Annotated in this window: 51 protein-coding genes and 1 pseudogene (2 of these 52 only partly in view); 23 read left to right on the top strand and 29 right to left on the bottom strand. The window is 61.7% G+C overall.

Annotation, left to right across the window (positions count from 1 at the left end; genetic code table 11):
• Positions 1–737 carry the 3' portion of a glutamate synthase subunit beta gene (locus tag KQ661_RS08475; RefSeq protein ID WP_216686159.1) on the top strand. The gene continues 736 nt to the left of window position 1, outside the view, so 737 of the gene's 1,473 nt are visible here — the last part of the coding sequence; the start codon falls outside the window, past its left edge; it ends in the stop codon at positions 735–737.
• Positions 738–979: 242 nt separating this feature from the next.
• Here KQ661_RS08475 and KQ661_RS08470 read toward each other — a convergent pair whose 3' ends face one another.
• Both KQ661_RS08470 and KQ661_RS08465 read right to left on the bottom strand, forming a co-directional pair.
• Positions 980–2,524 (bottom strand): SulP family inorganic anion transporter, encoded by a 1,545-nt coding sequence (locus KQ661_RS08470; protein WP_216680223.1) that lies wholly within the window; start codon positions 2,522–2,524, stop codon positions 980–982.
• A 277-nt stretch (positions 2,525–2,801) separates the two neighbouring features.
• On the bottom strand, positions 2,802–3,962 hold the full coding sequence (locus tag KQ661_RS08465; protein ID WP_216686158.1) for an NAD(P)/FAD-dependent oxidoreductase: 1,161 nt from the start codon (positions 3,960–3,962) through the stop codon (positions 2,802–2,804).
• 141 nt (positions 3,963–4,103) lie between these two features.
• On the opposite strand from KQ661_RS08465, the gene KQ661_RS08460 reads away from it, so the two are divergent.
• The 5 genes from KQ661_RS08460 (at position 4,104) to KQ661_RS08440 (ending at position 8,843) form a co-directional block, all read left to right on the top strand.
• A complete protein-coding gene (locus KQ661_RS08460) occupies positions 4,104–4,769 on the top strand; it encodes a GAF domain-containing protein (RefSeq protein WP_216686157.1) in 666 nt (221 codons plus the stop codon).
• Positions 4,770–4,822: 53 nt separating this feature from the next.
• A complete protein-coding gene (locus KQ661_RS08455; RefSeq protein ID WP_216686156.1) occupies positions 4,823–5,989 on the top strand; it encodes a 1-deoxy-D-xylulose-5-phosphate reductoisomerase in 1,167 nt (388 codons plus the stop codon).
• Between the two features lie 153 nt (positions 5,990–6,142).
• Positions 6,143–7,489, top strand: coding sequence for an RIP metalloprotease RseP (rseP, locus tag KQ661_RS08450; RefSeq protein WP_216680219.1), 1,347 nt, complete (start codon positions 6,143–6,145; stop codon positions 7,487–7,489).
• Between the two features lie 173 nt (positions 7,490–7,662).
• The gene (locus KQ661_RS08445; protein WP_216686155.1) at positions 7,663–8,166 is read left to right on the top strand and encodes a DUF6702 family protein; all 504 of its coding nucleotides are present in this window, start codon (positions 7,663–7,665) and stop codon (positions 8,164–8,166) included.
• A 197-nt stretch (positions 8,167–8,363) separates the two neighbouring features.
• Positions 8,364–8,843: a hypothetical protein gene (locus tag KQ661_RS08440; RefSeq protein ID WP_216680217.1), complete on the top strand. Its 480-nt coding sequence runs from the start codon at positions 8,364–8,366 to the stop codon at positions 8,841–8,843.
• Positions 8,844–9,005: 162 nt separating this feature from the next.
• On the opposite strand, the gene KQ661_RS08435 is transcribed toward KQ661_RS08440, so the two are convergent.
• Entirely contained in the window at positions 9,006–9,671 is a 666-nt protein-coding gene (locus tag KQ661_RS08435) for a DUF2461 domain-containing protein (RefSeq protein ID WP_216680216.1), read from the bottom strand.
• 196 nt (positions 9,672–9,867) lie between these two features.
• Entirely contained in the window at positions 9,868–12,339 is a 2,472-nt protein-coding gene (locus tag KQ661_RS08430; RefSeq protein ID WP_216686154.1) for a bifunctional YncE family protein/alkaline phosphatase family protein, read from the bottom strand.
• Positions 12,340–12,589: 250 nt separating this feature from the next.
• On the opposite strand from KQ661_RS08430, the gene KQ661_RS08425 reads away from it, so the two are divergent.
• The 3 genes from KQ661_RS08425 (at position 12,590) to KQ661_RS08415 (ending at position 15,927) form a co-directional block, all read left to right on the top strand.
• Positions 12,590–13,327: a L,D-transpeptidase family protein gene (locus KQ661_RS08425; RefSeq protein WP_216686153.1), complete on the top strand. Its 738-nt coding sequence runs from the start codon at positions 12,590–12,592 to the stop codon at positions 13,325–13,327.
• Between the two features lie 28 nt (positions 13,328–13,355).
• Positions 13,356–14,705 (top strand): glycosyltransferase family 87 protein, encoded by a 1,350-nt coding sequence (locus KQ661_RS08420; protein ID WP_216686152.1) that lies wholly within the window; start codon positions 13,356–13,358, stop codon positions 14,703–14,705.
• Between the two features lie 121 nt (positions 14,706–14,826).
• A complete protein-coding gene (locus KQ661_RS08415) occupies positions 14,827–15,927 on the top strand; it encodes a WD40 repeat domain-containing protein (RefSeq protein ID WP_216686151.1) in 1,101 nt (366 codons plus the stop codon).
• 159 nt (positions 15,928–16,086) lie between these two features.
• Here the strand turns inward: KQ661_RS08415 and KQ661_RS08410 are convergent, their stop codons facing one another.
• Positions 16,087–17,520 carry a DUF5723 family protein gene (locus KQ661_RS08410; RefSeq protein ID WP_216686150.1) on the bottom strand — a complete coding sequence of 478 codons (1,434 nt, stop codon included), beginning with the start codon at positions 17,518–17,520 and terminating at the stop codon, positions 16,087–16,089.
• Positions 17,521–17,623: 103 nt separating this feature from the next.
• On the opposite strand from KQ661_RS08410, the gene meaB reads away from it, so the two are divergent.
• Together meaB and KQ661_RS08400 are read left to right on the top strand one after the other, a co-directional pair.
• A complete protein-coding gene (gene meaB / locus KQ661_RS08405) occupies positions 17,624–18,604 on the top strand; it encodes a methylmalonyl Co-A mutase-associated GTPase MeaB (RefSeq protein ID WP_216686149.1) in 981 nt (326 codons plus the stop codon).
• A gap of 635 nt (positions 18,605–19,239) precedes the next feature.
• Positions 19,240–19,884, top strand: a complete 645-nt coding sequence (locus KQ661_RS08400; RefSeq protein ID WP_216686148.1) for a hypothetical protein — start codon at positions 19,240–19,242, stop codon at positions 19,882–19,884.
• 295 nt (positions 19,885–20,179) lie between these two features.
• Here the strand turns inward: KQ661_RS08400 and KQ661_RS08395 are convergent, their stop codons facing one another.
• The 7 genes from KQ661_RS08395 to KQ661_RS08365 form a co-directional block, all read right to left on the bottom strand.
• The gene (locus tag KQ661_RS08395) at positions 20,180–22,735 is read right to left on the bottom strand and encodes a DUF5916 domain-containing protein (protein ID WP_216686147.1); all 2,556 of its coding nucleotides are present in this window, start codon (positions 22,733–22,735) and stop codon (positions 20,180–20,182) included.
• 211 nt (positions 22,736–22,946) lie between these two features.
• Entirely contained in the window at positions 22,947–24,941 is a 1,995-nt protein-coding gene (locus tag KQ661_RS08390; RefSeq protein WP_216686146.1) for a M56 family metallopeptidase, read from the bottom strand.
• A gap of 67 nt (positions 24,942–25,008) precedes the next feature.
• Entirely contained in the window at positions 25,009–25,272 is a 264-nt protein-coding gene (locus KQ661_RS08385; protein ID WP_216686145.1) for a hypothetical protein, read from the bottom strand.
• Entirely contained in the window at positions 25,265–25,690 is a 426-nt protein-coding gene (locus tag KQ661_RS08380) for a BlaI/MecI/CopY family transcriptional regulator (protein ID WP_216686144.1), read from the bottom strand. The genes KQ661_RS08385 and KQ661_RS08380 overlap by 8 nt, the downstream gene beginning before the upstream one ends.
• Before the next feature lie 235 nt (positions 25,691–25,925).
• Complete coding sequence (folB, locus tag KQ661_RS08375) at positions 25,926–26,294, bottom strand: dihydroneopterin aldolase (protein ID WP_216686143.1); 369 nt, start codon at positions 26,292–26,294, stop codon at positions 25,926–25,928.
• 215 nt (positions 26,295–26,509) lie between these two features.
• Complete coding sequence (locus KQ661_RS08370) at positions 26,510–27,595, bottom strand: DivIVA domain-containing protein (protein ID WP_216680201.1); 1,086 nt, start codon at positions 27,593–27,595, stop codon at positions 26,510–26,512.
• A gap of 98 nt (positions 27,596–27,693) precedes the next feature.
• Positions 27,694–28,629 (bottom strand): WD40 repeat domain-containing protein, encoded by a 936-nt coding sequence (locus tag KQ661_RS08365; RefSeq protein WP_216680200.1) that lies wholly within the window; start codon positions 28,627–28,629, stop codon positions 27,694–27,696.
• A 189-nt stretch (positions 28,630–28,818) separates the two neighbouring features.
• Here KQ661_RS08365 and KQ661_RS08360 point away from each other — a divergent pair, with 189 nt between their 5' ends.
• Positions 28,819–29,499, top strand: coding sequence for a 4'-phosphopantetheinyl transferase superfamily protein (locus KQ661_RS08360; protein WP_216686142.1), 681 nt, complete (start codon positions 28,819–28,821; stop codon positions 29,497–29,499).
• A 43-nt stretch (positions 29,500–29,542) separates the two neighbouring features.
• Complete coding sequence (locus KQ661_RS08355; protein WP_216680198.1) at positions 29,543–30,124, top strand: redoxin domain-containing protein; 582 nt, start codon at positions 29,543–29,545, stop codon at positions 30,122–30,124.
• A gap of 63 nt (positions 30,125–30,187) precedes the next feature.
• Here KQ661_RS08355 and KQ661_RS08350 read toward each other — a convergent pair whose 3' ends face one another.
• The 7 genes and pseudogenes from KQ661_RS08350 to KQ661_RS08320 all read right to left on the bottom strand — a co-directional run bounded on the left by KQ661_RS08350 (position 30,188) and on the right by KQ661_RS08320 (position 35,599).
• The gene (locus tag KQ661_RS08350; protein ID WP_216686141.1) at positions 30,188–30,457 is read right to left on the bottom strand and encodes a hypothetical protein; all 270 of its coding nucleotides are present in this window, start codon (positions 30,455–30,457) and stop codon (positions 30,188–30,190) included.
• Positions 30,458–30,516: 59 nt separating this feature from the next.
• Positions 30,517–31,413: an alpha/beta hydrolase family protein gene (locus tag KQ661_RS08345; protein ID WP_216686140.1), complete on the bottom strand. Its 897-nt coding sequence runs from the start codon at positions 31,411–31,413 to the stop codon at positions 30,517–30,519.
• A 201-nt stretch (positions 31,414–31,614) separates the two neighbouring features.
• Positions 31,615–32,507 (bottom strand): annotated as a pseudogene (locus tag KQ661_RS08340) (aldo/keto reductase).
• 204 nt (positions 32,508–32,711) lie between these two features.
• Positions 32,712–32,876, bottom strand: a complete 165-nt coding sequence (locus KQ661_RS08335; RefSeq protein WP_216686139.1) for a hypothetical protein — start codon at positions 32,874–32,876, stop codon at positions 32,712–32,714.
• Positions 32,816–33,751 (bottom strand): aldo/keto reductase, encoded by a 936-nt coding sequence (locus KQ661_RS08330; protein ID WP_216686138.1) that lies wholly within the window; start codon positions 33,749–33,751, stop codon positions 32,816–32,818. The genes KQ661_RS08335 and KQ661_RS08330 overlap by 61 nt, the downstream gene beginning before the upstream one ends.
• Positions 33,752–33,976: 225 nt before the next feature.
• Positions 33,977–34,810 carry a transglutaminase-like domain-containing protein gene (locus tag KQ661_RS08325; RefSeq protein WP_168671879.1) on the bottom strand — a complete coding sequence of 278 codons (834 nt, stop codon included), beginning with the start codon at positions 34,808–34,810 and terminating at the stop codon, positions 33,977–33,979.
• Between the two features lie 96 nt (positions 34,811–34,906).
• Complete coding sequence (locus KQ661_RS08320; protein WP_216686137.1) at positions 34,907–35,599, bottom strand: thiamine pyrophosphate-binding protein; 693 nt, start codon at positions 35,597–35,599, stop codon at positions 34,907–34,909.
• Between the two features lie 244 nt (positions 35,600–35,843).
• On the opposite strand from KQ661_RS08320, the gene KQ661_RS08315 reads away from it, so the two are divergent.
• The 4 genes from KQ661_RS08315 to KQ661_RS08300 all read left to right on the top strand — a co-directional run bounded on the left by KQ661_RS08315 (position 35,844) and on the right by KQ661_RS08300 (position 42,288).
• Positions 35,844–37,346: a tellurite resistance TerB C-terminal domain-containing protein gene (locus KQ661_RS08315; protein WP_216686136.1), complete on the top strand. Its 1,503-nt coding sequence runs from the start codon at positions 35,844–35,846 to the stop codon at positions 37,344–37,346.
• 32 nt (positions 37,347–37,378) lie between these two features.
• A complete protein-coding gene (locus KQ661_RS22785; RefSeq protein WP_216686135.1) occupies positions 37,379–38,755 on the top strand; it encodes a tellurite resistance TerB C-terminal domain-containing protein in 1,377 nt (458 codons plus the stop codon).
• A complete protein-coding gene (locus KQ661_RS08305; protein ID WP_216686134.1) occupies positions 38,740–40,065 on the top strand; it encodes an ATP-binding protein in 1,326 nt (441 codons plus the stop codon). Before KQ661_RS22785 ends, KQ661_RS08305 begins: the two co-directional genes overlap by 16 nt.
• A gap of 96 nt (positions 40,066–40,161) precedes the next feature.
• Complete coding sequence (locus tag KQ661_RS08300; RefSeq protein WP_216680189.1) at positions 40,162–42,288, top strand: DEAD/DEAH box helicase; 2,127 nt, start codon at positions 40,162–40,164, stop codon at positions 42,286–42,288.
• A gap of 233 nt (positions 42,289–42,521) precedes the next feature.
• Here KQ661_RS08300 and KQ661_RS08295 read toward each other — a convergent pair whose 3' ends face one another.
• Genes KQ661_RS08295 through KQ661_RS08285 form a run of 3 tightly spaced genes read right to left on the bottom strand, consistent with a single transcriptional unit; the run spans position 42,522 to position 43,742 of the window.
• Positions 42,522–43,202, bottom strand: coding sequence for a DUF2490 domain-containing protein (locus tag KQ661_RS08295; protein WP_235726945.1), 681 nt, complete (start codon positions 43,200–43,202; stop codon positions 42,522–42,524).
• A 14-nt stretch (positions 43,203–43,216) separates the two neighbouring features.
• Positions 43,217–43,465, bottom strand: a complete 249-nt coding sequence (locus tag KQ661_RS08290) for a hypothetical protein (protein ID WP_216686133.1) — start codon at positions 43,463–43,465, stop codon at positions 43,217–43,219.
• A 10-nt stretch (positions 43,466–43,475) separates the two neighbouring features.
• On the bottom strand, positions 43,476–43,742 hold the full coding sequence (locus tag KQ661_RS08285) for an ATP-binding cassette domain-containing protein (RefSeq protein WP_216686132.1): 267 nt from the start codon (positions 43,740–43,742) through the stop codon (positions 43,476–43,478).
• A 286-nt stretch (positions 43,743–44,028) separates the two neighbouring features.
• On the opposite strand from KQ661_RS08285, the gene KQ661_RS08280 reads away from it, so the two are divergent.
• Both KQ661_RS08280 and KQ661_RS08275 read left to right on the top strand, forming a co-directional pair.
• Positions 44,029–44,373 carry a hypothetical protein gene (locus KQ661_RS08280; protein WP_216686131.1) on the top strand — a complete coding sequence of 115 codons (345 nt, stop codon included), beginning with the start codon at positions 44,029–44,031 and terminating at the stop codon, positions 44,371–44,373.
• Complete coding sequence (locus KQ661_RS08275) at positions 44,363–45,640, top strand: hypothetical protein (protein ID WP_216686130.1); 1,278 nt, start codon at positions 44,363–44,365, stop codon at positions 45,638–45,640. Before KQ661_RS08280 ends, KQ661_RS08275 begins: the two co-directional genes overlap by 11 nt.
• 49 nt (positions 45,641–45,689) lie before the next feature.
• Here the strand turns inward: KQ661_RS08275 and KQ661_RS08270 are convergent, their stop codons facing one another.
• From KQ661_RS08270 to KQ661_RS08240, 7 genes are all read right to left on the bottom strand, one after another.
• Positions 45,690–46,841: a hypothetical protein gene (locus tag KQ661_RS08270; protein ID WP_216680185.1), complete on the bottom strand. Its 1,152-nt coding sequence runs from the start codon at positions 46,839–46,841 to the stop codon at positions 45,690–45,692.
• 139 nt (positions 46,842–46,980) lie between these two features.
• The gene (locus KQ661_RS08265) at positions 46,981–47,163 is read right to left on the bottom strand and encodes a hypothetical protein (RefSeq protein WP_216680184.1); all 183 of its coding nucleotides are present in this window, start codon (positions 47,161–47,163) and stop codon (positions 46,981–46,983) included.
• Positions 47,156–47,725 carry a zeta toxin family protein gene (locus tag KQ661_RS08260; protein ID WP_216680183.1) on the bottom strand — a complete coding sequence of 190 codons (570 nt, stop codon included), beginning with the start codon at positions 47,723–47,725 and terminating at the stop codon, positions 47,156–47,158. Before KQ661_RS08260 ends, KQ661_RS08265 begins: the two co-directional genes overlap by 8 nt.
• A gap of 24 nt (positions 47,726–47,749) precedes the next feature.
• Positions 47,750–48,184 (bottom strand): FEKKY domain-containing protein, encoded by a 435-nt coding sequence (locus KQ661_RS08255; protein ID WP_216680182.1) that lies wholly within the window; start codon positions 48,182–48,184, stop codon positions 47,750–47,752.
• A gap of 4 nt (positions 48,185–48,188) precedes the next feature.
• Positions 48,189–49,817 (bottom strand): acyl-CoA carboxylase subunit beta, encoded by a 1,629-nt coding sequence (locus KQ661_RS08250; protein WP_216686129.1) that lies wholly within the window; start codon positions 49,815–49,817, stop codon positions 48,189–48,191.
• A 151-nt stretch (positions 49,818–49,968) separates the two neighbouring features.
• Entirely contained in the window at positions 49,969–50,976 is a 1,008-nt protein-coding gene (locus KQ661_RS08245) for an MlaD family protein (protein ID WP_216686128.1), read from the bottom strand.
• Positions 50,977–51,090: 114 nt separating this feature from the next.
• Positions 51,091–51,840: an N-acetylmuramoyl-L-alanine amidase family protein gene (locus KQ661_RS08240; RefSeq protein ID WP_216690637.1), complete on the bottom strand. Its 750-nt coding sequence runs from the start codon at positions 51,838–51,840 to the stop codon at positions 51,091–51,093.
• A gap of 181 nt (positions 51,841–52,021) precedes the next feature.
• Here KQ661_RS08240 and KQ661_RS08235 point away from each other — a divergent pair, with 181 nt between their 5' ends.
• From KQ661_RS08235 to KQ661_RS08220, 4 genes are all read left to right on the top strand, one after another.
• The gene (locus KQ661_RS08235; protein WP_216686127.1) at positions 52,022–55,213 is read left to right on the top strand and encodes a putative LPS assembly protein LptD; all 3,192 of its coding nucleotides are present in this window, start codon (positions 52,022–52,024) and stop codon (positions 55,211–55,213) included.
• Positions 55,214–55,353: 140 nt separating this feature from the next.
• Positions 55,354–56,169, top strand: coding sequence for a 3-methyl-2-oxobutanoate hydroxymethyltransferase (gene panB / locus KQ661_RS08230; RefSeq protein WP_216680178.1), 816 nt, complete (start codon positions 55,354–55,356; stop codon positions 56,167–56,169).
• 208 nt (positions 56,170–56,377) lie between these two features.
• Positions 56,378–57,088 (top strand): RluA family pseudouridine synthase, encoded by a 711-nt coding sequence (locus tag KQ661_RS08225; RefSeq protein ID WP_216680177.1) that lies wholly within the window; start codon positions 56,378–56,380, stop codon positions 57,086–57,088.
• 253 nt (positions 57,089–57,341) lie between these two features.
• Positions 57,342–57,671, top strand: the beginning of a protein-coding gene (locus tag KQ661_RS08220; protein WP_216680176.1) for an acyl-CoA desaturase. Its footprint extends 459 nt past the window's final position; the window shows 330 of its 789 coding nt (coding positions 1–330); its start codon is at positions 57,342–57,344; its stop codon lies beyond the right edge, outside the window.

Here is a 57,671-nt window from a genome sequence, read left to right as displayed (position 1 = left end):
TTCCGGGCCGCGAGTTGCCAGGCATCCACTTTGCCATGGACTACCTCACCCAGCACAACCGCCGGGTGAGCGAGCTGGACATCGAGGCCGAAGAGGAATTAATCTTCACTGATATGGATGTGGTGGTTATCGGCAGTGGCGACACGGGCTCCGACTGCGTGGGCACGGCCAACCGCCAGCGGGCGCGCTCCGTCACGCAATTTGCCCTCATGCACCAGCCCGGCTCCGAGCGCCCCGCACACACGCCCTGGCCGCAGGAGCCCCACATTTTCCGCAGCAGCACCTCGCACGAAGAAGGCTGCCAGCGCTACTGGGGCATCAACACCAAAGCCTTCCTGGCCGACGAGGCCGGCCAGCTCCGCGCCCTGCGCGTGAGCGACGTGACCTGGGAAACCGATGTGCTGGGCCGCCGTATCCGCTTCGAGGAAGTGCCCGATTCGGACCGCGAAATCCCCTGCCAGCGCGTGCTGCTGGCCCTAGGCTTCACTGGTCCCCGCGTAACCGGCCTGCTCACCGAGTTGGGCGTGGCCCTCGACGAGCGCGGCAACGTGCGCGCCGACGAACAAGCCTACCGCACCTCCCGCCCCAACGTGTTCGTGGCCGGCGACATGCGCCGGGGCCAGTCATTGGTCGTCTGGGCCATCTCGGAAGGCCGCGAGGCGGCGCGGGAAGTGGATGTGTTTCTGATGGGTAAGACGGCCCTGCCGAGCAAGAATGCGGTGGGGATGTTCGCATGAGAAATTCGGCACCTAAACTACTCTAGCGCAACTGGTTATCCCTTGAACTGGCGCGAGTTTAGCGCAACATAACTCGTGACCGGCCATAACTTGGAGACTGCGCCTCCAAGGCCGCGCCAGCGGCAGTCCCGCACCGCGCCGCTAAACTATTCCTACGGCATTGTTCGGTTTCGAGGCGCAGCCTCGCCCGGATGTCCGGCACGAGTTACGCTGCGCTAAACTCGCGCCAGTTCTTTGCCTACTCAATACGCCCGATTCGCCCCCGCCACCAAATACAGCGGGTCATCCTCAATATTCACGTCAATAAGCGCGCCGGCCTTGCCCAGCAGCTGGCGACAGTCGGGGCTGAGGTGGCGCAGGTGCAGGGTTTTGCCGGCACGGTGGTAGCGCTCGGTCAGCTTGTGCAGGGCGTCGAGGGCCGACATATCGGCCACCCGGCTTTCGCGGAAATCCACAATGACTTGGGCCGGGTCGGTGGCCACGTCGAACTTCTCGCCGAAGGCCTGCACTGAGCCGAAGAAGAGTGGCCCGTAGATTTCGTAGTGCTTCACCCCGGCCGCGTCTATGTGGTGGCGGGCCCGGATGCGCTTGGCATTCTCCCAGGCAAAGGCCAGCGCCGACACCACCACGCCCAGCAGCACGGCCAGCGCCAGGTTCTGCGAAATGGCGGTTACGGCCGTCACGAGCAGCATTACCAGCACGTCGGTGCGGGGCATGCGGCGCAGAATGCGCAGGCTGGCCCATTCAAACGTACCGATGACGACCATAAACATCACGCCCACCAGCGCGGCCAGCGGTAGGCGCTCAATTACGGGGGCACCCACCACCACGAACAACGCCAGCGCCACGGCCGACACCACGCCCGACAGCCGCCCACGCCCGCCGGACTCCAGGTTCACCATGGTCTGCCCAATCATAGCGCAGCCACCCATGCCGCCCGTCAGGCCCGATGCCACGTTGGCCAGGCCCTGGGCCACGCAGTCCTGGTTGCCCCGGCCGCGCGAGTCGGTCATTTCATCCACCACCGTGAGGGTGAGCAGGCTTTCGGTGAGGCCCACCAGCGCCATAATGATGGAATAAGGCAGCACAAGGGCCAGCGTGGCCCAACTCAGCGGCACCTGCGGCAGGTGCAGCGTGGGCAGCCCGCCCGCGATGGAGGCAATGTCGCCTACGGCCTTGGTTTGCAGTCCGCCAAAAATCACCAGCGCCGACACCGTCACAATGGCCACCAGCGAAGCCGGCACCGCCTTGGTGAGCCGGGGCAGGAAGTACACGATGGCCATGGTGAGGGCCACCAGCCCGGCCATCAGCAGCAGCGGCGTACCCATGAGCCAGTACTCGGCCCCGGCCGCGTCGCGCACCTTAAACTGCTCCAGCTGGGCCATAAAAATGATAACGGCCAAGCCATTAACGAAGCCATATACCACCGGCTGCGGCACCAGCCGGATAAACTTGCCCAGCCGCAGCAGCCCGATGGCAATCTGAATCAGGCCCATCAGCGCCACGGCCACAAACAGGTATTCGACGCCGTGCTGCGCCACCAGACTCACAATAACGACGGCCACCGAGCCCGCCGCGCCGGAAATCATACCCGGACGGCCACCAAAAACACTCGTAATCAAACAAATAATAAACGCTGAGCCAATGCCCACCAACGGGCTGATGTGGGCCAGCAGCGCGAAGGCTACTACCTCGGGCACCAGCGCCAGCGCGGTGGTGAGGCCGGCTAGGATTTCGTTTTTAGCGTTGCGTCGGTACTGTGATAAATAGGAAGAAACAGAAGTCATAAACAACCAAGGAAGAGGCAAAAGAAAAGCCGCACGCTTCCGGCGGGAAGCGGCGGCACCAGGGTTTCGGGCCAGTCCTCAGGGTGGGGTGAGCTTGAAAATAGCGGGGATAAAGGAGGGCATATCTGCCTGCAAAGGTAAGGCCGCCGGACGCAGCGGGTGGCACTGCCGCAAAATTTGCGGCGCAAAACCGGCCCCGGAACCGCAGGCTGGCAGCGTGTTGCAGCGGTTTGCCAAGCAATGAACGGGCCGGACAGTAGCGGCTCGCTTCGCCCCCCTACCCTATTGCCCGCTGCACCCAGGGCTTCAGCCCAGGCACGCGGGCCAGGCGCACGGCCGCGTTCACCAGCCACGCCTTGTTGCTGAGGAAGCGCATGAGGCGGTAGCTTTTGGCCAGCTTCCGCCCGATTTGGTGGGCCACCCGCGCATCGTATTCCCGCATGAATTCGGCGCTGAAATCCTGCTTCGTAAAGCAGGCCGCTGCCTGCGTTCCGGCCAATATTCCGCTCTGAATGGCCGTGTCGATGCCGTGGCCCTGCAAGGGGTCGATGAGCGAAGCCGCATCGCCGCACAGCATAAACCGGCGGCCGCTGATGTTGCGCACCCGCCCGCCACCCAGCGGCAGGCCAAAGCCCACGATAGGCCCCAGCGCCCGCGCCTGGGCGAAGCGCCCGGCCAGCTCGGGGTGCGTGGCCAGCACCCGCGTGAGCGTTTCCTTGAGGTCGACTTTGTGCTGCGAAACGATTTCGGCCAGCATGCCCAGGCCCACGTTGTAGCGCCCCCCGCCCACAGGAAACAACCACACGTAGCCAGCCAGGTAGTCGCTGCTGAGGAAAAACTCGGTGGTGCCGCTGCTGGCCCCGGCCACGTTTTCGTAGTAGGCCCGCACGCCGGCGCAGTGGTGGGCGCGGTCGAGCGGCGCGGGCAGCAGCTTGCGGCCCACGGCCGAGTTAGCCCCATCGCAGCCGATGACTAGCTGCGCGGTAATTTCGCGGCCCTCGGTGGTCGTCAAGCGGGCATGGTCGGGCTCGATTTGCAGGGTTTTGAGGCCGGTGTTTTCGAGAATTTCGGTGGCTGAATGCTGGCGCACCAGCGCCAGCAGGGCCGCGTCGAACGTTTCGCGGGGGCTGTTGAAGCTGGGCAGCGTCCATTGCAGCGTGAGGCTGGTGCCGCTGGGAGCCACGAGGCGGGAGTCGCGCACGTCGTCGCGCGGCTGCAGCTGCCAAAGCGCCTCCACAAACGCCGGGTCGAGCTGGCGCAGGGCTTTGAAGGCCTGGCCGGGGATGGCATCGCCGCACACTTTATCGCGCGGGAACCGGGCCTTGTCCAATAGGGCCACGCGCAGGCCGCTGTGGCGCAGGGCCAGCGCGCAGGCCGCGCCGGCCGGTCCGGCACCAACGATGGCCACGTCGTAATCAAAGAGGGAAGAAACAGGCACGAGCCCAAAGGTAGTAGCCGCGCCCGGGCAGTGGGCCGAAGCGCGGGTGGCCCGGCCACATTTTCGGCGGCTTTGCGTACATTCAGCTACACTTCATTTCCTGGCCTTGACTGCTTCTACCGAACATCCTGCTCCCGGCCGATGACGCGGCCCACCTCCAGGCCCTGCCGCTACCAGCTGCTGGACGCGCACCGCGAACCAATTTTCGACGACGTGGTAGCCGCCACGGCCCGGCTCTTCGGCGTTTCCAACGCCATGCTCTCCATCGTGGCGAGAGACCAGGTGCTGGTGAAAGCGCCCTACAACCTGCCCGTGCCCATCGAGCGCATCCCCCGCGAGCAAAGCCTGTACTCGGCCACCATTCTGCAACACGACACGGCCGTGTTCGAAGACCTCAACCAAAAGAGTGCGCCGGGCGTCGACATTTCCCTGCTTCAGCAGCTGGGCCTGAGCTTTTATGCCGGCCACAAACTGCGCACGCCCGACGGCTACAACCTCGGCTCACTGTGCGTGTACAATGGCCCGCCCCAGCAGTTTGCACCTATCGAGCGGGCCACCCTGGCCATCCTGGTGATGCGCCTGCTGGAGTTGCGCCGCACCCTGGACGCGCACGCCGACCGCACCGCCGTGCTCTGGGACCCCGTGTACCGCGCCATTGGCGGGCAGTTGGGCCGCCTTAGCGCCCTGGCCGAGCGCACCACGCCCCCCGGCGGCCCCGCCCAGCTCACCGAGCCCGTGGTGGCCGAAGTGCAGGGCATCGCCGATGTGGTTGACCAGTTTGTGACCGCCGCGCTCAAGCGGGTGTAGCCCTTGAGCGCGGGGACGGTGTACTTTTGCCCCGTTTCCGTGTTTGCATCATTATGGTTGAAGAAATAAAGGTAAAAACGCTGGCCCTGCTCGGCGCAACGGGTTCTATTGGCACGCAGGCGCTGGAAGTGGTGCGGCAGCAGCCGGGCCGGTTCCGGGTGGCGGTGCTGAGCGCGCAACGACAATGGGAGCTGCTGGCCCGGCAGGCCCGCGAGTTTCGGCCCGCCGCTGTGGTTATCGGTGATGAAAGCCTGTATCACATCCTGAAAGAGGCCCTGGCCGACCAGCCCGAAACCGAAGTCCTGGCCGGCACCGCCGCCCTGGCCGAAGTGGTAACGCGCCCCGAAATCGACATCGTGCTCACCGCCCTCATGGGCTACGCCGGGCTGCTGCCCACGGTGGCCGCCATCCGGGCGGGCAAGGATATTGCCCTCGCCAACAAGGAAACGCTGGTAGTGGCCGGCGAACTGATTACCAGTCTCATCAAGCAGCACAACGTGCGCCTGTTGCCCGTCGATTCCGAGCATTCGGCCATTTTCCAGTGCCTGGTGGGCGAGGAAGCCAATCCCATCGAGAAAATCATCCTCACAGCCTCGGGCGGGCCCTTCCGGGGCCGCACCGCCCAGCAGATGGAGGCCGTGACCAAGGCCCAGGCCCTGAAACACCCCAACTGGGACATGGGGGCCAAAATCACCATCGACTCGGCCTCGCTCATGAACAAGGGCCTCGAAGTCATTGAAGCCAAGTGGCTGTTTGGCCTTAGCAATGAGCAGATTGACGTGGTGGTGCACCCCCAAAGCATCGTGCACTCGCTGGTGCAGTTCGAGGATGGCTCGCTGAAAGCCCAGCTGGGCCTACCCGATATGAAGCTGCCCATCCAGTACGCGCTGGGCTACCCGCAGCGGTTGGCAAACACATTCCCGCGCTTCTCCTTCCTCGACTATCCCACGCTCACCTTCGAAGCGCCCGACCGGGCCGCGTTTCCCAACTTAGAGCTGGCTTTCGGGGCCATGCGGCGCGGCGGCAACGCGCCCTGCATCCTCAACGCGGCCAACGAAGTGGCCGTGGCCGCATTTTTGCGGGAGCAGGTCGGCTTCCGCCAGATGTCAGACCTCGTGGCCGAGTGCCTGGCGCGGGTATCGTACCTTGCAGAGCCAATATTAGCTGACCTGGTGGCGACTGACGCGGAAACGCGGCGGCTGGCCGAAACCCTGGTCTAACGTCACCGGCCAGAACGTCATGCAGAGCGCAGCGAAGCATCTTGCCCGCTTCGTTGAAACGCTTTGATTAGTTGTGGCGGGCAAGATGCTTCGCTGCGCTCTGCATGACGTACTTAATTCTTTCTCAACTTCTCCTTATCTAGTTCGTTTCCCTTGGCTATCCTCACCATGATTGGCCAGCTTGTGCTGGCCCTTTCTATCCTCGTTGGCTTGCACGAATTCGGCCATTTCGCCTTCGCCAAGCTCTTTAAAATCCGGGTCGATAAGTTCTACATCTTCTTCGACTTCCTGTTTCCGATGCCCAACGTGGCCAACTTCGCGCTGGTCAAAAAGAAGATTGGCGAGACGGAGTACGGCATTGGCTGGTTCCCGCTGGGCGGCTACGTGCAGATTCACGGCATGATTGACGAGACGCAGGACGCCTCGGCCCTGGCTGGCCCGCCGCAGCCCGACGAGTTCCGGGGCAAGCCCGCCTGGCAGCGCCTGCTGGTGATGCTCGGCGGCATCATCATGAACGTGATTCTGGGTATCATCATCTTCACGGCGATGACGGCGCACTACGGCGACACGTTCCTGCCGGCTTCGGAGGCCCGCTACGGCATCCTGCCCAACGGCCTGGGCCGCGAAATCGGCTTCCGCACCGGCGATAAAATCGTAAAAATCAACGGCCGGCCGTTTGATGAGTTCGACGATGTGTACAAGCCCGAGGTGATTATGGGCGACAACTCCTACTACACCGTGGAGCGCAACGGCCAGCTGGCCGACATCAAAATCCCAAAAAACTTCCTCGATAAATTCGGCAAGCAAAGTGCCGACAGCCTGCTGGTGCGCCCCCGCGAAACTTTCGCCGTGGACCGCGTGACGCCCGGCGGCAACGCCGCCAAAGCCGGCCTGCAGGTGGGCGACGTGATTACGAATGTGGCCGGCCAGCCGGTGCAGTTTTTCGACGAGCTGCAAGCCACCCTGCTGGCCAATAAGGACAAAACCGTGCCCGTGCTGGTGGAGCGCGGCGGCCAGCCCCTCACGCTCAACATTCCGGTCACTAGCTCGGGCCGCATCGGTTTCGAGCGCAAATCGACCCTGCAGCTCGGCACCCGCCAGTACACGCTGGCCGAGTCCATTCCGCAGGGCGTGAGCAAGGCCTTCGGGGTAATTGGCTTGCAGGCCCGCGCCTTCGGCAAGATTTTCAAGGGCGAGGCTTCGGCCTCGGAAAGCCTGGGCGGACCGGTGGAGATTGCGCAGCAGTTCGGCGGCATCTGGGACTGGCAGCACTTCTGGGGCCTGGCCGGCGGCCTGAGCATGGTGCTGGCTTTCATGAACCTGCTGCCCATTCCGGCCCTCGATGGCGGCCACGTCGTGTTCCTGCTCTACGAGATGATTCTGCGCCGCAAGCCGTCGGACAAGTTTCTGGAAGGTGCCCAGCGCGTGGGCACGGTGATGATTCTGGCCCTGATGGCGTATGTAATTGTGTTTAAGCAGGTGATGAAGCTGTTCCACTAAGCGGAACCGAACCACCACAGAAGAACGTCATGCTGAGCGCAGTCGAAGCATCTCGCGTGTGGTAGTAATCCCCTCGTCCAACGATTGAGTTACTATGGCACGCGAGATGCTTCGGCTGCGCTCAGCATGACGTTCCTTTTTCGTTTGCATTCGCCCCAAACCAACGCTTTCCCATGCGCCTGCTCCCCTTTGTTGCCGCCTTACTGCTGCTGTTTCCGCTGGCCGGGGCCGCGCCGGCGTTCCACGCCTACCACTCCACCATCACGGAGCTGCGCTACAACGCGGCCAAAAAGCAGCTGGAAATTTCGGTTAAAGTCTTCGTCGATGACTTCGAGAAGGCGCTTTCGCAGGGCCAGCCCATGCGCGTGAACCTCACCGATGCCGGGCCGCGCCCGCTGGTGCTGGCCACGGCCTACTTCCAGCGCACCCTGCAAGTGAGCGTGGTGACGGGCAAGCCGCTGCTGCTGCAAGTGCTGGGCATGCAGGCCGAAAACGACGGCTGCTGGTTCTACTGCAAAGTGCCCCTGCCCGGTCCGGTCACGGCCGTGAAGCTGCGCCAGGCCGTGCTCCTCGACACCTTTGCCGACCAGATGAACATCGTGAACATCGAGGCCAACGGCAAGAAGCAAAGTGCGCTGTTCCGCGCCGGCCACGAGGAGGAAACCCTGGCGTGGTAGCGTAGCGTGGCCTTTTAGTCCGCGTCCCCGCACCTTTGGGCGTTTACGAAACTCATCCCTTTCGTGCATTTCGTAAACGTTGATTCGTAGACGGATTTCTTAAACTCACCCCGCGCTGTAAGGGCCATTTGACCATCAACCGAGCCAGTTTCTACTGTTCATTGAAAGGAGGGTTAATTTGCTTCTGGCTGAATCGTATGAAAATCATTCTCTTTTTAGCGCTATGGTGCCTAACGACGGTCGACGTGGCAGGCCAAGTCATCCAAGTGAAGTCCGTCATCACGCGCACGGTCCCCGCCACTAAGCAAACGCGCCTCGACCGCGAAATGCTGCGGTTTCTGTTGTTCACCCACGAAGCGGACAAGGCAACCGATGGGAAAGCCCTTTTCCAAGTGCCCTTTTTGGGGAGTGCCAAATCGCCCGAAATTGGCATCTATAAGTTTGGCTTGAACTCCGCTCATGCCGGGTACAATGTCGTGTTTCGCTATCGCTACCAGCTGGTGTTTTCCAGTGCCCGCTCGGTATCCCCACTCTTGGCTCAGCTGCGGCACTTCCTAGGCCAATACCCCGCCGCGTTTACTCCACAGGCGCAACGCTCTGCCGAGGGCCAACTTCGGGACATGGTGCAGCACAACCAAACCACTGGCGAGTCGGACTTACCAGCCCGAAAAGGCTAGACCTTTCGTTCAATGAAACGGTGATTTAAATGAGCAAAGAAGGCGCTTTCATATGTTGCGAATAGTCGTTTCACAGCACGTAAAATCACTGGCTCAGCAGCCACTCTCCGTGTCTTAACGCGCTGTATTTCCACTTTCTGAGAGGACGCCTACAAGCTCACGCTACTTCGCTATCGCCCCGCGCAAAAACTGGCAGAATGGCACCATCGCCGCAAAAACCTCCGCTACGTGGGCGCGGAAATCGGCGTGGCTCAGCACGGCCTCATCGGCCATCTGATGCGTGGCGGTGAAGCTTTTGTGCTTGAGCAGCTCGATTTCGGGATGGTCGACAGAGTAGGCGGCGGGAGATTTTTTGAGCCTGTCGCCGCTCATGATGCCGAAGTAGCGCCGGAAATCGGGCGCGTTCAGAATGGCTTTTAGCTCCTCGGCGCTGTAGTCGATTTCCTGGCGGATGGCGGCCAGCTGGGTTTTATCGGGCTGGTAGAAGCCGCCGCCGATGAGTGTATTGCCATTCGGGCCAATCTGCACGTAATAGCCCGGCGTTTCAATATCCTTGCCACTGGCAGTGAAGTAAGCCGAAAAGTGCGTTTTGTACGGGTCCTTGTTGTTGCTGAAGCGCACATCGCGGTAGATGCGGAAGATGCTTTTGCGGCCGGCCGGCCCGGCTATTCCCGGGTCGAGCCGGGCCAGCTCCTGAAACCAGAATTCGGCGTCTTCCTCAAACTGCTTGCGGAGCTGGTCGTAGGTGGGCTTGCGCTCCTGGAACCAGGGCCGGTCGTTGTGTTTGGTGAGGGCGGAGAGGAAGGTGAAGAGGGGTTTGAGCTGCATAGGAGCGGAACGTTGGCGGTCAACTCCCCTCCTTACCAAGGAGGGGATGTTTCAGCTTTAGCTGAAACGGGGGTGGTTGTTGGCGTTGAACAGCATCGTCAGGCTTTCGTTCGGGATTATCCAACGCCAACAACCACCCCAATTTTCGCTACGCAAAAATATCCCCTCCTTGGTAAGGAGGGGAGTTTTTGTTCATTCAATCCTCTTCCTCTTTCGCCTCGTGTTTCGTTTTGGCTTCGCGCACGGCGGCGCTGCGGCGCGGGGCGGGCATGTGGCTGTGCTCGCCCCGAATGGCCTGCCAGATATTCTCGTTGAAAGCCAGGTCGGGCGCGGCGTCTTCGCGGCTCATGTCGAACTTGAGGGAGCGCCGGGCGGGGGCGTTGAAGGCGGTGTTGCGCACGTCCTGCGGGGTGGTAGCGGGGCGCAGGATGTAGGGCTTGAAATCGGGCTTCGCGGTGAAGCAGGCCCAGAGCGGCGGGGCGGCGGCATCGTACTGGCTCATGGGCGGCAGGCCGAGAATGAGTTCCAGCGTGCGCAGCATGCCAGACGTGGTGTAGGCGGTGTGCACCACGGCGTGGCGGCGGACGTACGGCCCCACGAGGTAGGCCGTGGAGCGGTGCGCATCGACGTGGTCGGGGCCGTTCTGGGCGTCGTCTTCCACCACCATCACCACCGATTCTTTCCAGACGGCGCTTTGCGAGAGGTGCTCAATCAGGCGGCCTAGGGCCAGGTCGTTGTCGGCGGCGTAGCTCAGCGGGCTGAGCTCGCCTTTGCGGGCGCCGTAGGTGTGGTCGTTGGGCAGGCGGATGATGCTGAGGTCGGGCAGCTGGTTGGCGGCCACGAGGCGGTCGAAATCCTGCTCCCAGATGCGCTCCCGGTCCACGTCCCGCACGTGCAGGTCGAAGCCGGCGTAGGGTTCGCAAAAGTGGCCTTCGATGGCCGGCACGCTGGCTTTGCCCTTGTACACGAACTCGCCATAGCTGCGGTAGCTGCGGCCGGCGCGGCGGCAGTAGTCCCACAGGAAACCGTCCTTGGGCTCGGCTACTTCGCCGCGCTTGCCCTCGAAATCATACTCGCCGCCCCGGCCGCTGTAGTTGCCGGGCCAGCTTTTTTCCACGAAATCGGTGGCGTAGGCGGCTGTGCTCCAGTTGTGGCCGTCGGCGCTCACTTCGGCATCCACATAGAAATTATCGAGCAGCACAAACTCCCGGGTGAGGGCGTGGTGGTTGGGCGTCACCTTGTCGGGGAAGAGGCAGAGGCTGGCATCGCCGTTACCAGCCGGCAAATCGCCCAGTACTTGGTCATAGGTGCGGTTTTCCTTGATAATGTAGAAGACGTGTTTGATGGGCGAGGCCTCGCCCACGCGGCGGGGCACGGGGCTGCCGGCGGGCACTTCGGGCGCAGCCTCGCGGGCTTTGGTGAAGGGCGTGTTGGCATACACCTGGGCCGAGAACGCGGCCAGGGCTTTTTCGTCGGGCACGGGCAGGCGCGAGAGCGAGCCCAGCAGTAGCCCGCCGATGTAGCCTTTGCCTTTTTCGCCGTCGTCGCGCACCGGGTTGGGGCCGTTGGGGTTGGGTTTGGAAGTGCTGCCTTTGCCGTTGGCAATCAGCAGTTGATTGCCGGCCACGGCCACCGCCGTGGGGTACCAGCCGGTGGGGATGAAGCCGAGCGGCCGACTGGCGCGGGCCTCGCGCACGTCGAACACGGCCAGGCAATTGTTGTCGGCGTTGGCGATAAACAGCTGGCTGTCATCGGCGTTCAGAGCCAGTCCATCGGGGGTGCTGCCGGCGGGCGAGGCGGGAAACAGGGCCGTATTCAGCGTTTCGGTGACCTGGCCGAGGCGGGTATCAATGACCGAAACCGAGTTGCTGTTGGCATTGGCCACGAACAGGCGGCGGCCATCGCGGGTCAGCACCAGGTCGTTGGGGTGGCTTTCGACGGGAATCGAAGCCAGCAGCTGCTGCTTTTCCACATCATAAACTGCCACCGCGTGGCCGCCCCAGAGCGTGATGTAAAGCCGGGCGCCATCGGGGCTGAGCAGGGTGCCGTAAGCCTCGGCGGGCAGCCGGAGGGTGCGCAGGATGCGGCGCGTTTTCAGGTCAAAAGTGTAGAGCGAGTTGTCCTCCCGCGTCACGGCGTAGAGCACGTTGCGGCGGCCATCGACGGCGAGGCCGGCCACACCGATTTTCTGCTTGGGCCACTTTGCACCCAGCACAAAAGCACTGTCGGGCAGCAGCTTCCGGCCTTCAATCCGGAAGCAGTGAATGCGATTGTACTGCCCGCCGGAAGCGTAGAGCGTGCGGCCATCGGGCGCGAAAGCCAGGCCGGCCCAGGCGGCCGGCACCACGCGGGTATCGAGCACCTGGCCGGTGGCGGCATCGAGGAGCTGCACCGAGTTTTCGCCCCAGCCGGCATTGGTCACGGCGGCCAGGCGGCCGTCGGGGCTGGTTTGCAGGCTCAGGGGGAGGTCGCCGAGGGGTGTGGTGGTGCCGGCGGGGCTGAGTTTCCAACCGTTGGAAAGTAGCGTTTGGATGGTGCCGGCGATGGGGCCGGGCAGCACGCCGGGCGCTTCGGGCGCGGCCTGGGTGCTGGGGTTGCCGGAGCAGCCAAGCAGCGCCAGAAGCGGCAATAAAGAAGCGAAAGGGCGGTATTTTTTGAGAGAGGACATGGCTCGACCGGGACGGGCATTTTGGCCAGTGCCCGAGCCACAAAGGTAACGGGTGGGACCAGCAGTAGCGGTTACGGCAGCATTACGACGGCCATTGGCACCGGCGGCACCCGATAGAACTTCTCAACCCGAATGGACTAAGCTTCGGCACAAATAGTCTTCGGCATAAAATAGAAACTCCTGAATGCCGTTGTAGCCGCATTCCTATTCATTCTGGTTTGTTTCTATGCTGCGTCGACTCTCGTGTTGCGTGCTTCTGCTATTGCCCATTTTTCAGCTGCTGGCCCAGTCCTGCACCCCACCCACCGAGGGACAGCCCGGCACAAATCCGGCCGATTTCTGGCGGCAGCAGCGGCTGTTTCCCCGGGTGCGGGCGGCCGAAGCCACGGCTGACCCGGCCGTGACCAGCCGGCTGCGCAGCCACTACCTCGACCCGCGCCGGCTGGAAATCATGTTCCGCATCGTGAAAACCCGCGTGGAGCTGGAAGTGTGGGCGCGCAACCGAGGCGGCGGGTCGTTCGAACTGCTCCACGCCTACCCGCTGGCGGCCACCTCGGGCACCCTCGGCCCCAAGCGCCAGGCCGGCGACTACCAGGTGCCGGAGGGCTTCTACGAAATCGACCGCTTCAACCCCAACAGCAATTTCCACCTCTCCCTGGGCCTCAACTACCCCAACGCCGCCGATTTGGCGCTGGGCGAGCCCAACCCCGGGGGCGACATTTTCATCCACGGCGGCGCGGCCAGCATCGGCTGCATGCCCATTACCGATGCCGGCATCGAGGAAGTGTACCTACTGGCCATCACTGCCCGGACGGCGGGGCAGGCGGTGATTCAAGTGCACATTTTCCCGTTTCCAATCACCGAAGTTGAGCTGGACAAACACGCTACCAGCCCGCACCTAGCCTTCTGGCGGGGGCTGATACTGGGCTACGCTTACTTTGAAAAGCAGCATGAGCCGGCGGAACTGCTGGAGCTGGCCGTGAAGTAGCGCGGGCTTTAGCTGCTACCTTGCCGCCGTGCCGCGTTTCCTCCTGCTTTTCCTGGCCCTTATTGCCCTGTTCAACGTCAGCCGTGTGCTGCGCGAACCCCGCCCCGATGCGGACCGGCCCATGGATTTCCGCACCTGCTACGTGGGCCAGCAAGTGCTGCGCCAGGGCAAAAACCCCTACGATGATGCGGCGCTGAAAGCCGGCTGGCAGCGCATTGTTCAGCAAGAGAATATCGTTAGCCGCACCCAGCCGGGACTGCCCAACCTCCCGTTTCTGTACCCACCGTGGGCGGCGGGGCTGTTCGGCGGCACCATCGGCCGGCTGCCCTACGCGCTGGCGTGGCCGCTGTGGTACGGGCTGGCCCTGCTGAGCCTGGTGCTGCTGGCCAGGCTGTGGCCCAAGGCGCTGCACACTAAAAATTCGGATGCGGTGCCGTGGTGGCAGTTTTTGTTGGCCGCCGTGGCGCTGAAAGGCACCGTACCGGCCCTGCTCACCGGCCAGCCCACGTTCGCGGCGCTGGCGCTGGGCGTGGGCGCGCTGGCGATGGGCAGCAGGGTAAAACGTATTTCTGATGGCAATACAACTTCAGCGAAACCAGAAGCTACTGCTGATGTTGAAGCCGCAACAAATTCAGCAATTGCGCAAAAAAAGCCGCTCTGGCAGCCAATAGCAGCGGGTATATTGCTGGGCCTAGCCGCGTTCAAAGTCACCTTACTCCTGCCCTTTGCCGCGTGGTTTCTCTGGAAAAAGCAGTGGCTGACGCTGGTCGTGGCCGCCGCCGTAGTGGGGCTGCTGAGTGCGGTGGCGTTCTACTGGGCCGCTTTTCCAGCGGAATTATTGCCCACCTACCAGCACCTGCTGGCGCAGGTGCGCACCCAGTCCTTCGACCCCGCCGACCCCGACTACCCCCTCACCCAGGGCCTGACGCTACGCCTTGAGCTGGCCAACGTGCTGGAATGGCTGCGCCCCGGCAGCAGCCCCTGGCACCTGCTGCTGCACGGCGCGCTGTGGCTGGCGGCCGGCCTGCGGCTGCTGTGGCTCCGGCGGCAGCTGTTGCTGGCCGACTGGCACCTGTTTCTGGTACTGAGCACGCTCACGCTGCTCACTACTTACCACCTGTACTACGACGCCATTCTGCTGCTGCCGCTGTTGCTGTTCAGCCGGCACCTGCCGCGCCGGGTGCAGTGGTGGCTGCTGGTATTTATGCTGCCGCTGCTACTGCCGCTCAATGGAATTGCACTGGCGCTGGGCAACCCGGTGGGGCTGCATATTCTGTATTTTCTACCGCCGCTGGGGTTGCTGGGGGTGCTGGGGCTGCTGCTGGCGCGGCCCCCTCACCTCACCCCCGACCCCTCTCCCGCGGAGAGGGGAGCCTGACGATTGCAGGCGTCTGTGCCGCCGTGGCTCCCTTCTCCCCGGGAGAGGGGCCGGGGGTGAGGTTACACCATCCGGCACGGTTTTTTCGTTTACGCCGCATTACCATACGCCTCCATTGCCCATGAAACGCTTTTTTCTTGCCCTGCTCCCGCTGCTGCTCACCATGGCGGCCCGCGCCCAACGCCCTACCGACATCTGGTATTTCGGCCAGCAGGCTGGCCTCACCTTTGCCGAGGGCAACACGCCCAAGCCCCTGAACGACGGCAAGATGAGCACCTACGAGGGCTGCGCCGTGGCTACTACGGCCAAGGGCGAGCTGCTCTTCTACACCAACGGCGAAACCGTGTGGAACCGCAAGCACCAGCCCATGCCCAACGGCCGCCAGCTGATGGGCAGCGGCAGCAGCACCCAGTCGGCCCTCATCGTGCCCGACCCCGGCTCGGGCAACATCTTCTATATCTTCACGGTAGCCCCGCAGGGCACGCCCAACGGCCTGCGCTACTCCATCGTGGACATGACCCGCGCCGATGGCTTCGGCGACCTACCCCGCGTGAACCTGCTGCTCATCCAGCCGGTGGCCGAAAAGCTGGCCGCCGTGCGCCACGCCAACGGCCACGATACCTGGATAGTAGCTCACCGCTGGAACTCCAACGCCTTCGTGAGCTACCTCGTCACGGCCGACGGTGTATCGGCCAAGCCGCTGATGAGCAACGTGGGCAGCATGAACGCCGGCCCCGGCCGCAATGCCATTGGCGCGCTCAAGTTTTCGCCCGATGGCAAGCACCTCGCCGCCGCGCTGTGGAAAGAAACCAACAAATTCGAGGTGTATGATTTTGACCGCAGCACCGGCAAGGTGAGCAACCCGCGCGGCTTCGGGCCTTACGCGGAAGCTTACGGGGTGGAGTTTTCACCCGATGGCAAGTTTGTGTATGGCACCTGCAACGGCGTGGGCGGCGGCGAAACCCAGATTTGGCAGTTCGACTTAGCCAAAAAGCCCGCTCCGCCGGTGCTGGTGGGCAAGTCGGCCAATCGCAAAATCGGGGCGCTCCAGCTCGGGCCGGATGGCCGCATCTACGTGGCCCGCGAGGACAACCCCAACCTCGGCGTTATCGAGCAGCCCAACGTGGCCGGCAAGGATTGCAAGTACGTGGACGAGGGATTGAAGCTGGGCGGCCGGCGCAGCAAGCTGGGCCTGCCCGCGTTTGTGGTAGTACCGAATTAGGGTAAGAGGGTGTGAGTCACAGCAGAATTAAGCCCGTCATGCAGAACGCAGCGAAGCATCTTTACCGCAATAGTAATTCCATTCGATTGGATTAGTTACACGGTAAAGATGCTTCGCTGCGCTCTGCATGACAGACTTGACTCCAGTCTTCTACCCCCCCTAATTCGAGCTGCCAATTTTAAAGCGCAATACCCCAAAGGCCACCGAGCTATACGGCGAGTCTTCGCTGAGCAGGCCCAACACGTCGCGGGTGCTGATGCCGGCTTCCCACACCGGCGAAACCAGCGTGAGGCCCAACGGCAGGCTCTTGCCGTAGCCCGCGCCGCTGGTTACGCCGCTGCTCAGCTTCAGCCAGCTCAGGGGTTTGTAGTCGAGACCCAGACCTACGAAGGTGGTGGTGAGGTTACCGGCCACCTTGTTGAGGGGCGCGGTTACGTCGAGGCCGGCTTCGAAGAACTTGTTGAGGCGCACGCCGCCGCCCAGGCGCAGCTTGGCGGGCAGGGCAGCCGTGCGCTCCTTGGCGGTGGTGTAGGTGAAGAGGTTCTGCTTGTCGGTATCGAACTGCGCGCTAATTTCCTTGAACACGTTGTAGGTCTGCACGCCGGTGGAGGCTGTTTGCTGGAGCTTCTGGTCGGAGGCTTCGAGCACGTTGGCGGTCCAGGTCATCGAGCCCATATCCGTAACCGAAGCGCCGAAGCGGAATATTTTGCCGATTTCGGCCGACAAGCCCGCGTCGAATCCATTGCCGTGGCCCACCGGCTTCAGGCCCGAGCCCGATTCGTAGTTGAAGTTGGGATTGCTGGCCAGCGCGCCGTAATTGATATCAAACACCGGCGAGAACGCCGTGTAGGCCGTCAGGTTGCCGCCGCTCACCCGGATATCGGCAATGCCGATGCCCTGGATGTAGCGGTAGCCCGCCCCCAGCGCCAGCTTCAGGCCGTTATTGTGGTACACCTGAATGCCGTAGGCCACGTTGAACTCGTTGGTAATGGCCGCCTGAATGCTGGTTCCGTCGAGCACCGTGGAAATGAGCGGCGCGTTGGCGGCCGTGGGCGTGGGCGCGCCGCTGGTGTTGGGCGTGGGGTAATACTGCTTCACCACAGCGGCATTCTGGCCGTTGATGATGATGTCGGCGGCGTTGCGGTTGAGGGCCAGGTGGCCGCCAATGCGCTGCCGGCTGCTGAACGCCAGGCCGCCCAGGCCGTTGGGCAACGTCACGGCCAGGCCGAAGAGGTTGGTGTCGAGGTTAAAGTTCAGCACGTTGTCGCCGCTGAGCTGGTTGACCAGCGTGGCTTTTTCGGCGGCTCCGATGCTCTGGCTGGCATCGTAGATGATGTGCTTGAAAGTGGTTTTGGAAAGCGACTGCGAGCCGATGCCCGCCCCCACTTCGCCGATGGTGAAGGCCACCCGGAAATTGATGCTGCGGCCCAGGTTGGCGGGGTTGATGCCGATGGCCTGGTAGTCGCTGGCGAAGGTGTTGATGACGCCGCCCCGGCCCGTGGCCGAGAAGTTGCTGAGCTCGTTTTGGGCGAAAGCCGTGGCGGGCAGAGCCAGCCCAGCGGCCAGCGATAAGAAGCGGAGAGATGGTTTCATAGGGCGAGAATGTGCGGTAAGCTTTAGCTTGCCGTTTAATTGTTGGAAAACGGGCCAACGCCGGCCCCAAAGTTAATCGGCAAGCGGAAGCTTACCGCACAAAATGCCTCCCAAACGCCTCTCCGCCGCTGAGTATGCCACCGGCATCCGGGCCGGCTCCCGCACGGTGCTGGGCCGTGCCATCACCCTCGTCGAAAGCACCCTGCCCACCGACCACGCCTTGGCGCAGGAGGTGTTGCAGGCGGTATTGCCGCACACCGGGCGCAGCCTGCGAGTGGGCATTACGGGCGTGCCGGGCGTGGGCAAAAGCACGTTTATTGAGGCACTGGGCAGGTATTTGGTCGAAACCAAGGGCCTGAAGCTGGCCGTGCTGGCCGTGGACCCCAGCAGCCAGCGCGGCGGCGGCAGCATTCTGGGCGACAAGACGCGGATGCCCTGGCTCTCGGCCCAGCCGGCGGCGTTTATCCGGCCCTCGCCGGCCGGCAGCAGCCTGGGCGGGGTGGCGCGGGCCACGCGCGAAGCCTTATTATTATGCGAAGCAGCGGGCCACGACGTGATTATCGTGGAAACCGTGGGCGTGGGCCAGTCCGAAACCACGGTGCACGGCATGGTCGATTTTTTCCTGCTCCTGATGCTGGCCGGGGCCGGCGACGAATTACAGGGCGTGAAACGCGGCATCATGGAAATGGCCGATGCCCTGTGCATCACCAAAGCCGACCACGGCAACGAGCAGGCCGCCCGCCGCGCCCGCCTCGACTACCAAAGCGCGCTGCACCTGTTTCCGGCCGCGCCTTCGGGGCAGGTGGTGCCGGTACTGCTCACCTCGGCAGTGGACGGCATGGGCATCGGGGCCGTGTGGGAGGTCATCGAAACCTATGCCGCCGCCACCCGCACCAGCGGATATTTCGAGCGCCGCCGGCAGCAGCAGCAGTTACAATGGCTGCACCAAAGCATCGCCCAGGCGCTGGAGAGTCGGTTTTATGCCGATGCGGCGGTGCGTGAGCGGCTGCCCGCGGTGCAGGCGGCCGTGGCGGCCGGACAGCTCACGCCGTTTGCGGCGGCCGAGGAACTGCTGGGGCTGTAGGACGGGGCGGGCGCGTGGGGGTGCGGCGGGGCGAGGTTTGGGCTGACGTGGAATGCAGCGCAGCGCGGGCTGACGGACGGAATTGTTGGCGCGGCCGTCTACATTCGCTTTTCCACTAATACCCAATGGGTTTATCAGCTGGTGCGCGTCTGCAATGCTCACCAGTGGGGATTTCCAACAATTTTCAAAAACCTTTTTTAGCTACCGATGAGAAAGATGCACCTTTTGTCTGCCGTCTTTTTGCTTGGGGGGATTCGTGGTGGTAGGCGATGCGGCCACCCAATCAACCGTTAAAGCGAACTGCTTTTCCTTTTATGTGGCAAACATTCTTTCCTCGTCACTGATGAAAACCTGTGCAGCCTTCCTGCTCTTGATATGCGGTTTAACGCTTTTGGTGATGGCCGTTGGCAACCATGGACATTGGGTGTTTAGACCGCACATGCGCGAAGATTGGTGGCTTTGGGGTACGGTATTAATTTCAGGGCTTGGCGGGGCGCTACTGCTTATTGCAGCCGCTTGGCGTCGGTCCTAAGCTCGTAGCCCCCCACCAATAGGATTAGACTAGCAGGACTTATATGCTCCTTTTGCTCTTCGGACCGTTTTCTTGAACAGCTCCGTGATACCTTGCTGCTGCGATGACTACACGCTTTCTGACGGTGTTAACCCGGTTGCGTTCCACTAAGGCATGGCAGGCAGTGCTTTTCGTCTTAGGCTTGTTGTTCACGTACGGCGGGCACTTTTTCTGGCAATTCGTCGCCGCCTTCGTCATTTTTTTCACCTTGGGCTCCGGGGAAGGGCACACCGACGAGGGCCTACTGGTGTCCGCCGGGTTCTTATTACTGCACCTGGGGGTGGTGTGCTGGTTGTTTTGGCGGCGAGTGCTGTTCACCACATGGTGGGCCTGGGCCTTAAACGTCGCCGTACCCATCGGCCTGTTTGCCTACTACACAGCGTTCCCCTGGTATCGCTCGCCACTCGATTCGACTTATCAGCAGTACCGCTTTGTAAAGGGTTCCCGACAATACCGAATCACGTTGGAGAAGCCCGGAAACCAGTTTGATGTGTCCGATGTCACCAATCAAAAAGAGGGCAGCACGACCTCGCTGTTGATGGGCGACTACCAAGTTCGCCACGATACCATCTTTTTGCAGCAATGGCATGGGCCGAGGCAGTGCTTCATCTACCGCCGCGCGTTGGTCGGCTTTGAGAATAGCGCCGTGCCCATCATGCTGACACGGGAGCGTGACATCCGCCCTTTGTCCCTGCGGCAGCAAGAATAAACGCTCTCAATGAACGGTAGGAACTAGCCCGACACCTGCTGGTCAGATGGCCCTTACAGCGCGGGGTGAGTTTAAGAAATCTGTCTACGAATCAACGTTTACGAAATGCACGAAAGGGATGAGTTTCGTAAACGCCCATGCTGGCGCGCGTCTCTGACGCGCTGCCGACTGGGTTCGAGCCTGTGGCTCGGGTCGTGCTGGCGTCTGGTGGCGTTGGGCAATGCCTGAGCCAGAGGCTCGAACCCAGTCGGCAGCGCGTCAGAGACGCGCACCAGCTCGTTCCTCCAGCTCGTTCCTACCCGCGCCGGGGGCGCAGGGCCAGATAATCGAGATAATACAGCACCTTCACCGACACCGAGTTATTGTGCGGGGTATTGATGGTATTGCTTAGGTTGTCGAAGTAGAGCGGGGTGGCGGCGTTGGCTTCGAAGAAGGACGCGCCGGCGTTTTTCCAGACGATGCTGACCTGCGAGCCGGGCGCGAACCACCAGGAATAGACGGCATCGATGTTGAAGGCGTTGAAGGTGTTGTCGCGGTTGCGGTTGTAAGTGGGTTCGGGGGTTTCGAGGCCGTCGGGGTGCAGGCGGGAGAAGTCGCGGTAGTGCACATTGCTCACGTAGTGCCGCAGCCGGATGTTGAACGACATGCGGTTGGTAAACGTGTAGGTGGCCGTGGCGGTGTTGGTGAAGGTGGTGACGTTGCGGCGGCCGAGCAGCACGTCGCCCTCCTTGCCGCCGAAGCGGCGAAACATGGGCGCATCGGTCGAGTCGGAAGCGTTGAGGCCGCCGGCGTAGCCAATCTGGTTCAGCCGCCGCTCGTAGCCGATGGAATACACGAAGCTGAGCTGGTTGCTGGCCCGGTAGCGAGGGCCGAGGGTGAGGGCGTAGGTGTAGCGGCCGGTGCGGTCGCCGTCGGCGGTGAATACGCGCGCCCCGTATTTGACGTCCCAGGCGAATTTCTTGCGGTAATCGGAAGAGAAAAAGCCGTTGATGCCCACGTTGGCGGGCTTGCGCACGTAGTATTTGCCCAGCGGCGCGCGGCGCGGGTCAAAGTAGTCGCGGGTGAGTGGCGCGGCGTCGAGGTTAATGCCAGTGGTGAGGAAGCTTTTGGTGAAGGTGGTGTTGCCGCCCAGGTACAGGCCCGCGTCCTGGTAGAGCATGGGGCGTTCCAGCAGCGAGTAGGCCACGGAGGCGTAGGTGCTCAGCTTGTTGACTTTCCAGAATGGCGTGTAGATGTTGTAGCTGGCGCTGGCCGACTGCGAGATGTTGTTGTTGGCGAAGAGCAGGCCCAGGTCGTTGGGGTTGTAGGAGTGCGACTCGATGCCGTGGTCGACGCTCCAGGTGAATTTACCCGATACTTTGCCGTAGTTCAGGTAGTACTTGTAGCCGTCCTGGTCCGATATTTCATCCTGGGAGCCAAAGGCTTTGCCCCGGCGGTTGGAGTATATCACGCGGCCGTTGAGGGCGTAGGAGTTGGCCTTGTTAGCAAATTTGAAAAGGCCGCCCGTCACGTTGGCGTCGTAGGTGCTGCCGGCACGGGTCACGTTGGTGTTCACCAGGCTCACGTAGGAGTTGTTTTTGAGGCTCTGGTCGAGCACCACGATGTTGTAGTTGCTCAACGGCTGAGTGAGCACGTCGCGCCGCGCGCCGGTGGTGCTGTCCTGCACGGTGGCGTACATGTCGTTGCTCACGGCATTGAAAATGCCCACGCCCAGGCCCCTGCTGGTGCGGCCCGATACTTTGGTGGCATTGAGCAGGCGCGTGATGCCAGGGTTCTGCACGATGAACTCGCCGGCGTGGCGCTTGCCGTCGGCCATCCGGGTGCCGGCGTGCAGTTGCCCATCCACGGTGCCAAAGCCCAGCGGCTGTGCCCCCACCCGCCGCGAATAAAACAGCCCGCCCTTGTTGAACAGCTCGGTCCCTTCGGTGAAAAAGCCCCGGTTTTCGTTGTACTGCACCTCGAAGGGCGAGAGGTTGAGCACCTGGTTGTCGCTCTGCACCTGCCCGAAATCGGGCACCAGGGTGGCATCCAGGGTGAAGCTTTCGTTGATGCCCCACTTCACGTCGGCCCCGCCGTTGAAGGTAGTGGTGGTGTTCTGCTTGCCCTGCTCGTTGTAGGGGTAGTGGTTCAGGTAGGTGCTCACGTAGGGCGTGAGCGAGAGGCGCAGCGGGGGCTTGAGGTCGCGCAGGCCGGTGAGCTCGCCCCACTGGTTCACGAAGCCATCCACCTGCGGCTTCACCTCGTTCCAGAAAAATTTCTGCCGCGAACTGCGCCGCTGCCGAACGAAGTTCAGCCCCCACACCTGCTCAAGGGCCTTGCTGAAGCGAATGGCCGAATAGGGAATGCGGATTTCGGCTACCCAGTCGGTGCCGTGCAGGGCGGTGCGCGATTCCCATACGGCGTTCCAGTTACCATCCTCGCCGTTGGTGGGCGAGAGGCGGGCGTCGAGCTGCACGCCACCCGAAGTAACGATGAATTGATAGCCGTTGAGGTGGTCGTCATAGGTATCGAGCAGCACCCCGAACCAATCCGAAGTGCCAATATTATCCCGGTTGCTCAGCTCCCGCAGAATGGAATCCTGCGACACATCGTGCATGATGGCCCCCACGTAAATCGCGGCATCGTCGTAGAGCACGCGCACTTCGGTAGGGTGTTTTTCGATGGGGCCGGGCGTGGGCTCCAACTCGTAAAATTTGGTGGCGATGGGGGCCGACTGCCACACGGCCTCGTCGAGCAGGCCGTCCAGCTTGGGCGGGGTGCTGATGCGCGTGGCCTGAAGCTGGCGTTTGGGGGCCGGCCGGGCGGCATCGGTAGCCGGCGTGGCGGCTGGCCCCTTCTGGGCCTGGGCCACTCCAATAAATAAGCTAAACCAACAAAACAGTAGATAACAACGCATAGTAATTGTCCGAAACAGAATAACCTTCGGAAGGGCCAAGAGATGGGTATCAGGGCTAAATAGTTGCTTGTGGGCTGTCATTTCCCAGATTATTAAAAAATGATGGGCATAAAAAAGCCGGTTTCCCGCGAGAAAAACCGGCTTTTTCGCTTTCCTCCCGCCCCTATTACTGGGTCGAAATCATCATGTTAAAGCTCTTGCCATCGTTGTGGCCGGTGAGCTTGCGGTACTTAGCCGCCAGCGCGTCGGGCTGCTTTTTACCGTTCACCGTCAGGCCGGAGCTGTTGAACTGGAACTGCAGGTTTTTCTCGTCGGCCCCGATAATGCCGTCCTTGCGCAGCTCGCTCCGCAGTTCGTCCGTGTCGAGGCGGGGCGGGGCCGGCAGCGCAGGCAGGGGCGGCATAGGGGCCATGCGCGGGGTGCGGGGCGGCGTGGGGCCAGCGCCGTTGATGATGGTGCTGCTGTCGCTGCTGCGGGTTATCACCATCGCATTATTGCCGGTCAGTGGGCGGCCGGTATTGCTTTCATACAGCTTCAGGTATTTCTGAAACACCTTCGGCGGCTGCTCCTTGCCATCAATCATCAGGCTGCGGGCGGTGAGCTTGATTTGGTAGTGGTTGGGGTCTTTCAGGAGGCCGTCCTTCTGCATCTGGTCCAGCAGGGCCTCGTTGCGGTCGCGGGCTTCCTGGGCACGGTCGGGGCCTTGGCGCTGGGAATTACGCTCCTCCTGGCGCAGCTCCGTGAGGGCGTCGCGGGTGGCGCGGCGGGCCTCATCGCTGAGGCCGGGGTCGCGCAGGGTGGTTTCGGGGGCCCGGCGGGCTTCGTCGATGCCCTGGCTGGCGGCCTGCAGACCAATATTGAGGCCCACGTTGCCCAGCTTCAGGGCATTGGTTACGAGCTGGCTCAGGGCCGCGTCATCAATATCGATGTGCACGTTGCTGTTGATGTTGTCCGTACGGCGTTTGCTATCGTAGGTGTACGTACCGCTTTTACGGTCCAGTTTCTGAGCTGCTTTATCCATTTCGCGGCCCATTTTATCCAGCTTGCGGCCGGCTTTATCGAGCTCGCGCCCGGCGCGGTCCATCTCGCGGGCATGGTCGTCCAGCCGGCGGCCTTCCCGGTCAGCCTGGCGGCCGGCCTGGTCCAGCTCGCGGGTGCTGTATTCGAAGCGGCGGGCCGGGCCAGCCTCGGGCACGGGCACTACCGTTACCTGCTGGCCGGCGCGGCGCTCGGCTTTCGAGGGCTTGTCGGTGGGCACGGCCACGGGCTGGCCGTTCACCACCAGGCTGGTCAGCCGGCCTTTTTTATCACGGGTGATTACCACGGTGCCGGGGTTGGCGGGGCGGGTGCCCCGGGCGGTATCGGCGGCCATCGGGGTGGCGGATGATGATTGGGGCGGTTGGCTATTCGGAGCAAGACCAGTGGCCAGCGCCGGGCGCACCAGGCGGCGCACCTGCAGCAGCAGGGCCCCGGGCTGGTTGAAGGCAGCCAGGGCCAGGCGCGGCGTGGGGGCCACGGCGGCGCTCTGCGTCCACTCGGCCAGGGCGGTGAGGGCGCGGGCCAGCCGGAGCGGGTCGCCGCCCACGAGGGTCGTGGCGGTATCGTCGCAGCAGTTTTCGCGCTCGGTACGCACGCAATTGGCTACGAACCACACCGCCGGATGGTAGAAAAATAGCACCTCGGCCACGGTTTGCAGCAGGTTCACGAGGTAATCGCGGCGCAGCACATGGGCCAGCTCGTGGGCCAGAATAGCCTCCAGACAAGCCGGCGATAAGCCCGCCACCGTGCCCAGCGGCAGCAGAATCACGGGCCGCAAGTGGCCCACCACCAGCGGCACCCGCACCAGCGCCGACTCCAGCAGCGCCACCGGCCGCTTCACGCCGCTGCGGGCGGCCAGCGCGGCCAGCCGCTCCTGCCACGCCACCGATAGCGAGCGCACCCGGTAGCGCCGCAGCCGCTGCACATACAGCAGGCCGCCCAGCATGCGCAGGCTCATGGCCAGCAGGCCCAGCAGCCAGGCCAGCACCAGCAGCGGCAACTGGTTGTTCAACGCATGGCTGAGGGACTGCGTGACGGCCTGAATCGCGGAAGGCGGGGCCAGCGAAGCCGCAGTTGCGGCCGGTACCGGGCGCGGCGCGGCGCTAATCCCGGCAGCAGCCATTACCCCCGCTTTGGCGTCAGACACTGCACCCGCTGCGGGCGTTTCAGCCGGATTTGAGGGGGTCCGCCTAGCTTGTGATTGCCTCCCAACCCTGCATTGGGCTTTTGTCAGGGCTCGAATTCATATACAGCCCGAACGTGATGCCGGCCAGCGCCACCACCAGCCCCAGCGCCCCGGCCGAAGCCGCGTAGCGCACCTCGGCCCGCTGCCGGCGCAGCAGCAGCAGCGCCCCGGCCAACACGGCCGCCACCAGCGCACCCTGCCACAGCGAGTGCAGCAAGGTCCAGCCCAAAGCCCGCGTCAGCGCGGGCGAAACGAATTGCTCAAGCATGGTCATCGTCGTCGGAACTAGGAGTGGAATTCTGGATTTCAATGTCATTCAGCAAGCGGCGAATCTGGGCCAGCTCGTCGGCCGAGGTCTGGCGGCTGCCCAGGGCCTGCATCACCAGCTTCAGGGCCGAGCCGCCGAAGGTGGCGTCCACGAACTTATCGAGCAGCAGCCCCTGCGTTTCCTGCTCGCGCACGGCGGCCCGGTACACGTGGCTGCGGTCGGCATCGTCGCGCCGCACCAGCGCTTTCTCCAGCATCAGCTGCAAAATCTTGAGCGTGGTGGTGTAGCCCACCTCTACCTGACGGCGCAGGCTCAGGTGGTCGTTGATGGCCCGCACCGTGGCGGGCCCGTGCTGCCAGAGCACGTGCAGGATTTCCAGCTCAGAATCCGTAGGTTTGGGGGGTGGTGCCTTGCTCATGTCGAACAGATACGAGGTTACTACGAATTATTTCGTAGTATGACACAAAGATTATACGAATACATTCGTAGTTGCAGATTAAGTACGAAATGCTTCGTACTTAATCTGCAACTCAATATAAACCCTTGATTTCAAGGGTAATAAATTTTATTCAAGAAGGTGAATATTTCTGCTTTTATGGCAGTTCAGCGGAAGAAGCAAAGGGCTGCCTGCGCCCCTACACACGCTTAGATGGCTACTGCTGCTTCTCCCGGCGCTTCGTGAGCGTGACGCGGGCGCGGTGGCAGATGCCGCCCAGCGGCGGATTGAACTTGCTCACGCTGACTTTCACCTTGCACACGTGCGGCAGCTCGGCCGTGATGCGGTCGAGCACGCGGTGGGCTACGTGCTCCAGCAGGCGGGCGGGGGCGCGCATTTCCTCGGCCACGAGGCGGTAGAGAATTTCGTAGTTCACCGTCTGCTGCAGCTTATCGGACTCGCCGGCGGCCAGCAAATCGGTTTTGATGTAGAGGTCGACGCCGTACTTATTGCCGATTTTCTGCTCTTCATCATAGTAGCCGTGGAAAGCAAAAAACTCCATGCCTTCGAGTGCAATCTGGCCCATGAGGTAAAATGGTGAGGTGGGGAAATAGTGAGCACAATTCGCGGAGCGGCAAGCGACCGAAGCCCCGGCTACGCTGCGAAAGCGACGCTACAAAGGTTGCCTCATAAAACCTTATAAAAGAAGAAAGCCCACCACGAAGGCAGGCTTTCTTCTTTTATAAGGTTTTATGAGGCAGCTGAATCCTAATAATCCGTCAAATCCGTTAAATCTGCGGTCTAGATTTCATCGAAGAACGACTTCTCCGCTACGGCTACTTCCACTGGCGCAGCGGCCTGAGCCGGGGCGGCAATAGCTACCATGCCGGGCTGGCCGGGGTGCGTTACGGGCGAAGGCTGGTTGATTTCGGGGTAGTTGGGCGTTACGGGCTGAATGTCGGGCGCGGTGGGCTGCACGTAGGGCGGGTTGGGCTCGGGCACCTGCGCGGGCGCGGGCGGGTCGACGTGCGGAGCAGGCGCGATGCCGGGGTTTTCGGCGGGCGCGCTGGGGCGCTCGATGTCGGGGCGCGGGGCTTCGGCGGGCGCGCCGGGATTGGGCTGCTGGCCGGGCTTGGGGTTGTAGCCGGTGGTTTGGGCGGCGCGCTCCAGGGTTTCCTCGGCGCGGCCAAAGTTGCCGGGGGCAAACGATGCGGGTGTGGCCGCCGCCACGGCGGCAGCGGGCGAAACGGCGGATGAAGAAGTGACTTGCATGGCGGCAGGGGTTTCGGGCGTGGGTTCGGCGGCGGCTTCCTTGGGCCGCTCTACCTGTACGCGGACCGCGCGCGAAAGGATGGCCGCCGCGCCGCCCTTGGGCCGGTTGCGGGCTTTCTCCACCTTGTCGAGTGCATCGGAGGCGAGGTGGTGCAGGTCGCGCACGAGGCCATCGAGCTGCTGCTCAAGCCGCTGGCACTCCTGGCCCAGGCCGCCTACTTCGCGCTGCATGTCAGACACCGTTTTTTCGGCCTGCTGGTAGGCGCCGTCCACCACTTCGCGGGCACGCTGGCGGGCTTCGCTGAGGATGCCTTCGGCCTGAAACTGGGCTTCGCGGATGCGCAGGTCGGCATCGCGCTGGGCCTGCTCGGTGATGTTGTTGCCGGTATCCTCGGCTGTTTTGAGGGTGCGGTAGAGGCTGCTTTCCACTTCGCGCATCTTCTGCACGTCGTGCTGGGCGTGCTCCAGCTTGAGGCGCAGCTCGCGGTTTTCGTCGCCCATGCGTTCCCATTGCTGCGACACGGTGGTCAGGAATGCCTGCACCTCGTCGCGGTCAATCCCCCGGAAGGATTTTTCAAACGTTTTCTGACGGATATCGAGGGCGGTGAGTTTCATCTTTCTTTAGCTGTTAGCTTTTAGCTGCTAGCTATTAGCTGTGGTGGCAGGTGCGCGGCAATCGTAGAATGAGCCTATTATTTCGAGGAAGCTGACAGCTATTGGCTAACAGCTTCCAATTGCCAAACGGCCAGGCTGCGGTCGTCGCTACACGAAACTAGCCGGTTTTCGGTGCCCGGCCAAACCAAGCGGTTCACCGAGGTGCCGTGCCCGGCGGCGCGGGCGCGGTCGAGCACGCGCAGCAGCGTGAGGGTGGCCGCGTCCCAGAGCTTGATGCTCTTATCGAGGCTGCACGAGGCCAGGTAACGGCCATCGGAGCTAAAAGCCAAGTGGTTGATGGTGTACATATGGGCCGGCACGGTGTCCAGCAGGGCGTAGCCGGCGGCCACGTCCCAGCGCCGAATCTGGGCATCGCGGCCGGCCGTGAGCAGGTGCGCGCCATCGGGCGAAAAGGCCACCGAAAACACCGAGTTGGTGCTTTCGCCGAGGGTGTATTTGGTTTCAAGCGAGTCGAGGTCGAGCACACGGATGAGGTGGTCGGAGCTGCCCACGACCAGCTCGCCCCGGCCCTCGTGCAGCACCAGCGTGCGCAGGCTTTTATCGGCGAGGCGCAGCAGCTTTTCGAGGCGGAAATCGGGCAGGCGCAGCACGGCCAGCGTGCCGTCGCCCAGCCCCGCGTACAGGCGCTGCCGGCTCTCGGAAAACACTATTTCGAAGATGGCCACCGGCGGCAGGGCCGTGGCGTGAACCAACTCTTTCTTCGCTAAATCGATGGCCTGAATGCCCTGGAAGTTGTGTCCCAGCACCAGCAAGCCCAGCGCTGGCAGGTGGCGCAGGGCGTACACCGAGTTCTGCACGCGGGCCAGCAGCTCGCCATCGCGGGCGGGCTCGGCGGCATCCCAGCCCACCACCATGCCATCGGCGCTACCGGAGTAAACGTGGCTGCCGGAGCCACCCGTGAGAGCGTACACGGCATCGCGGTGGCCGGCAAGGGTGGCTATTCGGGTAACGGGCGGGCGGAAGATTTCGGGCATAACGGGTGGCGCAAAGGTAGCTTTGTTTGGAAGTAGGGCCACTTTGTCATCCTAACTATCATCCTGAGCGCAGCGAAGGACCTTATCACATTTGCGCCGATTGATTTGCTGCGAAATGTTCTGACGTAATAAGGTCCTTCGCAAGCTCAGGATGACAGTTGCTCCCGCTCCCCACTTCCCGCTCCCACAATGCCCCTGCACTCCCTCCAGCGCCTCTCCCCTACTGCCGTGCTGGGCCTCTGGCACCTCACCGAAACGCCTGCCGAGCTCTGGGCCGGGCTGCCCAACGCTGCCACCTACCAGCCGCTGCTGCCCGCCACCGCCGACCCCAAACGCCAGGCGCAGTGGCTGGCCGGCCGCCGGCTGGCCCACGCGCTATTCAACGAATTGCCCACGCCCGTAGCGCCCGAAACCGTGGTGCGCAACGATGCCACCGGCCGACCCTGGCTGGCCGGCGCGCCCGCCGATACGGTGGTTTCGCTGTCGCACTCCGGCGAGTGGGCGGCGGCCCTGCTGGCCCAGGATGGCCGGGCCGGGGTCGATATTGAGTTCATTCGCGACAAGGCCCAGCGGCTGGCCGGAAAATTTCTGGCCGAAAACGAGTGGGCCCACGCCCGCGCCACCCCTATGGCCGCAGCGGATGCCCATTACACCCTGCTCTGGAGCGCCAAAGAAGCCCTGTATAAGCTGGCGGCCCGGCGCGGCATCATTTTCCGCCAACAGCTGCTGCTTCACGAATTTAGCGCGGCTAAATCCGGCGAAATCCCCGCTACGTTAGTGCTGGACGGGGCCCAGACCCGGCACCGCATTTGCTATACCCAACCCGCACCCGGCTACGTGCTCACGTACTGCCACGAACCGGCCGGGTAGCCGCCAGGCAGTAGCCCGCGCCGTTTTGCCTTACCTTACCGCCATGTCTTTTCGCCGAATCTCTATTCTCACCGCCGTAACCCTGCTGGCCATTTCGCTCGCCGTGGGCGTGGCCCGCGCCCAGGCCGGCGGCACCGTCACCGATTTCACCCTGAAAACTGCCGCCAATGCCGACGTCGCCCTGAAAAGCTACGCCAAGGACAAGGCCGTGGTGGTGGTGTTTCTGAACCCGGCCTGCGCATTTTCGCGCCTCTATCAGGAGCGGCTGGCCTTGCTCAGCAGCGCCTACCGGGGCCGGGGCGTGCAGTTCCTGTTCATCAACGTGCCCATCAACCTCGATGCGCCCGGTACCGCCGCCCCCGGCGAGGTCGAGCTGCCCACCCTCACCGATGCCAGCCAGCAGGTGGCCGGCCTGCTGGGCGTAACCAAAACCGCCGAGGCCGTAGTGCTGGAGCCCGCCGGCAAGGGCTTCGCCATCCGCTACCGCGGTGCCATCGACGACAACCCGCAGGTGGCCGGCAGCGTGCAGCAGCATTACCTGAAGCAGGTGCTCGACAACGTACTGGCCGGCCGCCCCAGTGGCGTAGCCGACAAGCGCGCCGCCGGCTGCCTGATTAAGCGGTAATCGGTTCAGCAGAACGTCATGCCGAGCGCCGCCGAGGCAGCTCGGCATGACGTTCCTGTTTATTCACACACAAGCCTCATAGCTCAAACGGAAGGCTACTGCGCCGAAAACCGGAAGGCGGCCGTAGTGCACCTTACCCCGGAGGTTCTTCTTCAGCCACACGCTGTAGAAGTGCTGCACCACGGGCGTCAGCTTGTCGGGCAGCACGTTGCCACGGTTTTGCTCCAGGTCGATGACGGTGAGCAGCGGGTGGGCCGGCGCGGGCAGCCCGCAGAAGCGGGCGTAGTCCGTCACGGTATGCAGCACGCGGATTTCGGGAGGCGGCGGTTTCATGCGTTTGTTTTTAACTTTTGTCATCCAAAGCTTGCGAAGGATGATAAACCACGAAGCTATTACTGCCGGTACTCCGCAGCGGCCCGCGCCAGGTGCTGCGCAAGAAATTTCAGAATCTCCGCCTGCAGCTCCCCTTGAAACTGCGCCCGGTCGAACCCCGGTGGGTTCTGTGAGGGCGGAAAGGCCGGGCCCGTTCGGGCCGCCGGAAATGGACTGAGAAAGGAATAATGGCCCGCGTTTTCGACGTTGCGGTGCTGCACCCGCCGGCGGTCGGCCACACCATTGAGCACGATTTGGGCGTGGAAATCGGGGGTCCACTCGTCTTTTTCGCCCGTCAGCAGCAGGATGGGCACCCGTATGTTGCGCAGGGCTGCCGCCGCCCGGTACCACACGGTGGCCGGGGCCAGCAATACCAGCGCCCGCACTCGCGCATCGGGCACTACGGGAATAGGCTGCGGCGTGCCGTCGGCGTGTTCGTGGGGGAGCGAGCCCGGCAGGCCGCCAGCCAGCGCCAGCGCCGTGTAGCCGCCCAGCGAGTGCCCAATCAGCGCCACCCAATCGGGCCGCAGCGCCGCCCCGAATTCCGCCAGCAGCCCATCAATGGCCAGGCTGAGGTGGCGCGGCCGGGCCACGAGGTTATCGGCCGTGTTATGCCAGGCGTTGTCGTCGCGATGGTTGGCGTGGTGGCGCGGCAGGCCCACCACAAAGCCGTGGCGGGCCAGGTAGTGCGCCAGCAGCCGGTGCGTGAGCGGCGAACCGCCAGTGCCGTGCGAAACCAGCACCACCGGCAACGGGCCGGGGTTGATGGGCGCATCCAAGGCCACATCGAGGGTATAGGGCCCAATGGCTTCGGGCCGGCCGGGGGTACTGCTGGGGTACAGCACCAGCAGCGGGAAGGTGAGGCCCAGCGCCTCATCCGTGATTTCCAGGGTACGGCAGCCTACGAAATTGGGCATGGTTGAAGGGGTTGGCGAAAGGGCAAACTTAGGGGCTAGCGTGGTTGCAGAAACCCAAGCAGCCCACGCATATCATACTGAGCTTGTCGAAGCATCTCACCCACTTGGTTGGGCAGATTGGATTGCGTTGCGCGGTAGAGATGCTTCGGCTCCACTCAGCATGACGTTCTTAATGTTTGGCAATTCCCCTTTTCGCTTCGCCTAAAAGCCCGCCGGATACGCCGCGCCCACCGGACTACCCACCGGCATCATAGCCTCCAGTTCAGCTAATTCCGCCGGACTCAGCGCTATACCGGCGGCGGCCACGTTGAACTCCAGATACTTGCGGCGCTTGGTGCCGGGAATGGCCACCACGCCCTGCGCCAGCACCCAGGCCAAGGCCAGCTGCGCGGTGGTTACGCCCTTGGTTTGGGCCAGGGCTTCCAGCTTTTCCACCAGGGCCAGGTTTTTGTAGAAGTTTTCGCCCTGGTAACACGGGAACCAGCGGCGCGAGTCGTTGGGCTCGAAGTCGTCGGGGGTTTTGATGTCGCCCGACAAAAGCCCCGACCCATCGGCGAATAGCCCACGAAACCGATGCCCAGGGTGCGGGCGGCGTGCAGGCTGCCGCTTTCCTCCACGCCCCTATCGAAGAGCGAATACTCGGTTTGCAGGGCCGTGATGGGGTGCACGGCGTGGGCCCGACGCAGGATGTCGGGTGCTACTTCGCTCAGGCCCAGGAAGCGCACTTTGCCTTCCTCCACAAAGCGGCTCATCATGCCCACGCTGTCCTCGATGGGCGTATTCGGGTCGAGGCAGTGCAGGTAGTAGAGGTCGATGTAATCGGTGCCCAGGTTACGCAGCGAGCGTTCGATGGACTTGCGGGCGTAATCGGGCCGGCCGTTGAGCTTGCCGGTGAACTTCTCATCGTCGCTCACCTCGAAGCCGAATTTGGTGGCCAGAATAACGTCGGCCCGGCGGCCGGGCAGCACTTTGGCCACCAGCCGCTCGTTCAGCATGGGGCCGTAGAGGTCGGCGGTGTCGAGCAGGTTGATGCCCAGCTCCAGGGCGCGGTGCAGGGTGGCCAGGCTCTCGGCTTCGTCGGCCTCGCCATACATGCTCATGCCGTTGCCGGCGGCCATCATGCCCATGCAGCCCAGGCCTTCCACGGGCACTTCCAGGCCCTGGCTGCCGAGGGCTACGCGTTTGATTTCAGTTGTCATTAGGGGGTTGATTTTGATGAGGTTTTGATACCTCAAAGGTCCGGCCCGCCTACGCCGACGGACCTACACAAAACCCCGCTTCTGCAACACAAAACGCGGCTACTGCCAGCCCTGCACGCTGCCGCCGCCAAATACGGCGCGCTTCAGCATGGGCCAAATCCGGTCCTGAAACGGGTCGAGAATGCTGGCATCGTCCAAGGTCTTCAGCTGCGCGGGGCTGAGCTGAATATCGAGCGCCACCAGGCTGTCGTGCAGCTGCGCCACCTTGCTGGCCCCCACAATGAGCGAGGTGATGGCCGGCTGGGCCGCCACGCCAGCGCCACCTGCGCCAGCGGCCGGCCCAAGTCGGCCGCCACCGGCCGCAGGGCTTCCAGCACCTGCCAGTTGTGGTCGGTGAATTTCATATTGCCGAAGGGATTGGGACCGGTGAGGCGGCCTTCACCGCTGACCCAGGCACCTTCCCGCTCGTACTTCCTGGCCAGAAAACCGGCCGCCAGCGGGTTCCAAGGCGTGATGCCCAGCCCCAAATTCAGGGCGGCGGGCACGTGCTCCCGCTCGATGGAGCGCGCCACCAGGGAGTATTCCATTTGCAGGGCAATGGGGCCGGGCACGCCGTGGGCGGGGGCCAGCGTAGCGGCTTTGGTGGCATACCAGGCCGGCACGTTGCTGAAGGCGAAGTAGCGGATGCGGCCGGCCCGCACCAGGTCGCCGAGGGTTTGCAGCGTTTCCTCCACGGGCGTCACGCCGTCGTAGGCGTGCAGCCAGTAGAGGTCGGCGTAGTCGGTTTTGAGGCGGCGCAGCGAGCCCTCCAGGGCGCGGTGAATGTTTTTGCGGCCGTTGCCGCCCAAGTTGGGGTTGCCGGCCTGCCCGCCGAAGCTGAACTTGGTGGCCAGCACCACTTGGTCGCGCAGGTGGCGGCCAGCAATGTAGCGGCCCAGCATTTCCTCGCTCTGCCCGCCCGAATACACATCGGCAGTGTCCACGAAGTTGCTGCCGGCATCCACGTAAGCATTGAAAACGGCTTCGGACACGTCGTCACCCGAGCCCCAGCGCGGGGTGCCAAACGTCATGGTGCCCAGCGCCAGCGGGCTTACCACCAGGCCGGAGCGGCGCAGGGTGCGAAAATCGGTGATTTTCATCAGGAATAGACCTACTGCCGAAGCGGAGCTGCTTCAGCTACTGGAACAGCCAGCATCCCGCTAAGGTCACCTTGGCCCGAGCGGTCTGGGCTATACAAACCGCCGTTTCTACAACACAAAACGAAGTAGGGTGCGGGGCTTGCCCCCGCCCGTCGTTGAATGGTTCATGTGGAGGCCGTTCAACGACGGGCGGGGGCAAGCCCCGCACCCTACGAAAATCTCCTGCTACTCCAGAATGCTCAGCAGCAACGCCACCTCAGCCGCTTTCACCGGCTCCTGCAAGCGTTCGAAGCTCATTTGCAGGTTGCGCATGGCTCGGCGCACAATGTCGAGGTGCGAGCAGGGCTCGAAAAAAATGGGGTTGGGCGTGATGTTAAGCTGGGCCACGTAGTGCTCGATATCGGTGCGCGAAAGCACCAGGCCCCGGTTGTAGCAGTTGATGTAGAACGGCTCGGCCCCCGGCAGCTCGGGCCGAAAGGTGAGCACGAACAGGTTGGGCAGGTTCACCCCAAAAACCGGCAAATCCAGCCGCTGGGCCACCAGCAGGTAAATCACGCAGAGCGTGAGCGGGTTGCCGCGCTTGGTTTCAATCACACGCTGGAGCATGGAGTTGGCCGGCGAGTGGAAATGCTGGGTGTTGGCCGCGAACTTATGCTGCCGGAACATCACGAAATTCAGGGTTTGCACTTGGTCGGCGGGGTGCATTTCGGGGCGCAGGGCAGTCCAGGTTTCGAAGCGGAGCTGCTCGATGGCGCGATTCAGGGCCTGGTAGTCGGCATCAGGGTATTGATAGGTATTCAGCAGCCACATGCCTTCGAGCAGGTCGGTGGCACCGGCTTCGCGCCACACTTTGAGACGCTGCTGCAGGCCCTCAAACTGCAGGTGGTGAATCAAATCCTCCAGTCGCTGCTGCTGCTGGCTGTCCAGAGTTTCTTCCCACGACTCCTCCAGAAAGGGAATGATGCTCTCGCCCAGGTTCTGAATTTTGTCCTGGATTTGCGGCGCGATTTCCGGGTCGTCGAGCAGCGAGATAAGGGCTTTGATTTCTTTGTTGGTCATGGATGCGAAACGGCCACCGCTAGGGTTGGGGGGGGCGAATTTAACACGTAATAGGGCCTTTTGGGTTTCAACGATGGGCAGGGACAGGCCCCGCCCCTAACGGAACAAGTTTGTTTTGGCCATTTCCAGCAGCTCGGCGTGGGCTTCGGCGCAGCCAATACCGGCCATCATGGTCACCTTGCTACCCGCGTTCAACAATGCAGCCGCTTGCTGAATATCGGCTTCCGAAGGACGCAACAAGCTGCGGCGGCTCAGGGTGGGCAGCCGTACTTCGGGGGCTTCGGCTTCGAGGTAAGCCACGTCGCCGGGAAAGACGACCACGGCCACGCCGCGCAGCCCCAGCGCCGCCACCACGGCACTTTCAATGGTATGCACGGCCTGCTCGGGCACCGAAATCAACTCGCAGAAGTGACTGCATTCGCGGAACAGCCGCTCGGGATGGGTTTCCTGAAAGTAGCCGGTCCCAATTTCCACGCTCGGAATCTGGGCGGCGAGGGCCAGCACCGACACGCGGCTGCGGTGGCAGTCGAACAGGCCGTTGATGAGGTGGGTGTTGCCCGGCCCGCAGGAGCCGGCGCACACGGCGAGGTCGCCGGTGAGGTGGGCCTCCGCGCCGGCCGCGAAGGCCCCGCCTTCCTCGTGCCGCACGGCGATGAATTCGATGTCGGCACGGCCCCGAATGTTGTCGCTGATGCCGTTGAGGGAATCGCCCACCACGCCAAAAACGCGCTTGACGCCGGCGGCTACGAGGGTATCGACGATGATTTCAGCTACGGATTTTTTGGACATGGCTTTCGGCGGTTGGGTCTGGGGGCTACGCAGAAGAAAGATGGGTTGGCAGTATTGGCGGGGCATTCTATTGGTAATTTAGCGCCTGTGCTTCAGCCAGCGGTTCGCCTGTCGCAACATGTGGGGTATTGAGTGCATTTTCCGCACCAGCGACGGGCTTCTTCATCGGGCAAGCCTTCCAGCTCAATCCGATTTCGCTGCAACCTATTCCTATTCCTTTGTCGCTCACTGCTTTGCCCTGCCCATGTCTTCTAAACGCCCAGCTTCCAACAACAATGACGACGACTCCATTATTGACGTAACGGGCCTGTTTCTGCGCCTGAAAGAAGCCATGCGCAAGGAGATTACCGACATCTGGACGGCCGCCCCAACCCCACCCAGAACCTCCACCGTTCATCAATTTTACGATTACGAGCCGCCCAGCCTGGGCAAGCTTTATAAAGACAAGCTGGCCCTCACGCCCAAGCAAATCAGCTGGCTCAACCGCTTTCCGCTGCCGGCCAACACGTTTCTGGACATTGAGGCGGGCCGCGCAGCCACGGTGCGGCTCTACCTGGCCGTGCTGCCGCTGCTGGAGCAGCAGCTCAAAGCCAAGGGCAGCACCCTGGCCCAAACGGTGAAAACGCTGGACAGCCGCACCAAATCCCTGCGCTACTACGCCAGCACCGCCTGGTACTACACACCCAAAACCGGGGCCGATGCGTACCTGGCCATTTTTCGGCTGTGCGAAAACGCTGCGCGGATAAAACTGGGCCACAAGCGCAAGGTAGGCGGCCTCTTTACCGGCGCTTTGGCCGAGCTAGAGCCCGTGTTTCAGGAGGTGCTGGGGCGGCGGGTACTTGAGCTGCTGCCGCCGCTGCTGGCCCTGGTGCCCGCGCCCGACCATGCTACTGAACTACTGCTCAACAGACAGAATACCAGTCGCTGGAAAACCGAGCTGGAGCAGCTCCTGCACCAACTGGCGGCCAAGACCCCGGCCCTACTCAAGGCCCTGACTACGCTGGCCGCCCGCAACGCGCAAAACCCCTCCCTCGACCTGCTTCTTTGGGAAACAACCAAGCGGCTGGCAGCTACGCACCGCGAGGCGGCGCTCGGCTACTACCTGCGCTACCTGCACACCACCCAGGCCCTTTTTCGTGTTGGCAAACCGCTGCCTAAAAACTTGCACAAACAGCTGTTTCCGCTGCCGGAGCAGGCCGAGCGGTTTCAGGTTATCGCCAATGAGCTGGCTTTCTATAAAAAGCTGGATGAGGCGCTGGCCAAAGTACCCACCGTGTATGAGGTGAAGCGCCGGAAAATCGAGCTGGATAAAACCGCCATTCACGCCGCCCGCGACCAGCACGCCGGCACCGTGGAGCTACTAAACGAGTACCTGCAGGATACGCCCACGCCGCCAGCCAAACCGGCCAAACCGGCCAAAACCACCGCTCCGGCCAAAACCATAAAAACCAGTCAATCAGCCAAAAAACCCAGTAAATCCCCCGCCACGCCCACCGCTGGCAGCTTCGCAAGCGGCTTGGGCCTGAGCGCGCCGCAGCAGGCGCTTTTGCAGCTCTTTGCAGCCCATCAGCTCACTTTATCGCAGGCCAAAGCAGAGGCGTTTGCCAAAAGCCACGGCACGTTGCGCCACCAACTCATCGACGGCCTGAATGACACCTGCTACGAGCTGCTCGATGACGTGCTGGTGGAGGAAACCGGCGACGGCTACACCATCTACGAGCCGTATTTCCAGAAGATAACCGGTTAATTTAATACCCTGCCCACTTTAACGTTACGCCCGTGTTTCGCCGCCATTATTATTACCATACGCATACTCCGCTGGGCGACTTGTACGAGCACAACCTGCGGCTCAATAGGAAGGAGGTCAGCTGGCTCAACAAATTCACGCCCCCCGGCAATGGTTTGATGCAGCTTGAAGCCCCTCGTGGCGAGGCCGTCCGGCTTTATTTATTAGTGATGAACGAGCTGGAAACCAAGTGCAAAGCGGCGGGCACCACGTTTCAGCAGCAGGCCAAGGAGCTTACCGAAAAAAGCGAGCAATACGGCTATTTCAATCATAGAGAGCAGGGCTACGTCAGCTCCGCTGCCGCCGGCAGCAAGGTGGCGGCCATCGTGTATTTCACGGTTTTACAGCGTTGCGAGGATGTGGTGCGGCACCGCTACGGCATGCCAATGAGCCCGGAAAAGCGGTATTTCACCGCCGTGCTCGACACCGCGCATTCCTTCGAGCGGTATTTTGGGGAGGCGGTGCAGGCGCTACTCGCGCCTCTGGCCAAAACGGTGCCGCTGCCCGACGATGAAACCGAGCAGGCGCTCAACGTGCTGGACAACGGGCGCTACAAACCGCACTTCGAAAAGCTGCTGGCCCTGCTGCCCACCGATACGGTCGGGTTCGCGGCGGGTGTGTACGAGCTGTGCTACCTGAACAACCGCAACCCGGTGATGCCGCAGATTTACTACGAAGCCACCAAGCAGCTCGGCGAGCTAGTGCGTGCGCCCGCCCTGCACCTGTACCTGCACTACCTGCACTACGGCGCGGCGTGCAAGTGGAATTTTAAGCCCCGGCCCCTCATCAAACGCCTGCAAAAGAAGCTGTTTCCGCAACCTGAGCACCAGGAGCGGTTCGAGGCTATTTGCCAGTCGCTGCTGCACTCGCGCGACTTAAACCAAGCCACGACCGAAGTGGCAAAAGTCTATTTTCAGGAACGCAAAAAAATTACCCTGGACATGGGCACAGTGCAGGCCGTGCGCGCCCAGCACGCCGGCACCGTGGAGCTGCTGAACGAGTACCTGCAGGACACGCCCGCGCCACCGGCCGCTAAACCGCCCAAAAAGGCCCCAGCCGCCCCAAAACCGCGCCCGCCCAAACCACCGAAAGCGCCGGCCCTGGCGGCTACCTTTGCAGCCGGCGTGCAGCTCACCGCACTACAGCAGGCGCTGCTGGCCCTCTTTGCCGCCCACCAGCTCGCCCTGCCTCAGGCCGCGGTGGAGGCATTTGCCAAAACCCACGGCACCCTGCGCAACCAGCTCATCGACGGCCTGAACGAGGCCTGCGCCGACTTGCTGGACGACGTGCTGGTGGAGGAAACCGCCGACGGCTACGCCATCTACGAACCTTATTATCAGAAAATTACTGCCCAATGCTCGATAACGTGAAACCCAAGGAAGCCACGGCCATCATCAACTCGCTGCTGGGCGGCGTGGTGCCCAAGCTGGGCGTGCAGCACATCACGGTGGGGCGCTCGCCCGAAATCGCGGCGTTTTTGCAGGCGTTAGACGACGTGAAGAATGGCCACAGCATGGTCAAGTTCTGGATTGGAGACTTCGGCTCGGGCAAATCCTTCATGCTGCACCTACTTAATACGGTGGCCCTGAAGCAGAAATTCGTGGTGGCCAACGCCGACTTCACGCCCGATAACCGCCTCTACGCCAACGATGGCAAGGCCGTGGCCCTGTACTCGGCCATCATGGACAACATTGCTATTCAGACCAAGCCCGAGGGCGGGGCGCTGGCCACGCTGCTCGAAAAGTGGATTGAGCAGGTGATGAGCAAAACGGCCCTCGACCACGATATTCCGCTCACCAGCATCCGCGACCAGCAGCATTTGCCCAGGGTGCAGGCTGCCATCATGGCTACCATTCAGGAGCTGACCGACGTGGGCGGCTTCGATTTTGGCACCGTGGTAATGAAGTATTACGAAGGCTACAGCACTGATAATGACCTATTGCGCCGCAATGCGCTGAAGTGGCTCAAGGGCGAGTACCGCACCAAAACCGAGGCCCGGCAAGACCTCGGCGTGCGCGAAATCATCAACGATGTCAATTATTACGACATGCTCAAGAACTTCTGCCGGCTGTTCGTGAGCATGGGCTACAGCGGGTTTATGATTAACCTCGACGAGGCCATTAACCTGTATAAAATCTCCACCTCGGTATCGAGAGAGAAGAATTACGAGAAGATTCTGACCATTTACAACGACTGCTTTCAGGGCAAAGTCAGCCATTTCTTCCTCAACTTCGCCGGCACCCGCGAGGTGCTGGAAAACGAGCGGCGCGGCCTCTTCAGCTACCAGGCCCTGAAGTCGCGGCTCGAAACCAATAAGTTCGAAACCAGTGAATTGCGCGATTTCGCCCAGCCCGTTATCCGCCTGCTGCCGCTCTCGCACAACGAGGTATTTGTGCTGCTGCAAAAGCTGAAGGAAATCTTCGATTTCAACTACAAATCCGAGTTGGCCATTTCCGATACCGATATCGAAGCCTTTATGGAAGAGATGTTTAACAAGCCGGGAGCCAGCGAATTTCTCACGCCCCGCGAGGTAATCCGCGACTTCCTCAACATCCTGAGCCTGCTGCGGCAAAACCCCGGCCTGGAAAAGCGCAAGCTGTTCCGCGACATTCAGATTCGGGACGAGCGGCCCGACGAGTCGAGAACAGACGCGCTGGTAGACGGCATTGACGTGCTGTAAATTTCAGCTGTTAGCTGCCAGCCATTAGCTGTTAGCGCTATCGTTATTTGATTGCTTTAGAATAAAATCTGACAGCTAATAGCTGACAGCTTAAAAATGGCCTTCCACCTACTCGCCGAGCCCATTCGCCGCTACGTGCGCGACCAGCGCTGGGAGGAATTGCGCCCGATTCAGGCCGCCGCTATTCAGCATATTCTGGCCGATGACGACAACTATATCCTAGCCTCGCGCACGGCCTCGGGCAAAACGGAGGCGGCTTTTCTGCCCATTTTGTCGAAGGTTGATTTCCGGCAGCCGGGCGTGCGGGTGCTGTATGTGTCGCCACTCATCGCCCTGATTAACGACCAGTTTCAGCGGGTGGAGACCCTGTGCCAATACCTCGACGTGCCCGTGACCAAGTGGCACGGCGAGGCCAGCCGCACCGAGAAAAAGAAGCTGCTGGACCAGCCGGCGGGCATTTTGCTCATCACCCCGGAGTCGCTGGAAGCCATGTTCGTGCATGCGCCCCGCAGCGTCAAAACCCTGTTCAGCCAGCTGGATTACGTGGTGATTGACGAGATTCATTCGTTTCTGGGCACCGACCGGGGCTTGCAGCTGCAGTCGCTGCTGGCGCGGCTGCGGCGCGCCGGCCGGGCGCGGTTTGCGGTGGTGGGGTTGTCGGCCACCATCGGCGACTATGCCGAGGCCAAGCGCTTTACCGGCGAGGCCGCCCGCACGAAGGTGCTGCTCGACCGCGCCGGCAAGGAAATGCACACGCAGTTCCGCTACTTCCCGGCCGACCGCAGCGGGGCCGATTTACCGCTCGATTTGCTCAAAGACCTCTACAAGCAAACCAGCCGTAGCAAGGCCCTGATTTTTCCCAACACCCGCGGGCTGGCCGAAGTAGTGGCCGTGAAACTGCGCCTGATTTCGGACCGGGTGCACGGCCACGCCAACTACTTTTCGCACCACTCGTCGGTGCACAAGGAGGTGCGCGAGTACGTGGAGCATTTTGCCAAACACAATCAGCGCCAGCCGTTTTGCATCGCCTGCACGTCCACGCTGGAGCTGGGCATCGACATCGGCTCGGTCGATAAGGTGGTCCAGATTGACGCGGCGCAGTCGGTGGCCTCGCTCATTCAGCGGGTGGGCCGCAGCGGCCGCCGCGATGGCGCGGCCAGCGAGCTGCTGCTCTACGCCACCAACCCCTGGAGCTTGGTGCAGTCGCTGGCCTGCTGGCTGCTCTACCAAGACGGTTTTGTGGAGCCGCTGCGGGCCGCCCGCCACCCGTATGATTTGCTGCTGCACCAGGCGCTGTCCATCGTGAAGGAGCGCGCTGGCATCGGCCGGGCGGCGCTGCTCAAGGAGCTGCTGGCCAACGCTGCTTTCACCGAAATAGCCCCGGCGGCGGCCAATGAAATCCTGGACGAATTACTCCGCATCGACTGGCTGGAAGCGTTGGGCGGGGAGCTGATTATCGGGGTCGAAGGCGAGTTTACGGTGAATTCGCGGGAGTTTTTCAGCGTTTTCAAAACCGAGCCGGTGTTCAAGGTGGTTCACGCCGGCAAAACGGTGGGCGAAATTCCCTACTCGCTGCAAGTTCAGGAGCAGGAAAACCTGTTTTTGGCCGCCCGCACCTGGAAAATCACCGGCATCGACGGGGCCACCAAGCGCATTGAAGTGGTGCCCGCCCGCGACGGCAAGCGGCCGATATTTTCGGGCGGCGGCGGCACGGTGCACCCGCGCATCCGCGAAAAAATGCTGGAAATCCTCGTTTCCCCGGACGACTACCCCGAGCTGGACGAGCTGAGCCAGCTGGCCTTGCGCAGCCTGCGCCAGCAGTTTGCCGGCCGCGTCTGGCCGGCCCAGCTCACCCACGAGCGCCCCGCGCTAGTGAAAGACAAGGGCTTGATTTTCTACACCTTCACCGGCACCAAAATCAACCGCAGCCTGGCCTTCCTGCTCCGGCAGCTGGAAGTGGACTTCGTTTTCGACGACAGCCAAAGCAGCTTCGGCCTCGCAGTAGCCGTGCACTTGCTGCCAGCGCTTTTCGAGCAGTTACGACTGTTTGCGGAAGACGTGGATTTTCACCTACGCGACGCCCTGGCCCGCAACCCGGCGCTGATTGACTTTGCCAAGTGGGGCACCAAGCTGCCGGAGCATTTGCAGGTAGCCGTGCTAAAGGAGCGGTATTTCGACTTCGCGGGCGCGGCTGATTTCCTGCGGAATACGGTGGTGGTATAGGCAATAAGCAGCCGGCCATGCAGAGCGCAACGAAGCATGACGTTCTTGCCCTAGCCGCTACTACCCAATCAGTCCTGCTGCGAGGGCAGCATTTCCATGCCGGGCGGCTGGGCGCGGTGGGCCAGCTTATAGATCATGCCCAGCACGATGTTGTTTTTAGCAGCCGTGTTTTGCAGCACGAAATCACCCTGCGCGTTCGTGTAGTTATAGCTGGCCTGATTGACGTAGCTGATTTACACAATCAATTGGTTATTAATCTGATAAATAATACCGCCGTACAGCCGGTTGCGCTCGAACACGGGGCCGCGAGGGTTGATAAAAAGCTCATCGTAGGCCGAAAGGAAAAGGCTGCCAGTAGTAAAAACCTTCTTGTTCAGCGGAAAAAACCCATTCGGCCGGTAGCGGATGCGCTGGCGAAAGCTGCTGCTGTCGTCGCGGAAACGGAACCAGCGCTGCTCATAGCGGTAGCGGTGCTCGATTTTGAGGCGGTGCGAATACTGCGTGAGCACTAGTTGCTCCCAGAGGCGCTTTTCCACGTTCAGCGGGCCGGCAGGAAGGTCGCGGTAGTCGGAGGTGGAGTAGCGGCCGCCGCCCACCAACACCGTGAAGTTTGGGTCGATGTCGTAGCTCACGCCGGCCTTCAGCTCGTAGTAGAAAAACTGCCGGGCCAAGGTATTGGAGCGGCCCTGGATTTCGGCGTAGCCACCCCACGGGTGCTCTTTGCTGCCCGGCAGCTGGGCCGTGGCTACCACCCAGCTACCCCAGGGCTGCACGGTATTGAGGGACGTTTGGGCGCGGGCCGCCCCCACCAAAGCAGCCAGTAGCGCGCCGGCCAGAACGGAGTATTTTATCAGCAGGAAGCACCCGGGCCGGCAACGCGCCAGTCGGACTGTAAAGGTACCGACCCGGGCCATTACATAACATTCTCTTAATAATCTGATGGCCGCCCCACCGTTAGCTGCGCCCAGCCCAGAAACTGCCAATACAGCCCCGAATGGTACATCACCTCGATGAAATACCCCAGGTTGTGGCCGGCCACCGTGCCCTCCATCTGCGTGAAACGGTGCCCCTTGATTTTAATCAGATTGGCAAACACAAACGCACCGCCCACCAGATACCGGGTGCAGATGATGGCCAGCTGCAGCAGCAGCGCGTGTTTCAGGGCTTGGCGGGTCATGGCAGCGGCACTATTTGGCGGTGCCATGACTCCGGACGGCGGTTCCGCTCAGGGCGATGGTCGCGCTCACGGCATCGAAGCTGCGCAGGCCCAAGGCCTGGTAGTTGAAGGTCATCAGCAACGCCAGCCCCACTATATTCTGGAGCAGCGTGGATTTGCCCGCCCCGTTCTTGCCCAGCAGGCCGTAAATATGCCCGCGCTCCAGCGTCAGGCTCAGGTTTTGGAAAAGCGGACGCTTGCGGGAATACCCGAAGTGAAGGTTGCGAATGCAGACCATATTCGTACCTGTCTAGTATATTAATTCGTCAGTAATCGGCAGTCAGACAGAAATCAATTGACTGATTTTTAGATAGATGAAATCTGATTACTGACTAATTATTACTGACTACCTACTCATTGTTCCAGTACACTGCAAACACAAAGCACAATTTTTTCAATCCTCCCAGTTTTATTCTGACCATCAACTAAAAAGCCCATTCCTGCCCAGAAATGGGCTTTTTAATTGAGATAAAGCTGCTTATTTTCGTCGTATCGCATCTTGCGGCGCTACTCCAACCTGCTTTTTGCAAACTACTTCGGCACACGCGCAGCTAGAAATTGGCCAGGATATAATTGCGCCGCTCGTCATACTCCGCTTCGGTAATGAGCCTTTTCTGCAGCATACTTTTCAGATTCCGCAGCTCAACCAGCGTGCCATTGAGCGCAGGGACCGTAGCAGGTTTTATGGCCTCCCCGGCGGCTGTATCGGTGCGCCAGGCGCACTGGCTACAGGTATCGCCAAGGACGATATGGCCGCGTTCACAATACCTCTTTTTCATAATTTATCGCCATTTAAGACGGACTTCAAATATCCGGCAGCACCCCCAAACGACGCAAAGGCCAAAAATTTCTTTTTATTTGACTATTGATTCTACCTCCCCTACCGTGCCACGCCTCCCCCTACACATCCAGTTTGCTTTGCGTGAGGCCGTTGCGGCCCGCTTTGGCCAGCCGCTGCGCCACCCAAGCCATTGCGATGCCCTTGAGCTTGAGTTGCAGCAGAACGCCGCAGCGGGCGGCCGACGCTTAAGCCCCAGCACGCTACGGCGGTTTTTCGGCCTGGTAGACAAAGAAGGCGGTTATCACCTGCACACCCTCGACACCTTAGCCCGCTACGCGGGCCACGCCGACTTTGCGGCCTTCGGCCAGTCGGTTACAGGGCGGGCCATGCAGCACCCGGCCGCCCCGGGCGCAGCCACCGACATTCCGGAGCTACTGGCCATGGAGCAGCTGGCCCAGCCCGAGCGCCTGTTGCTAGGCTATTTCCTGGGGCGCGTTACGCGGCCGGCCCAGCCTGGCGGGGCTGCCTCGCCGCTGGCCCTGCAGCTGGCCACCCACCCAGCGGGCCAGGAGTTCTTCGTCGAATCCTTCGTGGACCTGGCGCACCTCACCAGCGCGTTTGGCGAGGTGCTGGCCACCTACCTGCAGCACAAGCACACGCCCGAAGCCCAGATTTTTGGGCATTCAGCCCTGTTCCTGGCCGAGTTTCTGGCCGGAGACGAAGCCGCCTGGCGCCAACGCCTGGCCCGGCTGCTGGCCCTCCCCGTGCCGCCCGATGTCCACGCTTTCCCCCGAGGCCGGCGGGCGTTTGCCGAGATAGTAGCCGCGTGGTACGATGCGCCCGACCGCGTGGTGCCGACCGCCCTGCTGGCCCGCCTGCACCAGGAAGCCCTCACGGTGCCGCGCACGCTGGTACCCCCGGCGCCACTACCGGCATTCTACAACCTGTTTCCGGCCGGCTATCATTTTCTGATTGCCGAAGGGCTGTTCCTCACCGGTCAGTTTCCGGCGCTGCTCGATTGGCTTACCCTCACCAACCGCGAGTTTCCCAAATTGCCCTGGCTCGAAACCAACGTATTCGACCAGCTGCTGCGGGCATTCCTGGCCGTGGCCGAACTGCGCACCGGCCTCATCGGCGCCCGCGCCCCGCACCTGCATTCGCTTTTCAACCTGGAAACCAACAGCTGGCTGCTCGACTATTTCCAGGTGCACATCTGGCTGGTCGAGCTGCACTTTGCCGCCGACACCAACGCGGCCGAAGCAACCCGACTACGCAGCCACATCAAGGATTTTACCGCGCTGCACGGCATGCCGTTTTTCGAAGAAGTAGCCCGGCGAATAGTTGCGTCAGTTTAATATGGCAGGGGCTTAGCGCACCGGAGGCAGCGCCCGCCTGGAACGCTATTTACAGCCCAAAAATCAGCGGCCCCGTGCCCACCTTCGGCATTTTATGCGTTTTCAGAAAGGCTTTCAGCGCCGCCGGGTCGTGGCTGAAGGCCAGCACTTCGGCTTCCAGCTGCTTGATTTTATAGTCCAGGCCGAACTTCTGGTGCTGGTAGTCCAGCTCCATCGCAACGGGCGTGGGGACGTAGTAATAGGGCTTGCCGGTGAAGGCCGACCAGTCCTGCTGCTCTGCCAGCAGGGCCTCGTCCAGCTCACGGGTTTGCTCCTTCAGCAGCTTGTTGTAGTATTTGAGTTGGCTTTCGGCCAGGTTTTCGAGGTGGCTTTGGTCGATGCGCTGTAGCTCCAGCTGCAGGCGCAGCAGGGTGAGCAGCTCGTTGGCCTGGTAGGCGGTGGTGACTTGCTTGAGCAGCTCGGTTTTGCGCAGCTTTTCGGCTTCGTCGGGTTCCAGGTCGGGGTGCAGGTGCTTCACCAAATCCATGTAGAGCGTGCGCACGGCCTTGGTGATGTTCTTCTCCTCGGCCTGCTTCTGCTCCTCGGCGGCCTGTTGCTTCGGGCTCTTTTTGCGCTGGGTGCGGCGCTCGGCGGCCTGGGCTGCCTGCTGTTCGTACTCGGCTTCCCGCTCGGCCATTTTCTGGTCCACGTAGGCCATGAATTTTTCCTGCGTGCTCACGTCCACGTCGGGGTCGAACTCGATACCATACTGCAGGCTGACCAGCTGCTTCATCATCTCCGCCGTGTGCTGGTCGGCAGCCGCTTCCTCTTCGGCCGTGAGCGGCGGCGCGTGCTTGTCGATGATGGGCGTGAGGTCGGCGTGGCCGCGTTCGAGCAAGTCGGCACACTGCCCGATGAGGTCGGTAATCTTATTCTTTTCGCCTTTGGTGAGCTTGTGGGTTTCAAACGCCTCATCGAGCTGGCGCACTAGGGCGGCGCGGGCGTCGTTGTGGCGGGCTTGCAGCGGGCGGTACTCGTTTTGCACGCGCTGGCGCATCTTGGTGGCCGCTTCGCGGAAGTCAATCACTTCTTTTTCCAACCGGGCAATGCGCTTGGTGAGGCGGTTGAACTCCTTCTGGGCCTTGGAAAGCGAACTGGTGCCCGCGCCGGGCGACTTGATGTGCACGAGCTGCGGCTTGGGGGCAGGAATTTTCTTGGCCATTGTGGTTACAAAACAAGTAGGCGGCAAAAGTAGCCAGTAAGGCCACGGCCAACCAACTGGGCTACGAATTTTGGCCGAATGGCACCACCGGTATTTGGCTGAAATCCCTTCCGCAGGGACTTCGCCTGTTCCCAGCAGGCTACTCGCAGCCCTTAGTAGGCGGGGGCATATCCTCAGCGCGCACGGCCAATATCTGCCCGTCGCGGGAGATGATGACGGGACTGTTCTTGTATTTTTTGAACGCCAGCATATTGGCGTAAGCAGCAGCAAGGCCCTTTTCTACCTGCTTGATTAACTGTGCGTTGCGCTCCTCCTTATCCATGATAAATAGCTTGAAGGGATTGCCAAATGGCTGAATTAGCTACTACTAAGTTACCGTTGTTTTCGGCAATGGCATGGGCGGCACCATTCGAATTATCGACAAATAACCACTGGTCTACGGCGGTGCAATAGGCATTAAAAAACTGCTGTAATCCGCCCACATACCGCCGCCGGATTACCAGTTCGGGAATGTTATGCCCACCTTCGCTCACACGGGCCACAACCCGCTCAACTGCCAAATCCGCAGAATTTAGCCAGAAAAAGTACAACATCACCTCGTAGCCCCGCGCCCGCGCCTCGGCAATAAACCGCAGGTAATGCCGCGTGGCCAGCGTGGTTTCCAGCGCGAAAGTCTCTCCCGCCGCCAGCAGTTCTCGCAGCCGCGCCAGCATCAGTCGGCCCGCCTGGATGCTCACCGTTTCGGGCTGGAAGGGCGAGAGGCCGCGGGCAATTTCATCGGCATTCACGAACTCGCGGCAGTCCAGCAGGTCGGGCAGCAGGGCGTAGGCGGCAGTGGTTTTGCCCGCGCCATTGCAGCCGGCCAGGAGGTAGCGGGTTTTCACGACGAAAAAAATCGAACGCTCGAATTATGGTTTAATTGATTTCTTCCACTCTTTGAATCCGACGGTGTCCTTCCTTATGCTTTCCCACCAAGTCTTGGCATAGTTGCGTTGTAGATACCGAAAAATGCGGGCATTATATGCCATCATACATTCCTTGGATGGTGCAGAACATCCTTCTTCAAAATACTGTACCCCAAATTTTTGCTCAAAAATTTTGTCGGAAGCATAGACTACTGGTCCCAATCCGCTCTGCAAAAGCAAAAAATAGGCGCCCTTAGCCATATCATTTTCAGCAAGCCGAATTCCTTCCTTCTCACAATCAGCAATTGAAACAAAGAGTAGTTGGTTATGCCCAGGAACATCCAGCTGTGCGCCAGTTAGGCGAATTTCCTGACTATAACCCAGTACAGGTGTAAGCAAAAAAACTATGGCACCTAGCGTTTTCATTCCGTCAATCATAACCTCACACCTGAATAATCCCCACATTATACGCCTTCTCAATCGGCGCATGGTTGGCCGCCGAAATCCCTTCCGAAATGACTTTGCGGGTTTCCAGCGGGTCAATTACGGCATCGACCCAGAGGCGGGCCGCCGCGTAGTAGGGCGATAATTGCTCCTCGTAGCGGGCCTTGATGCGGTCTAGCAGCTCCTTTTCGGCTTCGGGGGTAATGACTTCGCCCTTGGATTTGAGGGAGGCCACCTGGATTTGCAGGAGGGTGTTGGCAGCAGCCGCGCCGCTCATCACGGCCAGTTGGGCCGTGGGCCAGGCCACGATGAGGCGCGGGTCGTAGGCTTTGCCGCACATGGCGTAGTTGCCGGCCCCATAGCTGTTGCCGATGATGACCGTGAACTTGGGCACCACCGAGTTGGCCATGGCATTCACCATCTTAGCGCCGTCCTTGATGATGCCGCCCTGTTCACTCTGGCTGCCCACCATGAAGCCCGACACGTCGTGCAGAAACACCAGCGGGATGCGCTTCTGGTTGCAGTTCATGATGAAGCGGGCCGCCTTGTCGGCCGAGTCGGAGTAGATGACGCCGCCCATCTGCATGCCGGTTTTCTTGCTCTTCACGATTTTGCGCTGGTTGGCCACGATGCCCACCGCCCAGCCGTCGATGCGGGCCAGCCCGCACAGCAGCGTCTGGCCATAATCGGGCTTATAGGGCTCAAATTCGGAGTTATCCACCAAGCGGTTGATGATGTCCATCATGTCGTAGGGCTTCACCCGGTCGGCGGGCAGCAGGCCGTAGATTTCCTGCTCCGCCAGCGCGGGCCTGGCCGGCTCGGTGCGGCTGAAACCGGCCGTGGGGTGGCTGCCCAGCTTGTCGAAAATAGCGCGGATATGGTCGAGGCATTCCGCGTCGGAATCGAACTTGTTGTCCGTCACGCCCGAGATTTCGCAATGCATACTCGCGCCGCCCAGCGCCTCGTTGTCAATGCTTTCGCCGATGGCCGACTTTACCAGGTAGGAGCCCGCCAGAAACACCGAGCCTGTGCCATTCACAATCATGGCCTCGTCGCTCATGATGGGCAGGTACGCACCTCCGGCCACGCAGGGGCCCATAATGGCCGAAATCTGCACGATGCCCGTGCTGCTCATCACCGCGTTGTTGCGGAAAATGCGGCCGAAATGCTCCTTATCGGGAAAAATCTCGTCCTGCATGGGCAGGTACACGCCGGCCGAATCGACGAGGTAAATAATCGGCAGCTTGTTTTCGATGCTGATTTCCTGGGCCCGCAGGTTCTTTTTGGCGGTGATGGGAAACCACGCGCCGGCCTTCACGGTGGCATCGTTGGCCACCACCACGCACTGCCGCCCGGCCACGTAGCCGATTATCACGACCACGCCGCCGCCGGGGCAGCCGCCTTCTTCCTTGTACATGCCATCGCCGGCAAACGCGCCGATTTCGACCTGCGCCGCGCCCTCATCCAGCAGGTATTCAATGCGCTCGCGGGCAGTGAGCTTGCCCTTGGCTTTGTGGGCGGCAATGCGCTTCTCGCCCCCGCCGAGGGCTACTTTCTGAAACTTCTGACTGAGGTTGAAGCTAAGTTGCTTGAGTTGGTCTTCGTTGCGGTTGAACTCGACGTTCATAAGGAAAGCGGGTGGGATTGGGAAAGATTGAGCACAAAAAAATCCGCCCGAAAGCGGATTTCAAAGGTACGGGCTTAGCGGGCTTATGCTCGTCCGTCAGCCCGAGCATTCTGCGATGCAAGCAGCGACGAATGCTCGGGCTGACAGATGGCTACTTCACTACCGACTTGGTTTCCACCTTTTTCACTTCGGTGGTGGTGGTGCCGTCGGGCTTTTTGGTGGTTTCTACTTTCGTCTTATCCTTACCGCCGCCAAACACCGAGAAATGCACGTAGCGCTTGGGGTTGGCTTTCAGGTCCAGCAGCAGGTCGTTGGAGCTGGCCGAGGTGGCGGCGAGGTTGTTGTAGAGCGTGGAATCGTGCAGGAGCTTGCCCATCGAGCCCGACTGGTCATTGAGGGCCCTGTTGAGGGTTTGCACGGTGGCTTGGGCATCGGCCAGGGTGGCATTGAGGCGGCGCAGGGCCGGGCCCACGGGGGCAGTTTTCAGCGAGTCGGAAAGCTGCCCGAAGTTGGTGGCTATTTTATCGAGCTTACCGGTCGTTTTGTTCAGCGCCACGCTCATCTGGGCGAAGTTGCGGGTAATCTCGTTGATGTTGGCCTGGTTGGAAGAAATGAGCTTGAGCAGCGCCTCAGTGCTGGCGCGAGCCCCCACCAACGTTCCCTGAATGTTGGTCTGGGCGTCCTTGTTCAGGAAGCCGTTGATATTGGCCAGCGTGGCCCCCACGGTATCGAGCAAGGGCAGGGCCTTCGCCTGGAAGGCATCGGCAATGCTGGAAGGCGTCACGGTGCGGATTTCTTCGCCGCCGGTATACGTTTTCGAGTTGTTACCCAAGGTGAGGGTAATGGCCTTTGAGCCCAGCAGCGAGCCGCCCAGGCTGGCGGTGGTGGAGTCGCCCACCACAATACCTTTTTCCAGCTCCAGCGCCACGCGCACGGAGTTGCCCTTCTCGGACTGGAGCACCATGCTTTTTACCTGGCCTACTTTAATGCCGTTGAGCGCCACCAGAGCCCCCACGTTCAGGCCATCGACCCGGGGGTAAGTGGCATAGTAGGTTTGGTCGGAGGAAAGCACGTTGCTGCCCCGCAGGAAATTGAAGCCGATGATGAGGGCGGCAATGGCAACGATGGCGAGGAGCGCCACTTTTATTTCTTTAGACACGAGGGGTAATAATTGGATGAAAACGGAAGGGAGGCGAAAGCGAACTGCGGGTATCTACGACGGAAGTGCGAAGGCCGGTCGCCGGGCAGTGCAACTCCTTGCCGTACCGCTTACCTAACCGCCTTCCAGCTCGCGCTTGTACTCGCGGAAGGCGCGATAGATGCCTGCGGCCATATACGATTGATTGGCTTTATCGTTGAGGTAACGCTCTTCGGTCGGATTAGTTAGAAACCCCGACTCGATGAGCACCGAGGGCATGGTCGATTTCCAGAGCACCAGAAAGCCGGCCTGCTTCACGCCGCGGCTGGGGCGGCTCACGCTGGTGCGCAGCTGCCGGTCCACGCGCTGGGCAAAGCGCAGGCTGTTGGTGATGTAGGCCGACTGAAACAGGGAAAACAGAATATGGCTTTGGGGCGAGCTGGGGTCGAAGCCGTCGTAGCGGGTTTTGTAGTCCTTTTCTTGCAGAATTACCGAGTTTTCGCGCTGGGCCACGCCCAGGTTGGCAGTGCTTTTGTGCAGGCCCATGGTCCACACTTCGGTGCCGTGGCTCTGGCTGGGGCCGGCGTTGCAATGAATGGAAATGAAGAGGTCGGCGTGGTTGCGGTTGGCAATGGCGGCGCGCTCGTCGAGCTCAATAAAAACGTTGGTTTTGCGGGTGTAAATCACCTTCACCTCGGGCATATTTTCCTGAATCTGCTTGCCCAGGGCCAGGATGAGGCTCAGGGCCACGTCGGCCTCGCGGGCGCTGGCCCCGGCGCAGCCTCGGTCTTTGCCGCCGTGGCCGGCATCGAGCACCACCGTGCGCAGGCGGTAGCGGTAAGGCTCATTGAGAGCCGTAGCCGGGAGGGCCGAATCGGGGGCGATACGGGCGGAGTCAGCCGGGGTTTGGGCCTCCGCGTTCCACTCGCCACTGCCGGCGCCCAGTAATAGCAAAGCGGCACTGGCCAGGATGACAATAATCCGCACGTTGTTCGTTGAAGGGGCGGTAGCGACCTGCTACCTTTGTAGAAGCCCCAAAAGTAACCGATTTAACTGCTACTATACTTTGCCTGTTTGGTTTGGCCTTCGTTCCGAAGCTGATTTCCGGCCCGCGCTGCGCCGCCGCACCAGCTTTTCATGGGCCGGCCGGGCCCTGTCCGGCCTCTTTTTTTTATTGCTGACCGGCGCACCGGGCACCGCCCGGGCCCAGACCGACACGCCCGCCCAGCCCAAGCCCAAAACCGCCCGCAAAGCCAAAATTCAGGCCCGCAAGGCGCGGGTGAAGGCCATTCTGGCGGCCCCCACCAGCCAGGGTGCCACCACCACCAGGGCCCGCCCCAAGGCCATTCCGGCCGCCAAGCCCGGCCAGCGCGCCGGCTCAGCCCCCACCCCACCGGTGCGCAATATTTCTGTGGACCCGCGCGACCCCGTGGGGCCGCCGCCGCCCGGCGTGCGCAACACCGGCCAGTCGCGGGTGCCCGGCGCTTCGCACAAGGCCGTGCCCGATACCCTGGCCCTCCCCAGCGGCCTCGCCACGCCCACCGACACCAGCAGGCTAGTGAACGGCATGCGCCGCGCCAACGACTCGCTGCAAGTGGCGGCCCGGCCCAAAGGCCAAATCGAGAGCACGATAAAGTACCAGGCCCAGGACTCCATTCAGTTTGATGTGACCCAGAAGGTGGCGCGGCTGTATAACAAGTCCAGCGTGACGTATGGCGACACCGACCTCAAGGCCTACCTCATCACGATAAACTACGGCACCAACACCATGCAGGCCGACGGCCGGCTCGACACGCTGAAAAACAAGGTGGAAGGCCGGCCCGTGCTCAAGGACAAGGGCGGCCTGTACACGGCCGGCAGCATTGCCTACAATTTCAAGAGCAAAAAGGCCAAGGTGACCGAGGCCGTGACCACCCAGGGCGAAGGCTACGTGAGCGCCGCCACCATCAAGCGGATGCCCAACGGCGACATCAACGGCCTGAACGGGCGCTACACCACCTGCAACCTGGAGCACCCGCACTTCTACATTCAGGCCAGAAAGATGAAGGTGATTCCGGGCAAGGAAGTGGTGACCGGGCCGTTCAACCTCGTGATTGGCGACATTCCCACGCCGCTGGGCTTTCTGTTCGGCTTTTTCCCCACGCCCAATAAGAGCCGGGGCTCGGGCGTGCTCATTCCCACCTTCGGGCAGGCCGCCGACCGGGGCTACTTCCTCACCAACGGCGGCTACTACTTCGCCCCGAACGACTACATTGGCGTGCGCCTCACCGGCGATATCTACGCCGGCAACGCCCAGTCCTGGGGCGGCTTTGGGGCCACCGCCGATTTTTCGTACCTGAAACGCTACACCTACCAGGGCAATTTCAACTTCCGCTTCTCGAACCGGCCCCTCAACCCCATTCTAACTACCGACGCGCTCACGACCACGCCGGTTTACATCAAGCCGCCGTCGGCCAACTCGTTCTGGGTAACCTGGAACCACACGCCGGTGCCCAAGCCGGGCGGGGGCCGCTTCACGGCCAGCGTGAACGCCGGCACCAGCAGCTTCAATAAGGTAAACAGCTTCGATGCCCGCCGCTACCTCTCCACGCAGTTCAGCTCCAGCATTGGCTACGCGAAGCAGATTCGGAACTCGCCCTGGAACTACGACATCAAAGCCAGCCAGAGCCAGGGCACCGATGGCACCATGACCTTCGTGCTGCCCGACGTCAGCGTAGGCCTGGCCCGCCAGTACCCCTACCAATGGTTCGGCATTCAGCCGGGCGCGGGTGGCAAGTTTGGTTCCAAATCCTACGAGCAGTTCACGTTCAGCTACAACCTCACGGCCCGCAACGAGCTGAGCAACGTGCTCACGGCCCGCACCCTCAGCAACGGCCTGCCGCTGCTGGGCGGCACCAGCGCATCGACCAATATTCCGGTGAGCTTTGCCAATATCGGCCGGCTGCTGGCCAACTCCCGCAACGGCATGCAGCACCAGTTTGGCATCGGGCTGGGTTCGTACTCCATCGGGCCGCACCTCAAGATGAGCCCGTCGGTGTCGTACAGCGAAGTGTGGTTTGCCCAGAAGCTCAACTACAGCTACGTTTCCGGGGCTAATGCCGTACGCATCGACACCACCTACGGCTTCAACCGCGTGAACAGCTACTCGGGGTCCGTGAGCCTGAACACCACGTTCTACGGCACTATTGTGCGCAAGGGCACGCATAAAATTCAGGCCATCCGCCACAAGGCCACGCCCAGCCTGAACTACGCCTACGCCCCGCCGCTGAATGAAAACAGGAATGTGTTTCCGCTGGGGTCAACCGTACTGAGGGGCTATACGAACCAGTTTGGCCAGACCTTATTCGCCGACAACCCCACCGATGCCGCTATTCTCAATGGCTACGCCTTCAATAATTACAACAACTTCCTGTACGCCGTGCCCGGCGGCTCGCGGCAGAGCCAGGTTTCCTTCAGCCTGCAAAACTCGGTGGAGATGAAGGTGCGCGATTCCAAAGACACCACCGGCCTCAATCCCTTCAAAAAAGTGAGCCTGATTGACGGGCTTGATTTCAACATCGGCTATAATTTTGCCGCCCCTAAAGATGTCCAGGCCCTCACGCCACTGAACGTGATTTTCCGCACCCAAGTCGCCAAAAAGCTCAGCCTCAACAGCGGGGCCAGCTTCGAAGCGTACCAGCGCGACAGCCGGGGTCTGCCCACCAATAAGTTTCTCTTTGAAGCCAACCCGCGCAAGTTTTTGCGCCTGGCCTCGGCCACCTTCCAGACCAATTACAGCTTCAACCCGGCCAGCGGCAAGAAAAAAACCGTGGTACCCCGCGCCGTAGCCCCGGCCAACAACCCCAGCCTGGGCGCGGTGGGCCCCAACTACTACGCCGACTACGTCGATTTCGACATTCCGTGGGAGCTCAACCTGTCATATTCGGCCGGCTACACGACCAATGCCGTGCCCCTCACCTCGGAGTATCTCAAGAAAAACCAGCGCCCGCCCATCCTGGCCCTCAACAACATTCGCGCCGACGGCTCCATCAAGCTCACCGAAAATCTGCGCTTCACCACCGGCTTTGGCTACGACTTTACTAGTCAGGCCGTCACGTTCCCCACCGTCTCCTTCTTCCGCGACCTGCACTGCTGGCAGATTAACGGCACCTGGATTCCCTTTGGCCAGCTCAAGGGCTACAACTTCACCATCGCGGCCAAGAGCAGCCTGTTGCAGGACCTCAAGCTGAACCGCAACCGCTATGCGCAGTACCAGTAGCCTTCGACCCAGCCAATACGCCTCGTTTTCAGCCCCTGCGCTCCGGCCAGGGGCTTTTTGCTGCCCGCTCCGCGCCGGGTAACGAAATTGTTGCCAGCTTTGCCCCGCCAAACGGCCTCTTATTCGCAAACCTGCCCGCCATGTCTCAGCACAAGGAAGTCAAACTCGTTACCACCCACCAGATGCTCGCCATGAAGGAGCGGGGGGAAAAAATCTCCATGCTCACGGCCTACGACTACTCGATGGCCCAGATTCTCGATGGCGCGGGCATCGACGTGCTGCTCGTCGGCGACTCGGCCTCCAACGTCATGGCCGGCCACGAAACCACCCTCCCCATCACCCTCGACCAGATGATATACCACGCCCAAAGCGTGGTGCGCGCCGTGAAGCGCGCCTTCGTGGTGGTCGATATGCCTTTCGGCTCCTACCAGGGCAACTCCTCCGAGGCCTTGCGCTCGGCCATCCGCATCATGAAGGAGTCGGGCGGCCACGGCATCAAGCTCGAAGGCGGCTCCGAGATTAAAGACAGCATCACGCGCATTCTCACGGCCGGCATCCCGGTGATGGGCCACCTCGGCCTCACGCCGCAGTCCATCTACAAGTTCGGCACCTACAGCGTGCGCGCCAAGGAAGAAGCCGAAGCCCAGAAGCTGCTTGAAGATGCCCGCCTGCTCCAGGAAATAGGCTGCTTCGGCCTGGTACTGGAGAAAATTCCCGCCTCCCTGGCCAAGCAGGTCGCCGAGGAGCTCACCATTCCCGTCATCGGCATCGGCGCCGGCCCCGACGTTGACGGCCAAGTTCTGGTCGTGCACGACCTGCTGGGCATCACCAAGGAGTTCAAGCCCCGCTTCCTGCGCCGCTACGCCGAGCTGCACGACATCATGACCGAAGCCGTGGAACACTACGTGGCCGACGTGAAAAGCCGCGAGTTTCCGAGCAAAGAGGAGGGGTATTAGGTTGGAAGCGAGCCTTCAGAACGTCATGCTGAGCGCCGCCGAAGCATGACGTTCTGAAGCAATCCATTCACTCCCGTCCAGCTTCGTATCTTCGCTGCGCTAACAGCAAGAGCGGAGTGCCCGGTGAGTGTGGTCTGACGACGTGCGATGGCCCCCGAGGGGCCCGGCCCGCTCCTGCGAATACTCATATCCCGCCCGTTACCACCGCGTGAATCGTCCCAACATCTGGTCCGAAGGCAGAGAAATTCTGTTCGAAGACAACCATCTTCTCGTCATCAACAAGCCCGCCGGCCTGCTCGTGCAGGGCGACGCCACTGGCGACGAGCCCCTCTCCAAAAAAGCCGCCGAGTACCTGCGCTTCAAGTACAAGAAGCCCGGCGAAGCCTTCGTAGGCGTGTGCCACCGCATCGACCGGCCGGTATCGGGCATCGTCATTCTGGCCAAAACCAGCAAGGCGCTGAGCCGCCTGAATGAAATGTTTCGGGACGATAAAATCCACAAAACGTACTGGGCCCTCACCGGCCGGCCGCCCGTGCCCGAAAACGGCACCCTCATCCACTGGCTGGTGAAGGATACCGTGCGCAACGTCACTAAAGCCTACTCCGAGAAGCACAGCCAGGGCCTGCGCTCCGAGCTAAGCTACGAGCTGCTGGGCATGGCCGGCAACCGTTATTTATTGCAGGTGAACCCCGTGACGGGCCGCCCGCACCAGATTCGGACCCAGCTGGCCACCGGCCTCGGCACCCCCATCATCGGCGACGTGAAATACGGCTTCATCGCCCCGCTGCCCGATGTAAGCATTGCCCTGCACGCCCGCCAGCTGCAGCTGCAGCACCCCGTCACGAAGGAGCTGATGACCTTTGTGGCCCCCCTGCCTGATGCTCCCCACTGGGATGCGGCCCGCGCGTACTACAAGTAAGCACCTGTCATCCTGAGCTTGCGAACCGAAGGTCGGCGTAGCCAAGGACCTTATCACGTTCGAACTGCCTGGTGAGGCGTGACAAGGTCCTTAGCAAACTCAGGCTGACAAACACCTGCCGAAGGTGCAAGATTTTGGCCTTCCCAGCCCAAATCCCGTGCTGCGCCTACCCCGGCCGTAATTTTGTATTGTCGCTGCTGAACCTAAGCCCAAGCCTTTTACTTGTACAGTCAGCTTCTCTATTCCAGCTCGTATGGCTATCCTCATTTTCTTCGTTGCCCACTATTACTTATCCCTGTTCACGCAGACGTTTTATCTGCACCGCTACGCGGCGCACAAAATGTTCACGATGAACAAGTTCTGGGAGAAGTTCTTCTTCCTGTTCACCTACATCTGCCAGGGCAGCAGCTTCCTCTCGCCCCGGGCCTACGCGCTGCTGCACCGCATGCACCACGCCTACTCAGACACCGCCCTAGACCCGCACTCGCCCCACTTCTCGAACAACGCGTTCGATATGATGTGGAAGACCAAGGTGATTTACAACGACGTGGTGAACAACGAGCACGAAGGCGCCAAGCGCTTC

It is taken from the genome of Hymenobacter siberiensis (assembly GCF_018967845.1).
In the GTDB taxonomy this organism is placed as follows: Bacteria; Bacteroidota; Bacteroidia; order Cytophagales; family Hymenobacteraceae; genus Hymenobacter; species Hymenobacter siberiensis.
This window is presented reverse-complemented; position numbering and strand designations above follow the sequence as displayed.

Coding starts and splice junctions, on each gene's coding strand:
- KQ661_RS08355 (WP_216680198.1), top strand. CDS start 29,543: ATGTCTTTTCGCCGAATCTCTATTCTCACCGCCGTAACCCTGCTGGCC.
- KQ661_RS08430 (WP_216686154.1), bottom strand. CDS start 12,339: ATGTCCTCTCTCAAAAAATACCGCCCTTTCGCTTCTTTATTGCCGCTT.
- KQ661_RS08380 (WP_216686144.1), bottom strand. CDS start 25,690: ATGAGCAAGGCACCACCCCCCAAACCTACGGATTCTGAGCTGGAAATC.
- KQ661_RS08320 (WP_216686137.1), bottom strand. CDS start 35,599: ATGTCCAAAAAATCCGTAGCTGAAATCATCGTCGATACCCTCGTAGCC.
- KQ661_RS08440 (WP_216680217.1), top strand. CDS start 8,364: ATGAAAATCATTCTCTTTTTAGCGCTATGGTGCCTAACGACGGTCGAC.
- KQ661_RS08415 (WP_216686151.1), top strand. CDS start 14,827: ATGAAACGCTTTTTTCTTGCCCTGCTCCCGCTGCTGCTCACCATGGCG.
- panB (WP_216680178.1), top strand. CDS start 55,354: ATGTCTCAGCACAAGGAAGTCAAACTCGTTACCACCCACCAGATGCTC.
- KQ661_RS08400 (WP_216686148.1), top strand. CDS start 19,240: ATGACTACACGCTTTCTGACGGTGTTAACCCGGTTGCGTTCCACTAAG.
- KQ661_RS08455 (WP_216686156.1), top strand. CDS start 4,823: ATGGTTGAAGAAATAAAGGTAAAAACGCTGGCCCTGCTCGGCGCAACG.
- KQ661_RS08470 (WP_216680223.1), bottom strand. CDS start 2,524: ATGACTTCTGTTTCTTCCTATTTATCACAGTACCGACGCAACGCTAAA.
- KQ661_RS08330 (WP_216686138.1), bottom strand. CDS start 33,751: ATGAAAATCACCGATTTTCGCACCCTGCGCCGCTCCGGCCTGGTGGTA.
- KQ661_RS08445 (WP_216686155.1), top strand. CDS start 7,663: ATGCGCCTGCTCCCCTTTGTTGCCGCCTTACTGCTGCTGTTTCCGCTG.
- KQ661_RS08360 (WP_216686142.1), top strand. CDS start 28,819: ATGCCCCTGCACTCCCTCCAGCGCCTCTCCCCTACTGCCGTGCTGGGC.
- meaB (WP_216686149.1), top strand. CDS start 17,624: ATGCCTCCCAAACGCCTCTCCGCCGCTGAGTATGCCACCGGCATCCGG.
- KQ661_RS08300 (WP_216680189.1), top strand. CDS start 40,162: ATGGCCTTCCACCTACTCGCCGAGCCCATTCGCCGCTACGTGCGCGAC.
- KQ661_RS08250 (WP_216686129.1), bottom strand. CDS start 49,817: ATGAACGTCGAGTTCAACCGCAACGAAGACCAACTCAAGCAACTTAGC.
- folB (WP_216686143.1), bottom strand. CDS start 26,294: ATGGGCCAGATTGCACTCGAAGGCATGGAGTTTTTTGCTTTCCACGGC.
- KQ661_RS08410 (WP_216686150.1), bottom strand. CDS start 17,520: ATGAAACCATCTCTCCGCTTCTTATCGCTGGCCGCTGGGCTGGCTCTG.
- KQ661_RS08345 (WP_216686140.1), bottom strand. CDS start 31,413: ATGCCCAATTTCGTAGGCTGCCGTACCCTGGAAATCACGGATGAGGCG.
- KQ661_RS08325 (WP_168671879.1), bottom strand. CDS start 34,810: ATGACCAACAAAGAAATCAAAGCCCTTATCTCGCTGCTCGACGACCCG.
- KQ661_RS08255 (WP_216680182.1), bottom strand. CDS start 48,184: ATGATTGACGGAATGAAAACGCTAGGTGCCATAGTTTTTTTGCTTACA.
- KQ661_RS08370 (WP_216680201.1), bottom strand. CDS start 27,595: ATGAAACTCACCGCCCTCGATATCCGTCAGAAAACGTTTGAAAAATCC.
- KQ661_RS08265 (WP_216680184.1), bottom strand. CDS start 47,163: ATGGATAAGGAGGAGCGCAACGCACAGTTAATCAAGCAGGTAGAAAAG.
- KQ661_RS08305 (WP_216686134.1), top strand. CDS start 38,740: ATGCTCGATAACGTGAAACCCAAGGAAGCCACGGCCATCATCAACTCG.
- KQ661_RS08385 (WP_216686145.1), bottom strand. CDS start 25,272: ATGCTTGAGCAATTCGTTTCGCCCGCGCTGACGCGGGCTTTGGGCTGG.
- KQ661_RS08285 (WP_216686132.1), bottom strand. CDS start 43,742: ATGGTCTGCATTCGCAACCTTCACTTCGGGTATTCCCGCAAGCGTCCG.
- KQ661_RS08350 (WP_216686141.1), bottom strand. CDS start 30,457: ATGAAACCGCCGCCTCCCGAAATCCGCGTGCTGCATACCGTGACGGAC.
- KQ661_RS08315 (WP_216686136.1), top strand. CDS start 35,844: ATGTCTTCTAAACGCCCAGCTTCCAACAACAATGACGACGACTCCATT.
- KQ661_RS08460 (WP_216686157.1), top strand. CDS start 4,104: ATGACGCGGCCCACCTCCAGGCCCTGCCGCTACCAGCTGCTGGACGCG.
- KQ661_RS08390 (WP_216686146.1), bottom strand. CDS start 24,941: ATGGCTGCTGCCGGGATTAGCGCCGCGCCGCGCCCGGTACCGGCCGCA.
- KQ661_RS08290 (WP_216686133.1), bottom strand. CDS start 43,465: ATGACCCGCCAAGCCCTGAAACACGCGCTGCTGCTGCAGCTGGCCATC.
- KQ661_RS08365 (WP_216680200.1), bottom strand. CDS start 28,629: ATGCCCGAAATCTTCCGCCCGCCCGTTACCCGAATAGCCACCCTTGCC.
- KQ661_RS08270 (WP_216680185.1), bottom strand. CDS start 46,841: ATGGCCAAGAAAATTCCTGCCCCCAAGCCGCAGCTCGTGCACATCAAG.
- KQ661_RS08435 (WP_216680216.1), bottom strand. CDS start 9,671: ATGCAGCTCAAACCCCTCTTCACCTTCCTCTCCGCCCTCACCAAACAC.
- KQ661_RS08295 (WP_235726945.1), bottom strand. CDS start 43,202: ATGGCCCGGGTCGGTACCTTTACAGTCCGACTGGCGCGTTGCCGGCCC.